General features: G+C 65.3%; 58 protein-coding genes and 1 other RNA gene (2 of these 59 cut by a window edge). 23 read left to right on the top strand and 36 right to left on the bottom strand.

Annotation, left to right across the window (positions count from 1 at the left end):
* Window positions 1-353: the 3' portion of a bifunctional [glutamine synthetase] adenylyltransferase/[glutamine synthetase]-adenylyl-L-tyrosine phosphorylase gene (locus OQZ28_RS02980; protein ID WP_458135113.1), read on the top strand. It extends 2,695 nt beyond the left edge of the window; 353 of the gene's 3,048 nt are visible here — the last part of the coding sequence; its start codon lies off the left edge, out of view; the stop codon is at window positions 351-353.
* A gap of 83 nt (window positions 354-436) precedes the next feature.
* The gene (locus tag OQZ28_RS02975) at window positions 437-946 is read left to right on the top strand and encodes a peroxiredoxin (protein ID WP_458135112.1); all 510 of its coding nucleotides are present in this window, start codon (window positions 437-439) and stop codon (window positions 944-946) included.
* Here the strand turns inward: OQZ28_RS02975 and OQZ28_RS02970 are convergent.
* From OQZ28_RS02970 to aat, 4 genes are all read right to left on the bottom strand, one after another.
* The gene (locus tag OQZ28_RS02970) at window positions 940-1,251 is read right to left on the bottom strand and encodes a hypothetical protein (protein WP_458135111.1); all 312 of its coding nucleotides are present in this window, start codon (window positions 1,249-1,251) and stop codon (window positions 940-942) included. The two genes, OQZ28_RS02975 and OQZ28_RS02970, sit on opposite strands and share 7 nt — an antisense overlap.
* 127 nt (window positions 1,252-1,378) lie before the next feature.
* The gene (locus OQZ28_RS02965) at window positions 1,379-1,975 is read right to left on the bottom strand and encodes a hypothetical protein (protein WP_458135110.1); all 597 of its coding nucleotides are present in this window, start codon (window positions 1,973-1,975) and stop codon (window positions 1,379-1,381) included.
* A 35-nt stretch (window positions 1,976-2,010) separates the two neighbouring features.
* Window positions 2,011-2,691: a hypothetical protein gene (locus OQZ28_RS02960; RefSeq protein ID WP_458135109.1), complete on the bottom strand. Its 681-nt coding sequence runs from the start codon at window positions 2,689-2,691 to the stop codon at window positions 2,011-2,013.
* Between the two features lie 50 nt (window positions 2,692-2,741).
* Window positions 2,742-3,425, bottom strand: a complete 684-nt coding sequence (aat, locus tag OQZ28_RS02955; RefSeq protein ID WP_458135108.1) for a leucyl/phenylalanyl-tRNA--protein transferase — start codon at window positions 3,423-3,425, stop codon at window positions 2,742-2,744.
* Window positions 3,426-3,507: 82 nt separating this feature from the next.
* On the opposite strand from aat, the gene OQZ28_RS02950 reads away from it, so the two are divergent.
* Window positions 3,508-4,482 (top strand): 2-hydroxyacid dehydrogenase, encoded by a 975-nt coding sequence (locus OQZ28_RS02950; protein WP_458135107.1) that lies wholly within the window; start codon window positions 3,508-3,510, stop codon window positions 4,480-4,482.
* Between the two features lie 25 nt (window positions 4,483-4,507).
* Window positions 4,508-4,708 (top strand): hypothetical protein, encoded by a 201-nt coding sequence (locus tag OQZ28_RS02945; RefSeq protein WP_130730337.1) that lies wholly within the window; start codon window positions 4,508-4,510, stop codon window positions 4,706-4,708.
* Between the two features lie 77 nt (window positions 4,709-4,785).
* On the opposite strand, the gene OQZ28_RS02940 is transcribed toward OQZ28_RS02945, so the two are convergent.
* The 3 genes from OQZ28_RS02940 to OQZ28_RS02930 form a co-directional block, all read right to left on the bottom strand.
* Entirely contained in the window at window positions 4,786-5,631 is an 846-nt protein-coding gene (locus tag OQZ28_RS02940; protein ID WP_130730338.1) for an EcsC family protein, read from the bottom strand.
* 176 nt (window positions 5,632-5,807) lie between these two features.
* On the bottom strand, window positions 5,808-6,221 hold the full coding sequence (locus OQZ28_RS02935) for an EVE domain-containing protein (RefSeq protein ID WP_458135106.1): 414 nt from the start codon (window positions 6,219-6,221) through the stop codon (window positions 5,808-5,810).
* Between the two features lie 9 nt (window positions 6,222-6,230).
* Window positions 6,231-6,524, bottom strand: a complete 294-nt coding sequence (locus OQZ28_RS02930) for a YciI family protein (protein WP_458135105.1) — start codon at window positions 6,522-6,524, stop codon at window positions 6,231-6,233.
* 176 nt (window positions 6,525-6,700) lie between these two features.
* On the opposite strand from OQZ28_RS02930, the gene OQZ28_RS02925 reads away from it, so the two are divergent.
* From OQZ28_RS02925 to OQZ28_RS02890, 8 genes are all read left to right on the top strand, one after another.
* Window positions 6,701-7,504, top strand: coding sequence for a heme ABC transporter permease (locus OQZ28_RS02925; protein ID WP_130730341.1), 804 nt, complete (start codon window positions 6,701-6,703; stop codon window positions 7,502-7,504).
* A complete protein-coding gene (ccmD, locus tag OQZ28_RS02920; RefSeq protein ID WP_078524585.1) occupies window positions 7,501-7,647 on the top strand; it encodes a heme exporter protein CcmD in 147 nt (48 codons plus the stop codon). The genes OQZ28_RS02925 and ccmD overlap by 4 nt, the downstream gene beginning before the upstream one ends.
* On the top strand, window positions 7,644-8,168 hold the full coding sequence (ccmE, locus tag OQZ28_RS02915) for a cytochrome c maturation protein CcmE (RefSeq protein WP_110567173.1): 525 nt from the start codon (window positions 7,644-7,646) through the stop codon (window positions 8,166-8,168). Before ccmD ends, ccmE begins: the two co-directional genes overlap by 4 nt.
* Before the next feature lie 19 nt (window positions 8,169-8,187).
* Window positions 8,188-10,167, top strand: a complete 1,980-nt coding sequence (locus OQZ28_RS02910; RefSeq protein ID WP_458135104.1) for a heme lyase CcmF/NrfE family subunit — start codon at window positions 8,188-8,190, stop codon at window positions 10,165-10,167.
* Window positions 10,164-10,736: a DsbE family thiol:disulfide interchange protein gene (locus OQZ28_RS02905; RefSeq protein WP_458135103.1), complete on the top strand. Its 573-nt coding sequence runs from the start codon at window positions 10,164-10,166 to the stop codon at window positions 10,734-10,736. The genes OQZ28_RS02910 and OQZ28_RS02905 overlap by 4 nt, the downstream gene beginning before the upstream one ends.
* Entirely contained in the window at window positions 10,733-11,212 is a 480-nt protein-coding gene (locus OQZ28_RS02900) for a cytochrome c-type biogenesis protein (RefSeq protein WP_130730344.1), read from the top strand. Before OQZ28_RS02905 ends, OQZ28_RS02900 begins: the two co-directional genes overlap by 4 nt.
* A 7-nt stretch (window positions 11,213-11,219) precedes the next feature.
* Window positions 11,220-11,942: a c-type cytochrome biogenesis protein CcmI gene (gene ccmI / locus OQZ28_RS02895; protein WP_130730345.1), complete on the top strand. Its 723-nt coding sequence runs from the start codon at window positions 11,220-11,222 to the stop codon at window positions 11,940-11,942.
* Window positions 11,943-12,026: 84 nt separating this feature from the next.
* Window positions 12,027-12,206 carry a DUF1674 domain-containing protein gene (locus tag OQZ28_RS02890; RefSeq protein WP_458135102.1) on the top strand — a complete coding sequence of 60 codons (180 nt, stop codon included), beginning with the start codon at window positions 12,027-12,029 and terminating at the stop codon, window positions 12,204-12,206.
* 121 nt (window positions 12,207-12,327) lie between these two features.
* On the opposite strand, the gene OQZ28_RS02885 is transcribed toward OQZ28_RS02890, so the two are convergent.
* Together OQZ28_RS02885 and OQZ28_RS02880 are read right to left on the bottom strand one after the other, a co-directional pair.
* Window positions 12,328-12,846 carry a hypothetical protein gene (locus OQZ28_RS02885; RefSeq protein WP_061271450.1) on the bottom strand — a complete coding sequence of 173 codons (519 nt, stop codon included), beginning with the start codon at window positions 12,844-12,846 and terminating at the stop codon, window positions 12,328-12,330.
* 24 nt (window positions 12,847-12,870) lie between these two features.
* Complete coding sequence (locus OQZ28_RS02880) at window positions 12,871-14,040, bottom strand: serine hydrolase domain-containing protein (RefSeq protein WP_458135101.1); 1,170 nt, start codon at window positions 14,038-14,040, stop codon at window positions 12,871-12,873.
* A gap of 75 nt (window positions 14,041-14,115) precedes the next feature.
* Between OQZ28_RS02880 and OQZ28_RS02875 the strand changes: the two genes are divergently transcribed.
* On the top strand, window positions 14,116-16,806 hold the full coding sequence (locus OQZ28_RS02875) for a M16 family metallopeptidase (RefSeq protein WP_458135100.1): 2,691 nt from the start codon (window positions 14,116-14,118) through the stop codon (window positions 16,804-16,806).
* A gap of 192 nt (window positions 16,807-16,998) precedes the next feature.
* Here the strand turns inward: OQZ28_RS02875 and rpsA are convergent, their stop codons facing one another.
* The 3 genes from rpsA to aroA form a co-directional block, all read right to left on the bottom strand.
* Entirely contained in the window at window positions 16,999-18,696 is a 1,698-nt protein-coding gene (gene rpsA / locus OQZ28_RS02870; RefSeq protein ID WP_130730351.1) for a 30S ribosomal protein S1, read from the bottom strand.
* Window positions 18,697-18,969: 273 nt separating this feature from the next.
* Complete coding sequence (gene cmk, locus OQZ28_RS02865) at window positions 18,970-19,611, bottom strand: (d)CMP kinase (protein WP_130730352.1); 642 nt, start codon at window positions 19,609-19,611, stop codon at window positions 18,970-18,972.
* A complete protein-coding gene (aroA, locus tag OQZ28_RS02860; RefSeq protein ID WP_458135099.1) occupies window positions 19,608-20,960 on the bottom strand; it encodes a 3-phosphoshikimate 1-carboxyvinyltransferase in 1,353 nt (450 codons plus the stop codon). Before aroA ends, cmk begins: the two co-directional genes overlap by 4 nt.
* Window positions 20,961-21,140: 180 nt before the next feature.
* Here aroA and OQZ28_RS02855 point away from each other — a divergent pair, with 180 nt between their 5' ends.
* Entirely contained in the window at window positions 21,141-21,479 is a 339-nt protein-coding gene (locus tag OQZ28_RS02855) for a TIGR02300 family protein (protein ID WP_130730423.1), read from the top strand.
* A 41-nt stretch (window positions 21,480-21,520) separates the two neighbouring features.
* On the opposite strand, the gene folB is transcribed toward OQZ28_RS02855, so the two are convergent.
* The 9 genes from folB to OQZ28_RS02810 all read right to left on the bottom strand — a co-directional run bounded on the left by folB (window position 21,521) and on the right by OQZ28_RS02810 (window position 29,807).
* Window positions 21,521-21,919 (bottom strand): dihydroneopterin aldolase, encoded by a 399-nt coding sequence (gene folB / locus OQZ28_RS02850; RefSeq protein ID WP_458135098.1) that lies wholly within the window; start codon window positions 21,917-21,919, stop codon window positions 21,521-21,523.
* 24 nt (window positions 21,920-21,943) lie between these two features.
* Window positions 21,944-22,723 (bottom strand): SDR family oxidoreductase, encoded by a 780-nt coding sequence (locus tag OQZ28_RS02845; RefSeq protein WP_458135097.1) that lies wholly within the window; start codon window positions 22,721-22,723, stop codon window positions 21,944-21,946.
* Window positions 22,720-23,319, bottom strand: coding sequence for a recombination mediator RecR (recR, locus tag OQZ28_RS02840; RefSeq protein ID WP_061271457.1), 600 nt, complete (start codon window positions 23,317-23,319; stop codon window positions 22,720-22,722). The genes OQZ28_RS02845 and recR overlap by 4 nt, the downstream gene beginning before the upstream one ends.
* A 22-nt stretch (window positions 23,320-23,341) precedes the next feature.
* The gene (locus OQZ28_RS02835) at window positions 23,342-23,665 is read right to left on the bottom strand and encodes a YbaB/EbfC family nucleoid-associated protein (protein WP_458135096.1); all 324 of its coding nucleotides are present in this window, start codon (window positions 23,663-23,665) and stop codon (window positions 23,342-23,344) included.
* Window positions 23,666-23,680: 15 nt separating this feature from the next.
* Window positions 23,681-25,681: a DNA polymerase III subunit gamma/tau gene (locus OQZ28_RS02830; RefSeq protein ID WP_458135095.1), complete on the bottom strand. Its 2,001-nt coding sequence runs from the start codon at window positions 25,679-25,681 to the stop codon at window positions 23,681-23,683.
* A 69-nt stretch (window positions 25,682-25,750) separates the two neighbouring features.
* Window positions 25,751-25,845: signal recognition particle sRNA small type (ffs, locus tag OQZ28_RS02825), an RNA gene on the bottom strand.
* Window positions 25,846-25,906: 61 nt separating this feature from the next.
* The gene (ggt, locus tag OQZ28_RS02820; RefSeq protein WP_458135094.1) at window positions 25,907-27,682 is read right to left on the bottom strand and encodes a gamma-glutamyltransferase; all 1,776 of its coding nucleotides are present in this window, start codon (window positions 27,680-27,682) and stop codon (window positions 25,907-25,909) included.
* Between the two features lie 59 nt (window positions 27,683-27,741).
* A complete protein-coding gene (map, locus tag OQZ28_RS02815) occupies window positions 27,742-28,548 on the bottom strand; it encodes a type I methionyl aminopeptidase (RefSeq protein WP_130730360.1) in 807 nt (268 codons plus the stop codon).
* A 137-nt stretch (window positions 28,549-28,685) separates the two neighbouring features.
* Entirely contained in the window at window positions 28,686-29,807 is a 1,122-nt protein-coding gene (locus OQZ28_RS02810; protein ID WP_130730361.1) for a D-alanyl-D-alanine carboxypeptidase family protein, read from the bottom strand.
* A gap of 258 nt (window positions 29,808-30,065) precedes the next feature.
* Between OQZ28_RS02810 and clpS the strand changes: the two genes are divergently transcribed.
* From clpS to OQZ28_RS02795, 3 genes are all read left to right on the top strand, one after another.
* Window positions 30,066-30,497: an ATP-dependent Clp protease adapter ClpS gene (gene clpS, locus OQZ28_RS02805; protein WP_242621697.1), complete on the top strand. Its 432-nt coding sequence runs from the start codon at window positions 30,066-30,068 to the stop codon at window positions 30,495-30,497.
* A 161-nt stretch (window positions 30,498-30,658) separates the two neighbouring features.
* Window positions 30,659-32,989 carry an ATP-dependent Clp protease ATP-binding subunit ClpA gene (gene clpA, locus OQZ28_RS02800; protein ID WP_130730362.1) on the top strand — a complete coding sequence of 777 codons (2,331 nt, stop codon included), beginning with the start codon at window positions 30,659-30,661 and terminating at the stop codon, window positions 32,987-32,989.
* Between the two features lie 179 nt (window positions 32,990-33,168).
* On the top strand, window positions 33,169-33,498 hold the full coding sequence (locus OQZ28_RS02795; RefSeq protein WP_130730363.1) for a YnfA family protein: 330 nt from the start codon (window positions 33,169-33,171) through the stop codon (window positions 33,496-33,498).
* An 87-nt stretch (window positions 33,499-33,585) separates the two neighbouring features.
* On the opposite strand, the gene OQZ28_RS02790 is transcribed toward OQZ28_RS02795, so the two are convergent.
* Genes OQZ28_RS02790 through OQZ28_RS02780 form a run of 3 tightly spaced genes read right to left on the bottom strand, consistent with a single transcriptional unit; the run spans window position 33,586 to window position 35,915 of the window.
* Entirely contained in the window at window positions 33,586-34,170 is a 585-nt protein-coding gene (locus OQZ28_RS02790) for a hypothetical protein (protein ID WP_458135093.1), read from the bottom strand.
* Window positions 34,171-34,227: 57 nt separating this feature from the next.
* Window positions 34,228-35,154 (bottom strand): PPK2 family polyphosphate kinase, encoded by a 927-nt coding sequence (locus tag OQZ28_RS02785; protein ID WP_130730365.1) that lies wholly within the window; start codon window positions 35,152-35,154, stop codon window positions 34,228-34,230.
* A 2-nt stretch (window positions 35,155-35,156) separates the two neighbouring features.
* Window positions 35,157-35,915 carry an SDR family NAD(P)-dependent oxidoreductase gene (locus OQZ28_RS02780; protein ID WP_458135092.1) on the bottom strand — a complete coding sequence of 253 codons (759 nt, stop codon included), beginning with the start codon at window positions 35,913-35,915 and terminating at the stop codon, window positions 35,157-35,159.
* Between the two features lie 129 nt (window positions 35,916-36,044).
* On the opposite strand from OQZ28_RS02780, the gene OQZ28_RS02775 reads away from it, so the two are divergent.
* Window positions 36,045-36,629, top strand: coding sequence for a YqgE/AlgH family protein (locus OQZ28_RS02775; protein WP_130730367.1), 585 nt, complete (start codon window positions 36,045-36,047; stop codon window positions 36,627-36,629).
* A 172-nt stretch (window positions 36,630-36,801) separates the two neighbouring features.
* On the opposite strand, the gene OQZ28_RS02770 is transcribed toward OQZ28_RS02775, so the two are convergent.
* The 7 genes from OQZ28_RS02770 to OQZ28_RS02740 form a co-directional block, all read right to left on the bottom strand.
* Window positions 36,802-37,677: a TIGR01459 family HAD-type hydrolase gene (locus OQZ28_RS02770; protein WP_458135091.1), complete on the bottom strand. Its 876-nt coding sequence runs from the start codon at window positions 37,675-37,677 to the stop codon at window positions 36,802-36,804.
* Window positions 37,674-38,750 (bottom strand): quinone-dependent dihydroorotate dehydrogenase, encoded by a 1,077-nt coding sequence (locus OQZ28_RS02765; protein ID WP_110567125.1) that lies wholly within the window; start codon window positions 38,748-38,750, stop codon window positions 37,674-37,676. The genes OQZ28_RS02770 and OQZ28_RS02765 overlap by 4 nt, the downstream gene beginning before the upstream one ends.
* Window positions 38,751-38,794: 44 nt before the next feature.
* Window positions 38,795-39,994, bottom strand: coding sequence for an L-dopachrome tautomerase-related protein (locus OQZ28_RS02760; RefSeq protein ID WP_458135236.1), 1,200 nt, complete (start codon window positions 39,992-39,994; stop codon window positions 38,795-38,797).
* Window positions 39,995-40,093: 99 nt separating this feature from the next.
* On the bottom strand, window positions 40,094-41,443 hold the full coding sequence (locus OQZ28_RS02755; RefSeq protein WP_458135090.1) for a c-type cytochrome: 1,350 nt from the start codon (window positions 41,441-41,443) through the stop codon (window positions 40,094-40,096).
* Window positions 41,440-43,227, bottom strand: coding sequence for a GMC family oxidoreductase (locus tag OQZ28_RS02750; protein WP_458135089.1), 1,788 nt, complete (start codon window positions 43,225-43,227; stop codon window positions 41,440-41,442). Before OQZ28_RS02750 ends, OQZ28_RS02755 begins: the two co-directional genes overlap by 4 nt.
* Entirely contained in the window at window positions 43,224-43,919 is a 696-nt protein-coding gene (locus OQZ28_RS02745) for a gluconate 2-dehydrogenase subunit 3 family protein (protein ID WP_458135088.1), read from the bottom strand. The genes OQZ28_RS02750 and OQZ28_RS02745 overlap by 4 nt, the downstream gene beginning before the upstream one ends.
* 243 nt (window positions 43,920-44,162) lie before the next feature.
* Window positions 44,163-44,795, bottom strand: a complete 633-nt coding sequence (locus OQZ28_RS02740) for a hypothetical protein (protein WP_458135087.1) — start codon at window positions 44,793-44,795, stop codon at window positions 44,163-44,165.
* Window positions 44,796-45,187: 392 nt separating this feature from the next.
* Between OQZ28_RS02740 and cbiB the strand changes: the two genes are divergently transcribed.
* On the top strand, window positions 45,188-46,213 hold the full coding sequence (gene cbiB, locus OQZ28_RS02735) for an adenosylcobinamide-phosphate synthase CbiB (RefSeq protein WP_458135086.1): 1,026 nt from the start codon (window positions 45,188-45,190) through the stop codon (window positions 46,211-46,213).
* A gap of 51 nt (window positions 46,214-46,264) precedes the next feature.
* Here cbiB and OQZ28_RS02730 read toward each other — a convergent pair whose 3' ends face one another.
* The 3 genes from OQZ28_RS02730 to cobU are packed head-to-tail and all read right to left on the bottom strand — an operon-like array spanning window position 46,265 to window position 48,944.
* Window positions 46,265-47,743, bottom strand: coding sequence for a cobyric acid synthase (locus tag OQZ28_RS02730; RefSeq protein WP_458135085.1), 1,479 nt, complete (start codon window positions 47,741-47,743; stop codon window positions 46,265-46,267).
* 2 nt (window positions 47,744-47,745) lie between these two features.
* On the bottom strand, window positions 47,746-48,354 hold the full coding sequence (gene cobO / locus OQZ28_RS02725) for a cob(I)yrinic acid a,c-diamide adenosyltransferase (protein ID WP_458135084.1): 609 nt from the start codon (window positions 48,352-48,354) through the stop codon (window positions 47,746-47,748).
* Window positions 48,351-48,944, bottom strand: coding sequence for a bifunctional adenosylcobinamide kinase/adenosylcobinamide-phosphate guanylyltransferase (gene cobU / locus OQZ28_RS02720; RefSeq protein ID WP_458135083.1), 594 nt, complete (start codon window positions 48,942-48,944; stop codon window positions 48,351-48,353). Before cobU ends, cobO begins: the two co-directional genes overlap by 4 nt.
* On the opposite strand from cobU, the gene cobT reads away from it, so the two are divergent.
* Together cobT and cobS are read left to right on the top strand one after the other, a co-directional pair.
* Window positions 48,943-49,968: a nicotinate-nucleotide--dimethylbenzimidazole phosphoribosyltransferase gene (gene cobT, locus OQZ28_RS02715; RefSeq protein ID WP_458135082.1), complete on the top strand. Its 1,026-nt coding sequence runs from the start codon at window positions 48,943-48,945 to the stop codon at window positions 49,966-49,968. The two genes, cobU and cobT, sit on opposite strands and share 2 nt — an antisense overlap.
* The gene (gene cobS, locus OQZ28_RS02710) at window positions 49,965-50,717 is read left to right on the top strand and encodes an adenosylcobinamide-GDP ribazoletransferase (protein WP_458135081.1); all 753 of its coding nucleotides are present in this window, start codon (window positions 49,965-49,967) and stop codon (window positions 50,715-50,717) included. The genes cobT and cobS overlap by 4 nt, the downstream gene beginning before the upstream one ends.
* On the opposite strand, the gene OQZ28_RS02705 is transcribed toward cobS, so the two are convergent.
* A complete protein-coding gene (locus tag OQZ28_RS02705) occupies window positions 50,614-51,270 on the bottom strand; it encodes a histidine phosphatase family protein (RefSeq protein WP_130730379.1) in 657 nt (218 codons plus the stop codon). The two genes, cobS and OQZ28_RS02705, sit on opposite strands and share 104 nt — an antisense overlap.
* 277 nt (window positions 51,271-51,547) lie before the next feature.
* Between OQZ28_RS02705 and OQZ28_RS02700 the strand changes: the two genes are divergently transcribed.
* On the top strand, window positions 51,548-52,801 hold the full coding sequence (locus OQZ28_RS02700) for a restriction endonuclease (protein WP_458135080.1): 1,254 nt from the start codon (window positions 51,548-51,550) through the stop codon (window positions 52,799-52,801).
* Window positions 52,802-52,813: 12 nt separating this feature from the next.
* Here OQZ28_RS02700 and OQZ28_RS02695 read toward each other — a convergent pair whose 3' ends face one another.
* A complete protein-coding gene (locus OQZ28_RS02695; protein ID WP_342633697.1) occupies window positions 52,814-53,686 on the bottom strand; it encodes a hypothetical protein in 873 nt (290 codons plus the stop codon).
* 397 nt (window positions 53,687-54,083) lie between these two features.
* Here OQZ28_RS02695 and OQZ28_RS02690 point away from each other — a divergent pair, with 397 nt between their 5' ends.
* A protein-coding gene (locus OQZ28_RS02690; protein ID WP_130730382.1) for an amino acid permease crosses the window boundary here: on the top strand, window positions 54,084-55,319 show its 5' portion. 219 nt of this gene lie beyond the right edge of the window; only the first 1,236 of its 1,455 coding nucleotides appear in the window; the start codon lies at window positions 54,084-54,086; the stop codon falls past the right edge of the window.

The following is a 55,319-nucleotide window of genomic DNA, read 5'->3' as shown; positions in this document are numbered from 1 at the left end:
CCGCCTCGCCCGCCAGCCGCAGCCAGTCCACCCGCACCGCGCTGCTGCGGCTGGCGCGGGCGGGCGAGATCAGCATGGCCGATGCGCGGCTGCTGCGCCGGGCCGATCTGTTCTGGCGGGCATTGCAGGGTCTGATCCGCATCATCTGCGGCCATGACGTGCCCGACACCATTGCCCCCGCAAGCCTCGAGATCCTGACCGGCGAGGTCGGCGCCGCCGATGCGGCCGGGCTGCTCGCCCGCATGGACCGCATGGCCAGTGATGTTGCAAGCGTGTTTGACAGGCTGATCGTGCTCACGGATGCGCCCGATGGCGGGGAAGAAGGACATGGCGGAGGTTCCCCCGCCGCCTGAAGCGTTGCATGATCGCCCCCGTTTCAACCCCGCCGGGGCCAGCATGTGACATGGCCCCCGCACCCGGAGCAACAAGGCAGGTCATGAGCAAGGCTTCCATCCCCTTTCCCGAACCCGGCAGCGCCGTCCCCGATTTTGACATGCCCGCAAGCGGGGGCCGCACGGTCAGCCTCAATGGCGAGAAGGGCCATCCCTTCGTGCTGTATTTCTACCCCAAGGCCAATACATCGGGCTGCACCAAGGAGGCCTGCGAATTCGAGGCCGCCCTTGCTGACCTGCACAAAGACGGCGTGAGCGTGATCGGCGTCTCGCGCGATGGCATGCCCGCCATCGAGAAATTCGCAGCCGACCATGTCCTCACCTTCCCGCTTGCCTCCGACGCGGATGGCAGCGTGACCGAGGCCTATGGCGTGTGGGTGGAAAAATCGATGTATGGCCGCAAATACATGGGCATCGAACGCGCGACCTTCCTTGTCGATGCCACCGGCCACCTGGTGCAGGCATGGCGCAAGGTCAAGGTCACGAACCATGTGGCCACTGTGCGCAAGGCCATTACGGCCATGGCGCTACAGGCTGGCGCGAAAGGTCAGTAATACGGGCGCGGCGCGCCATACGGGCCATAGACCACGCCCGGCGGGGGCGGCGGCGGCGGTGCGTAATAGGCCACCGGCGGAGGCGGCGGCGGGGGACGGTAATAGACCGGCGGCGGGGGTGGCGGCGGCGGGCCAAAGGCATCGACCATGGCGCCGCCCACGACACCGCCCACCAGGCCCCCCACCAGCCCGCCGACAAACGCATCGCCCGCACCACCACGCCCGTGGGCCTGGGCCTGCGGCGCCGCGACTGCCATCGCGGCCAGAAGGCTCAGCCCCGCTGCAATACGCCCCATGTTCTTCATGACCTGTATCCTGATCCTGTCCTGTTCCGGTGGGGCATACAGCCCCGCCAGAACCATTCAGACCCGATGGACATGGCGATTTACGGGCAGGGGCCGCCCTTTTCGTGCCATAAAGCGGACCGGAGCGTTACGGATGGGCCGCGCGCAGTTCCTTCAGCCCTGACGGGATCTCGAACACGCCTGCATCCTGCGGGGTGTGGTTGACCGATGTCGCCTCGACCATGACCTTGCCATCACGGATGACCTCGAGCATCACGCCGTCATCGGTGTAACAGATCTCGCTGGGGCGCTGGTCGGTGTCCTGTGTCTGCCACAGGGCACAGGGCAGGCCCGCCACTTTCGAGACACCCGTGCGCAGCCACGTGCCCTGCGCGCGCTGGCCCATCTGCACATTGGCGGCACCGGGGGCGGGAATGACGGTCCTGATCTTCTGGTCGGCGTTCACCACCGTCAATGTGCCCGCGTGGTAGTCGGTAATCATGTAGGTGGTGGCATTGGCGGGATCGACGCGCTGCATCATGCGGCTGGCCGACCACCGCATGCGCTGGCTCATGGTCTGGCGCGTGTCGTGCGGGGGGTAGATGGTGTAGGTCACGTCCACATCGGCCTGTGGGGTGACATAGGGGGATGAAGGCTCATCGGCGGCCAGCGCGCTGCCTGCGCCCGCCGCCAGCAGGCAGGCCAGCAGGGCAGCCCGGCCCGGGACTGGGGTAATCCGTGTCACGTCATGCAATCCTTGAAAAAAAACGGGCAGGCCGGTCAGCCGCCCTTGTTGTCCCTGGCGGCAGGCGTGCCGGGTGGTGGTGGCGGGTCAACCTTGCGATAGCCCTCGGGCGGCTGGAACATGCTGTCGGGTATGGGGCCATAGACCACTTTCGTCGCCTCCAGCCGGCCTTTCAGCCCGTCGCCATCCACCCCGATCTCCTGCAGCACCACGCCATCATCGGTCACGCAGGCGGTGGCGTTGCCCTGGTCGGTCGTGACATCCCACTGCGTGCAGGCCACACCCGCCACGCTCGACGTGCCCTTGCGCGCAAACGTCATGGACAGGTCAAGCAGGAAGGGGTTGCGGATGCCGTAGCGGGCATCAAGCTGGCTGTACACCTTCTGCGGGTTGATGATGATGGTGACCTGGCGGCTCATGCGGTTGAGAATCGTCTCGCCCATGCCCTGCGGGCTGTCGATTCGCATCAGCCCGCCATTATAGGCGAACCATGTGCGGATGGGCTTGGGCTCGGGCACGCCATCGGGCTGCACATTATAGTCCACCTGCACGTCGCGGGTGGGGGTCAGCGGCGGATGCACGCCTGCCGCGTCCTGCGCCCGTGCGGCGCACAGGCCCGTGGCGGACAGCGCCGCCACCACGAGCGCCACCCTGCCCGGCAGCCGCATGCGCCTCATCATCGCGCGCCGCGCCGGGCGGGCCGTTGCATGCTTCATCACATATCCCCTTTCATCTGCGCAGACGGAAGCCCGCATGCACGACCCTGTCAACCGCCTGCGCCCTCCGCTCCGCCACGCAGGGCCAGCAGGCCAGCGTGCAGCCGCGCGCCCCCATCGTTGCCCACCCATGCCGCCTGCCCCGCAACCGCGCGGCCCAGCTGGCGCATGTAGTCATCAGCCGGGATCTCGACCCCGCCAAACCCGGCCAGGTGCGCCGTGCCGAACTGCGTATCGAGCAGCGTGAAGCCGCCCAGCCGCAGCCGCGCCACCAGATGCACCAGCGCCACCTTGGAGGCATCGCGCATGCGGCTGAACATGCTCTCGCCAAAAAACGCCTGCCCGATCACCACGCCATACAGGCCGCCCACCAGGCGGCCCTCGTGGCGCACCTCCACGCTATGGGCATGGCCCATGCCATGAAGCTGGCAGAACAGGGTACGGATGCGCGGGTTGATCCACGTATTCTCGCGCCCCGGGGCGGGTTCCGCGCAGCCATCCATCACGGCGGGAAAGTCATGGTCGGCCGTGACCGCGAAACGCTGCGACAACACGGTGCGCATGAGCCTGCGCGGCACATGGAAGCCGCCATCAAGCGGCAGGATGCCGCGCATTTCGGGGTAGAACCATTCCAGGTCATCGGAACGGGCATCGGGCGCCATGGGGAACAGCCCCGCCCTGTAGGCACGCAGCATGAGGTCCGGCGTAATGGGAACCGTCTCTTGACCCGTCATGTTCTTAGGATAACCCTTTCGCACGCAATCATGGGCATGATCGCCCCCGCATGCACCCATCTGGCAGGAGAAACCATCCCCCATGTCCGACACCCGTCCCCGCCTTCTGCTGACCCAGCGCCAGACCCTTCCCGTAATGCAGCGTATTGAACAGAGCTTTAACATATCCGGCGTGCCGGAGCATAAACTCACAACGCGCGAACTGCTTGAGGGTGCCCGCGCCTTCCAGCCGCAGGCGATCCTGACATCCACCGGCCTGCCGCTGCGCCATGACGATGTGGCCCAGTTGCCCGACTGCGTGAAAATCGTGGCCACCGTCAGCGTCGGCACCGACCATCTCGACATTGCGGCCCTGCACGCGCGCGGCATCATCGTGACCAACACGCCCGACGTGCTGACCGACTGCAATGCCGACATGGCCATGCTGCTCATGCTTGCCGCGGCCCGCCGGGCGGGCGAATACACCACGCTGATGCGCCAGGGCTGGGGGCGCGGGCTTGCCATGGACGAGATGCTGGGCACGCGCATCAGCGGCAAGCGGCTGGGCATTGTGGGCATGGGGCGCATTGGCCGCGCCGTGGCAAAGCGCGCGCGCGGGTTTGACATGCGGGTGATGTATTCCAACCGCCGCCGCCTACCCGCCGACCAGGAGGAAGGGGCAACCTATTTCAGCACCGTGACCGACATGCTGCCGCATTGCGACATACTGAGCCTGCACCTGCCTGCATCACCTGAAACCGATAGCATGATCAATGCAGACCTGCTGGGCCGCCTGCCAAAAGGGGCCATTTTCATCAATGCCGCCCGTGGCGCGCTGGTTGATGAGGATGCGCTGATCGCGGCGCTGAAAAGCGGCCAGCTTGCCGCAGCCGGGCTGGATGTATACCGCAACGAACCCAACCCCGACCCGCGCTTCCTCGAACTGCCCAACGTGTTCCTGACCCCGCATGTGGGCAGCGCCACCACCGAGACACGCAGCGACATGGGCATGCTCGCCCTCGATAACGTGGAGGCCGTGCTGGACGGACGCGCCGCCCTGACGCCGGTCAGCAGCTGACCGGCCCGATTACGGAGAAGCAGACATGGGCATTGCCGGTATTTTCGTCATCTTCACGCTGCTCGCCATCGGGCTGGACCTGCTTGCCCCCCGCTACGGGGGCATACTGGGCACGCTGCTGAAGTTCTATCTGGGCTTCATGCTGGTGGCGGCGTGCATTGAACTGCGCAACGCCTTCCGCCCAGCCGTGGCGAAAGAGGGGCGCGCGGGGCCGGAGACCACCTGACGCGACCTTTTCCTGAACAAGAGCTTCGAAAGAACGCCGCCTTCGAGAAAAAAAGGCGGCGCTCCAGACCGTTTGCCTCAGGCCTCGCGCGCCTGGCTTGCGGCGTGGGCCTTGAGGTCGGCCGCGGTGCGGCGCACTTCGGGCCCGTATTCACGCTCGAGCCGGCGGATGGTGAAATGCGCCTGCGCCACCGCGCGGTAATGCGACAGGAACGCCGCATTGAGCGAGGCACCACACAACGCACCCGCCACCGGCATCATCTGCAACGCGAATTTGCGCGACAGGCCTAGCCCGTAATGGGTGGCCACCTCGCTGACCAGCATCACCACCGGGCGGCCACGCAGCATGGCGCGGGCGGAGAAGTAGCCAAGCTCGCTTTCCTCTGCCGTGCCCTTCTTGGCGCCAAACGGGAAGGCCCGCAGCGCAAAGACTTCAAGGCAGGCCGCGCGCGAGGCTTCGGTGGAGAGATCCTCGCCATTCTCACGCGCAATGCGGGCAATCTCGCGCATGATGGCCATGGTGGTGAAGCCTACATCCGCCACCAGTCCCGGCAGGCCGGTAAAGCCGCCCACCGCGCCGGACACGGTCACCGCCGCCCTGAGCGCGGGGTCGCGCCACGTGCCACCGGCGCTGGCCTCGGCCGAGACATCATGCGGGCGGTCCATGCCCACCACCGAGAGGTCGAACGCGCGGCGGATGGCCGCCTCCGCCGTAGCCTGCAGCTTGGCCTGCAGCGTGGGGGCCAGCCCCAGCGTGCGCATGCCCAGCATGGCCGCCTGCCCCACGGCGCCGCCCATGAGGTCGGCCAGGCGCACGAGCACGCCCCGCCCGGTCTCGACACGTTCCAGCGCCTGCTGGAGTTCAGTGATACACGCGCTGTCCAGCGTCAGCGGCGCCAGTTCGTTTGCGGAACCTGCACTCATTACAATGCCCTTCGCCTGATCTATCGTACCGCGCGCCAGCCCCGCAGCCGCGCACGGCACGCGGCTGCATGGGGCCAGCGGCTACGCCCATGCGGCAATTGCCACCGTTTCAGCACCATGATGGCATTCTTGCAACGGGCATGAGCATGCCCGCAGCCATGAAACGCGGGGGCCACCTAGCTGTTCCAGCCCCCCATGCAGCACAGATGCGCCCAGTGCGCATCCGATACCGGCACGACGGAAAGGCGCGACTGCCGCACCAGGGCAAGGTCGGCCAGCGCCGGATCGGCCTTGATTTCAGCCAGGGTCACGGCACGCGGCATGGGGCCGATGGCGCGCACGTCCACGCACACCCACCGGCCATCTTCCGCCGTGGGGTCGGGATAGGCCTCCCGCACGACTTCAACCACGCCCACGATCTCGCGGCCCACGTTGGAGTGATAGAAGAACGCCCTGTCACCCACCTGCATGCCGGCGAGGTTCTTCTTTGCCTGGTGGTTGCGCACGCCGGTCCAGGGTTCGGTGCCGTTTTCCACCTGTTCGGCCCATGAAAACGCATCCGGCTCGGACTTGATCAGCCAGTAGGCCATGGCCGTTTCCTACTCCACCCGCAGCCCATCACGAAAAACTGAACGGAACGGACGGATCACCACGCTCTCGAACAGGCCCACCTGGGCATAGGGGTCCTGAGCCGCGAATCCCTCGGCCGCCGCGCGGTCGGGCATGTCCGCCACCAGCAGGCTGCCGCAGGGGCGGTTTTCCGCGTCCAGCAGCGGTCCGCCATGCACGAGGTGCGGCCTGTGCTGCTCAAGGTAAGCAAGGTGGCGCTCACGGGTTGCCTTGCGGGCTTCGAGGCTGCCGGGCTTGTCGGTGCAGATGATGGCAAACAGCATGTTTTATCCTCCTGTGGGCCGACTGTCCCATGATTGGGACAGGACTGGCCGTGTCTTTTTTAACGCGATAGTGTAGAGCAACAAAACGTCAGCCCCCACCCACCCGTGGTGATGGCGCGGATTTCTTGACCGTTTTCATTGCAGGGACAGGTGCCCCCGGCACGGATGGATCAACCTTGAACGCAACGCAGAGCCTTACCGCGCGAACCGGTAACCTTTTTCACCGTTATGCCAACCCTGGCCGTTTCCTGCGCATGGGGGCGAAGCTGCAGCCGTGGCTGACATGGCCCGCCCTTGTGCTGTCGGTTGCCGGAATCGTGTGGGGGCTGTTCTTCTCCCCCGCTGACTGGCAGCAGGGCGACAGCGTGCGCATCATGTACGTGCATGTGCCCACTGCATGGCTGGCATCATCAGGTTATATGGGCCTGGCGGTGTGCTCGCTGCTCTCGCTGGTGTGGCGCCATCCGCTGGCCGACCTTGCGGCGGTGGAAATCGGGCCGGTGGGCGCATCGATTACCGCCGTGTGCCTGGCCACCGGCTCGCTGTGGGGCAAGCCGATGTGGGGCACGTGGTGGGTGTGGGATGCGCGGCTGACCTCGGTGCTGGTGCTGTTCTTCCTGTATCTGGGCCATATCGCGCTCATCCGCGCGTTTGACGAGCCGCAGCGCGGCTACCGCGCCGCCGCCATCCTTGGCCTTGCGGGCGCGGTTGACCTGCCCATCATCAAGTTCAGCGTGCAGTGGTGGAATACCCTGCACCAGCCCGACAGCATTACGGTGACCGGCGCGCCCACCATGTCCACCTCCATGCTGTGGCCGCTGGGCCTGACCACGCTGGGCTTTACGCTCGGCTTCGCCGCCATCGTGCTCGCCCGCCTGCGCGCCTCGGTCATGGAAAGCCGCGTGCGCACCATCCTTGCCGCCAACCGGGGCCGCCAATCCGCTGCCGCCGCCCCCCAGCCCGATCGTGCCACCCCATGACCCACCTGCCCTATATCGTGGCCGCCTATGGCCTGACCCTTGGCGTCGCCGCCATCCTGTCGGTCAATGCCACGCTGCGCCTGCGCCAGGCCCGCAGGCGGCTTGCCGCCATTGAACAGCCCCGGACACGCCAGCCCTCATGACCCGCAAGAGCAGACGCCTGTGGCTGGTGGTGGCGTGCATGATCGGGCTGGGCTCGGCCGCCGCCCTTACGCTCAATGCCTTTTCCTCCAATATCGTGTTCTTCATGGCGCCCTCGCAGGTGCACAGCAAGCCGCCACCGGCTGACCGCACCATCCGCCTTGGCGGCATGGTGGTGGCGGGCAGCGTGCACCAGGAGAAGGTGAAGGACGCCCCGGTCGCCATATTTGACGTAACCGACGGGCAGGCCGCCGTGACCGTGCGCTACGAGGGCATCCTGCCCGACCTGTTCCGCGAGGGGCAGAGCGTGGTGGCCGTGGGCACCGTCAACCCTGATGGCACCTTCCGCGCCAGCGAGGTGCTGGCCAAGCATGACGAAACCTACATGCCCAAGGAAGTGGCCGAGGAACTGCGCCGCAGCGGCAAGTGGGACCCGCGCTTCGGCAAGGCCCCCGATGCCGCAAGCTGGAACACCATGACCGCCGCAGACAATGCGAAAAAACCGGCCACCCAGACGCCCTAACGGAAACTGACATCCGACCATGAACCCGGAACTTGGAAATTTTGCGCTGGCGCTGGCATGCTGCATGGCCGCCGGACAGGCAATCCTGCCCCTGATTGGCGCAAGCCGCCGCGACGCGCGGCTGATGGCGCTGGCGCCCGCGCTGGCGGTGGGGCAGATGATCGCGCTCATCACCTCATTCGCCTGCCTGATCCATGCCGCCATCACCAATGACTTTTCGGTGCAGAACGTGGCGGCCAACAGCGCGGTCAGCAAGCCGCTGCTGTACAAGATCACCGGCGTATGGGGCAACCATGAGGGCTCGGTGCTGCTGTGGGCGATGATCCTGTCCATCTGCGGCGGGGCCGTGGCGCTGTTTGGCCGCAACCTGCCCTCCGCCCTGCAGGCGCGCGTGATTGCGGTGCTGGGCGGTGTTGCGGCAGGGTTCGAGCTGTTCTGCCTGACCACATCCAACCCGTTTGCCCGCGTGTGGCCAGCACCGATGGACGGCCAGGGCATGAACCCCCTGCTGCAGGACCCCGGCCTCGCCTTTCACCCGCCCATTCTCTACACCGGCTATGTCGGCTTTGCCGTGCCCTTCGCCTTCGCCATCGCCGCCCTCATCGAAGGCCGGGTGGACGCCGCATGGGGCCGCTGGGTGCGCCCGTGGGCCGTGGCGGCGTGGTGCTTCCTGACCTGCGGCATCGCCATGGGGTCGTGGTGGTCGTATTACGTGCTGGGCTGGGGCGGCTACTGGTTCTGGGACCCGGTGGAGAACGCATCCCTCATTCCGTGGCTGACGGGCACGGCGCTGGTGCATTCGGCCATTGTGGTGGAAAAGCGCGAGGCGCTGAAGATCTGGACCGTGCTGCTGGCCATCGGCACCTTCTCGTTCTCGCTCTCGGGCACGTTCCTCGTGCGTTCGGGCATTCTCAACTCGGTGCATGCCTTCGCCAATGACCCCGCGCGTGGCGTGTTCATCCTTGGCCTGCTCGCCCTTGTCATTGGCGGCTCGCTGCTTCTGTTCGCCATCCGCGCCCCGCAGCTGACCACGGGCGGGCTGTTTGCCCCCGTCTCGCGCGAAGGGCTGCTGGTGCTCAACAACATCCTGCTGTGCTCGATCTGCGCCGTGGTGCTGACGGGCACGATGTACCCGCCCTTCATGTCGCTGCTGTTTGGCAAGACCATCTCGGTCGGCAAGCCGTTCTTTGATGCGACAACCATCCCGCTGGCCATTCCGCTCATGGTGTTCATGGGCTTCGGCCCCATGATGCCGTGGAAGCGCGCGCAGATGTGGCCGGTGCTGCGCCGCCTGTGGTGGGCGGCGTGCGTAACAGCAGTGGCGCTTGTCGTTGCCACCTTCCAGATGCGCGAGATCCTGCCGGTGCTGGCTACCGCCACCGCCGTGTGGGTGATCTGCTCGAGTGTTGCTGACATTGCCGAGCGCCTGCGCCTGTTCCGCCAGCCTCTCGGCCAGAGCTGGCAGCGTGCGCGCAGCCTGCCGCGCGCGGTGTTTGGCGCGGCCCTGGCCCATGCGGGCGTGGGCATTGTGGTACTGGGCATTGCCGGCATGTCGCAGGCGGCGCACCGGATTGTGGAAGTGCATGTGGGCCAGAGCGAGATGCTGGCAGGCGATAGCTGGACCCTGACCGACGTAAAGCCTGCCGAAGGCCCGAACTACACCGCGCTGGTGGCCACCATTGAAGTGCGCCACAACGGCAGGCTGATCACCACGCTGCACCCCTCCAAGCGCACATTCGCCAGTCAGCACCAGACCACGACCGAGGTTGCGATCCACACCAACCTCATGGCCGACATCTATGGCGTGCTGGGCGACAAGCATGGCGATGACGCCAACCCGACCTATGTGCTGCGACTGCACTACAACCCGCTGGCGCCGTGGATGTGGCTGGGCGGGCTGATCATGGCCTTTGGCGGCGCGCTTTCCCTTTCCGACCGGCGCGTGCGCGTGGGCGCGCCACGCCGGGCCAAAACCGTTGATGTGGTGGTGGTGCAATGAGCGAACAGCCTTCTTCCCCCACCCGCCGCCGCCTGCTCATGGCGGCCCCGCTGGTTGTGGCGGGCGGGGTTGGCGTGGGCTTCTGGCGCATGCTCTCTGGCATGACAAAAGGCTCGTTCGACCCGCATGACATCCATGCCCCGGCCCTCAACCGCCCCGTGCCTGACTTCGCGCTGCCCGACCAGGCACCGGGCACCGGCTTTTCAGCCGCCGACCTACGGGGGCTGAAGGCGCCGGTGCTGGTGAACTATTTCGCCTCGTGGTGCATTCCCTGCGTGGCCGAGATGCCGGTGCTCAACGCATTGAAGGACAGGCTGCCGATCTGGGGCATTGCCTACAAGGACAAGCCCGAGCATGCGCTGGGCTTCGTGCAGCGCGCGGGCAACCCCTATGCCCGTATCGCCTCTGACCATGACGGGCTGGCCGCGATTGACTGGGGCGTGTCCGGCGTGCCGGAAACCTTTCTGGTCGGGCCGGGCGGGATCATCCGGTGGCACACCGCCTCCCCCATTACCGAGGCCATGATCGCCAACACCATCATGCCGCTGGCGGACAGCCTCAAACCATGAAGACACATCCCCTACGCCGCGGCGGCCTGATTGCCCTGCTGGCCTGCCTGTTCTTCGCGCCGCTGGTGGCGCTGGCGGTGGATGACCCGTCGGAAATGCTGCCCGACCCGGCGCAGGAGCAGCGCGCCGAGGCCATTGGCGCGCAGTTGCGCTGCCTCGTGTGCCAGAACGAATCGATCGAGGACAGCAGCGCCGATCTGGCCCGCGACCTGCGCCACGTGGTGCGCGAGCATGTGGCCAAGGGCGAGAGCAACCAGCAGATCATGGACTGGATGGTCAACCGCTACGGCAACTTCATCCGGCTCAAGCCGCCCTTTACCATCGGCACGCTGCTTTTGTGGGTCATGCCGCTGCTGGCACTGTGCATTGGCATCGGCATTGCGTGGTGGACCTTCCGCCGCCCGCGCGCGCCCACGCCGCCGCCGCTTTCGGATGAAGAGCGCCGCCGCCTGTCCGACCTGACCGAAACACGCTGAGATTGATATGATCTGGATTGGTATCTGCCTGCTTGGCGTGATCGCGCTTGTGCCCGCACTCCTGTCGTTCCGCCGCACCACGCTGCTGCGTGACGAGCGTGAAAGCGCGCTGGTGCTGCATCAGGCCCAGCTGGCCGAACTCGAGCGCGACCTGGCCGAAGGCATGATCGCACCCACCGAGCATGACAGCGCGCGGCTGGAAATCCAGCGCCGCGTGCTCGGCGCCGACATGCTGCCTGCCTTCATCGCCCGCAAGGGTGCCTCGACCGGGGCGATTGCAGCCGCCCTCGTGGGCCTGCCGGTTGCGGCCATTGCACTGTACATGACCGTGGGCCACCCCGGCCTGCCTGCCCAGCCGCTGGCCCCGCGCCTTGTGGCGCTGCAGAAGGAAGACCACCGCAACGATGCGCTGATCGACCGCCTGCGCGACCAGCTCAGGCAGATCCCGCCGGGGGATCCGAGCCTGTTCCAGGGTTACGTGCTGCTTGGCCAGGCCGAGGCCGGGCGCGACCATTACGCCGCCGCCGCCCAGGCCTGGCGCAGCGCCATTGAGCAGCGCTTCGACCCCGAGGTGGCAGCCCGCGCGGCTGAAGCGCAGATGATGGCCGATGATGGCCATATCTCGCCCGAGACCGCCGACCTGTACCGCCGCGCACTTGATGCCGCCCCGCCTGATGCCCCGTGGCGCATGACGGTGCAGCAGCGCATCGCCCAGTCGGAACATCAGTAACCGGTCCATCAATAACGCGCTATTGCGGCCTGACGGGGGCTTTTACGCTTGCAAGCCCCCCATGCCGGGCGGAAAGTGATGGGCATGAGCAAGGATACATCCCCCTCCCCCGCCCCTGCAGCCGATAACGCGCAGGATGAAGCGGCCAAGGAAGCCGCATTGCTGAAACAGCCCGCCGAGGCCGATGAAGTGGGTGGCCCCAAGGGGCCGGAACCCACCCGCTACGGCGACTGGACGGTAAAGGGCCGCTGCGTGGATTTCTGATCCCGCTGCCCATCCCCTTAAAATGCCTTAAGAAATAATAGAAGTTTTGGGGTGCCGCCTTTTTTCAAAAAGGCGGCGTCTTTCGAAGCTTTTTGAAAAAAGCTTCACCCAAAACTTTCGCTCAGAGTTCGTTGGGCAGCGGGCCACGCCCGAAGGATGTCTGCCGCGCGCGATGCCCCGGCGGCGGCACGTTGCACGAGATCAGGTAGATCCCGGCCACGAACACAAGCTGCGAGAGCGAATTGAACCACAGCGCGAGTTCATATACCGCATCCGCCGTCACGGCCTGATAGAGCGCATAGGCTGCAAACGGAATGGAAATGGGCCGCATGCCCGCCAGCATGATGCGAAAGGGGTTCTGGTAGCCCGGCCGCACCATGGCCCGCATGCGGTGGATGCCGATGTAGAAAATCACCTCGAAAAACCAGCCCAGCACATTGGTAATGAGGTTGTTGATCGTCATGCCATCGAGCACCAGCAGGGCGGAAATGGAGGCGGCCGAGAGCACGATCGAGCCGACCTGAAAGCTCATGCCCACGTCCATCGCCGTCAGGCGCTCGGGCAGCGCATCGGCAACAGGCTGGAAAATCCGGTCCAGCAGCCAGGCGTCGAACTGATTGACGCGTTCACCAAATGACATGACAGCTCCCAGCCTTCTCTCTCATCATGCACAGGCGGCGGCCACGACCGCATCGGGGTAGCTGCCCGCCATGCCCGCCAGCGCAGTGTTGCTGAGCATGACAATGCTCATGCCCCGCGCCCGGTCAACCACCCATTGATGCCCGTACACACCGCCCCATGTAAAACTCCCCGCGCTGAGCGCCGTGCGCGCGGCAGTGGAATCCGTAATCACGGCGCCACCATAACCAAAGCCACGCCCGCGCATGAGCGGCCCCATTTCAATCGCACCCGTGGCGTTGCGCCCGAACAGCATGGCCGATGCGGGCGAGAGCAGCCCCTCGCCGCCAAGCCGCACCGCCTCGAGAAACGCAAGGAATTCAGGCGCATTGCCCACCATGCCTGCCCCACCCGAGGGATAGGAGGTCGGATCATATATCCGGTCGGGCGCAAAACGGATGGCCCCCACCCCGCCACCGGGCAGCAGGCGGGGCAGCACGTATTCCGTGCCCATGCGAATGGGGGCGGGCCTGCCATCGGCGTAGCAGGTGGCGAGCGTGCCGGGCGGTGGCGGGGCAAAGCCCGTCTGCTTCCAGCCCAGCGGGCCGCCTACATGATGATGCAGCGCCTCGGGCAGCGTGCACCCGGCCACGGATTCGATCACGCCGCCCATCACGTCCAGCCCCAGCGAATAGGCCCATCCCTGCCCCGGCGCGAAGATGAGGCGCGTCGTGGCCAGCCGCGCCAGATTATCCACCAGCGAAAGCCCCGGCTCGGCAATGCCGTCGGACACGCCTGCGCGGGTATAGGGATTGTTATCCTGCGGAAAGGAGAAGCTGTAGGTCAGCCCGCTGGTATGGGTGAGCAACTGGTGCGAGGTGATCTGGCAGGGTCCGCCACCCGGCAGGGCAGGACGGAAATCGGGCAGGTAGCGCGTGATCGGGGCATGAAGGTCGAGCCGTCCTGCCTCCGCCAGGGCCAGCGCCACGGCGGTGATGGCCGGCTTGGTCAGCGAGGCGAGGCGAAAGGGAGTGCCCACCTGCATCGGGCGTCCGTCCTCACGGTCGGCAAGGCCCACGGCCTCGCGCACCACCACCTCGCCATCAACGGCGATGAGCACCACCGCGCCGACCAGACGGCCTGCGGCCACGGCACTTTCCATGACATCACGCACCCGCCCGGCCATGCGGGTCGTTTCCGGCTGGGTTATGGACATGACCGTGCCTCCTTCATGACTGGCGACGCAACACGCGAACTGGCCCCCGCCCGTAAAGCGGCGTAACCTTGTGGCATGATAGCACGCCTGTTTTCCAAGACATTATGCCTCTCCCTCCTGTTATGCGGTAGCACGCTTGCCACGCTCCCGCAGGCAGGGGCCGCAACGCCCGCGCCCCAGCCTGACATGCCGCTACAGGCCACCCTGCCCAACGGGCTGCGGGTCGTGATCGTGCCTGACCGGCTGGCCCCGGTCGTGAGCACCGAGATCAATTACCTGGCCGGTTCGGCCGCGGCACCGGCGGGCTTTCCCGGCACGGCGCATGCGCTCGAGCACATGATGTTTCGCGGCAGCGAGGGGCTGGACCGCGACCAGCTTGCCGCCATCGGGGCGCGGCTGGGCGGCAACTACAATGCCGACACGACGGAAAACGTGACGCAGTTCTTCTACACCGCCCCGGCGGAAAACCTCGACGTGCTGCTGCATATCGAAGCCCTGCGCATGAAGGGCCTGACACTGGCCGCCGATGACTGGGCGCATGAGCGCGGCGCGATCGAGCAGGAAGTCTCGCGCGACCTGTCGAGCCCCGGCTATGTGTACCTGGCCCGGCTGCAATCCATCCTGTTTGCAAACACGCCTTACGCGCATGACGCGCTGGGCAGCAGGCCATCCTTTGACAAAACCGACACGGCCCTGCTGCGCCGCTTCTACCGCGACTGGTACGCCCCCAACAACGCCATTTTGGTCATTGCCGGTGATGTTGACCCCGCCCGCACCATGGCGCAGGTGCGCGCGGCCTTTGGCCCCATTCCCGCCCGCGCGCTGCCCGCGCGCCCGCAGGTCCATCCCGGCCCGGTCCATGCCCAGACGCTGCATTTCCCCACCGACTACCCGGTGGGGCTGGTGGCCATTGCCAGCCGCATGCCCGGCCAGAACAGCCATGATTATGCCGCTGCCCGCATTCTGGCCGATGTGCTGTCCAGCCAGCGCGGGGCGTTGTACGAACTCGTGCCGCAGGGCCGCGCGCTGCTGTCGAGCTTCGATTTCGTGACCAAGGCGGATGCGGGCATCGGCATCGCCATTGCTGCCTTCCCCAAGGGCGGCGAGGCAGCCCCCCTGCAGGCGCGCATGCAGGATATATTGAAAACCCTGCGTGAAAACGGCGTGCCCGCCGATCTGGTCGAAGCCGCGAAACGCAAGGAACTGGCCCAGCTCGGTTTTGCCGCCAACAGCATTGCAGGCCTTGCGGAAAGCTGGTCCGAGGCCCAGGCCATCATGGGCCTGCAATCGCCCGATGATGAAGCCACCGCCTTTGCCGCCGTCACACCAGAGGACGTCAACCGCCTAGCCCGGCAGGTGCTCGACCCGCAGCAGGCCATCACCGCCATCCTCACCCCGCGTGATGGCGGCCACCCGGTCGAGGGCAAGGGTTTTGGCGGCTCGGAATCCTTCGCCTCCACCCCCGATCACCCCGTCAGCCTGCCGCAATGGGCCAATGACAGCCTGATGGGTGTGAATGCCCCCACGCCCTCCGCCCAGCCTGCCGCCTTCACGCTGCCCAACGGGTTGCGCCTGATCGTGCGCCCGGCCACGGTCAGCCATACGGTCAGCCTGTACGGCACCATCCGCCAGAACGAGGACATGCAGGAGCCACCGGGCAAGGAAGGCATTGCCGACATAACCGATGAGATGTTCCGCTACGGCAGCACCACGCATGACCGGATCGGGCTGCAAAAGGCGCTTGATGACATTGCCGCAACCGAAAGTGCCGGTTCCGATTTCAGCCTGAGCGTGCTCACGCCCGATTTCGAGCGCGGGCTTGACCTGCTGGCGGAAAACGAACTGCACCCCGCCCTGCCCGAAGCCGCCTTCAGGGTGGTGCAGGCCAATGCGGCGGCCTCGCTGTCGGGGCTACTGCATTCACCTGACTACCTGTTTGGCCGCGCGATGCAGGCCGCCGTCTCGCCCAAGGGTGATCCGTCGCTGCGGCAGGCCGAGCCTGCGGGCATCATGAAACTCAGCGTGGCGGACTGCCGCGCCTTTTATGCCGCCGCCTACCGGCCTGACCTGACCACCATCGTCATTACCGGCGACATAACGCCCGATGCCGCCTACAAGGCCATTGCCCGTACCTTTGGTGCCTGGCAGGCCACAGGCCCGACCCCCGTAGTCGACCTGCCGCCGCGCCCCGACAGCACGGCCAGCGTAACCCGCGTGCCTGACCCGTCCAGCACGCAGGCTACGGTTTCCCTGCCCGAGAGCCTTGGGCTGACGGCGACCAACCCGGAGCATTTCGCGCTCAACCTGGGCAACGAGATTCTGGGTTCGGGCTTTTCATCCCGCCTGTATCGCGACCTGCGGGTGCGCACCGGCTATGTCTATACCGTGCGCAGCCACCTGACATGGAAGCGCCAGCGCGCGGCCTACAGCATCTCGTTCGGCGCTGACCCGCAGAAGGTGGACGCGGCGCGCGCTGCTGCGATACAGGACATCATCGCCATGCAGACCCAGCCTGTCAGCACGGATGAACTGGCCATGGCGCGGGCGGGCATGCTGCGTGGCCTCGCGCTGCAATCGGCCAGCCTCGACACCATTGCCGCGGGTTACCTGCATTTCAGCGACCTTGGCCTGCCGCTCAACCAGAACGATATCGCAGCCCGGGCCTATTATACCATGAGTGCGGAAGCGATCCGCGATGCCTTCCGCAAATGGATACGCCCCGATGACCTTGCCGAGATCATCAAAGGCCCACCCGCTACACGGTAAAAGCAGATGAAAGTTTTTGGTGAAGCTTTTTTCAAAAAGCTTCAGAGAACGCCGCTTTTCTGAAAAAAGGCGGCACCCAAAAACTTTCATTCTTTTCTTTCGACATAAAAAAAGGGCGGTGCATTCCTGCACCGCCCTTTTTTGTGCCCGGCACCAACCCACGCATGCGCGGGCCAGGGCCTGTGGCTCGGATCAGCTCTCGGCGTTACGGCGACGGATCGCGGCACCCAGAATATCACCCAGCGACGCACCGCTATCGGAAGAACCGTAGTCGGTGATCGCCTGCTTGTCTTCCTCGACCTCACGGCCACGGATGGTCAGGGCCAGCTTGCGGGCAGCGCGGTCAACCGACACGACCTTCGCATCAACGCGCTCGCCAACGGCGAAGCGCTCGGGGCGCTGGTCGGCCTTGTCACGGGCCAGTTCCGCACGGCGGATGAAGCCGGTCAGAACGTCGTCAACCTTCACCTCGATGCCGTTCGCCTGAACCGCGGTCACGATGCAGGTCACGACCGCACCCTTCTGCACCTTGCTCAGCGTGTCGGCTGCGGGGTCTTCATGCAGCTGCTTGATGCCCAGCGAGATGCGCTCTTTCTCCACGTCCACGTCCAGAACCTTGGCCTTTACGACCTGGCCCTTCTCGTAGTGGCTCATGGCGACTTCGCCCGGCTCGTCCCACGACAGGTCGGACATGTGAACCATGCCATCGATGTCGGCGGAGAGGCCGATGAACAGGCCGAACTCGGTGATGTTGCGGATCTCGCCTTCCACCACGGAACCAACCTTGTGTTCCTCGGCGAACTGCTCCCACGGGTTGCGCTGCACCTGCTTCAGGCCCAGCGAGATGCGGCGCTTCGCGCTGTCCACATCCAGAACCATCACATCGACTTCCTGGGAAGTGGCGACGATCTTGCCCGGATGGACGTTCTTCTTCGTCCAGGACATCTCGGACACGTGCACCAGGCCTTCGACGCCCGGCTCGAGCTCGACGAACGCACCGTAGTCGGTGATGTTCGTGACGCGACCGGTGTAGCGGGCACCCGGCGGGTACTTGATCGCCACGTTCTCCCACGGGTCAGCCTCAAGCTGCTTCATGCCCAGCGAGATGCGCTGCGTGTCGGGGTTGAAGCGGATGACCTGCACGCGGACCGGCTGGCCGATCTGCAGCGCCTCGGACGGGTGGTTGATGCGCTTCCATGCGATATCGGTCACATGCAGCAGGCCATCGACGCCACCAAGGTCGACGAACGCACCGTAATCGGTGATGTTCTTGACCACGCCATCGAGGATCATGCCTTCCTTCAGGCCCTGGATCAGCTCGCTGCGCTGCTCCGCACGGGTCTCTTCGAGCACGGCGCGACGCGACACGACGATGTTGCCGCGCGCGCGGTCCATCTTCAGGATCTGGAACGGCTGGGGCACGCCCATCAGCGGGGTCACGTCGCGCACGGGGCGGATATCGACCTGTGAGCCGGGCAGGAACGCCATCGCACCGCCGAGGTCGACCGTGAAGCCACCCTTGACGCGGCCATAGATGGTGCCGTTGACACGCTGGTTGCCTTCGAACGCCTTTTCAAGGTTCGACCAGGCTTCCTCGCGGCGGGCCTTCTCGCGCGACAGGACGATGGACCCGTCACGATCTTCGTACCGCTCGACGAACAGTTCGATGACATCACCCGGCTTGACATCGGGGGTAACGCCCGGCGGCCCGAATTCCTTGAGGGAGACGCGCCCTTCGCTTTTCAGGCCGACATCGACGATGGCGTATTCATCCGTCAGGCGAACGACGCGACCGGTGACGACGGAACCGTCAAACGCGGAATCGCGACCGAGGGTTTCCTCGAGGAGATCGGCAAAGTTCTCGACGGGCTGTGTTGTGGCTGAAGCCATGAGTTACTCGTAAATCCTGTAACCACATCATGACCGCGCGGCGGCGGATGTGGACAATCCTGCGCCCCCGCCTGCCCGCCTGCGCGGTAACATGGGAACGACTTGCCCGGGCTCCCAACCACGACACGGTCGCGGCACGCCTGCGGGCCAGATGTGAAAGATCATGCCCGGCGCTGGCGCGCGGGGCATATACCGTTGAGCACAGACACCCTATGGGCGGCGCATGTCAATAAAAACCGTGCCGGGGGCGGATGGTTCGCGCACAAAAGCGCGCTAGCGCGTCTTCAGCGCCACGATCCGCAGGGCCTCGGCCAGGACTGCGGCGGCATCGAGGTGGTCGGTCTCGATATGCACGGCGTCATCCGCCGGCCGCAGGGGCGCGGTGGCGCGGGCGGAATCGGCCGCGTCCCGCGCCGCGATCTCGCGCTCCACCTGTGCGATCTGTGCCGCGCGATCAGGGGCGTCGGGGTCGGTGGCCATCTGCTCCCACCGCCGCTCGGCGCGCGTGCGGGCCGAGGCCGTAATGTAGAGCTTGACCTGGGCGTCGGGGAAAATGACCGTGCCGATATCGCGCCCGTCGAGCACCGCGCCATGGGCACCGGCAAAGCGGCGCTGCACATCAACGAGTACCCGGCGTACGGCGGGCTGGGCGGCCACGAGGCTTGCGGCACGGTCCACCTCGGGCACGCGCAGGTCGGTGCGGCGCAGGTCTTCCATGCCCACGGTGGCGGCAAATTCCTCCGCCGGGGCGGTGGCGGGGTCATGCCCGGCATCGATCATGCGCCGCCCGGTGGCGCGGTAGAGCAGGCCGGTGTCGAGATAGGGCAGGCCCAGCGCCTCGGCCAGACTGCGGGCCAGCGTGCCCTTGCCCGCCGCGGCCGGGCCGTCAACCGCTATGACCAGGCGCTGCGTCATGCCGCAAGCCCCGCGCCGATGCCGTTCATCAGCCCCACGAATCCAGGGAAGCTCGTGTCGATGAAGGCGGTGTCATCCACGCTGACCGGCTTTTCGGCTGCAAGGCCCATCACAATCGCGCTCATGGCCAGGCGGTGGTCCATGCGGGTCTCGACCAGCCCGCCACCGGGAATGGCGCCGCCCGTGCCATGCACGATCATGTCATCGCCCACCACGTCCACCTTGATGCCATTGGCCTCAAGCAACGCCACGGTGGCGGCAAGGCGGTCGCTTTCCTTCACGCGCAGCTCCTCCAGCCCGCGAAAGCGCGACTGGCCCGTGGCATGGGCGGCGGCCACGGCCAGCACCGGATATTCATCAATCATCGATGGCGCGCGGGTGGCGGGCACGTCCACGCCATGCAGCGCGCCTGCGGTGGCGGTCAGGTCGCCTACCGGCTCGCCGCCCTCGACACGCTCGTTGCTGATGACGAGATCGGCCCCCATCTCACGCAGCGAGGTAAACAGCCCGGTGCGCAGCGGGTTCAGCCCCACGCCCTGCACGGTTAACTTCGAACCCGGCACCAGCAGCGCTGCCACCAGCACGAAGGCAGCAGAAGACGGATCGCCCGGCACCACGATGTCACGCGCCACAAGGTCGGGGCGGCCCTGGAGCGTAATCACGCGCCCGCCCGCGCCCATGGGCTCGACATGCACCTGCGCGCCGAAGTGGCGCAGCATGTTTTCGGTATGGTCGCGGGTGGCGACGGGTTCTTCCACCCGGGTCTCACCCACCGCGTTCAGCCCGGCCAGCAGCACGGCGGACTTGACCTGGGCCGAGGCCACCGGCAGCCGGTAGGCCAGCGGCGGCGGGTTGGCGTTGCCCGCGATGGCCAGCGGCAGCCGGCCGCCCTGGCGCGAGAGGAAGGTGGCCCCCGTGGCGGCCAGCGGGTCGGTCACGCGCTTCATCGGGCGGCCACGCAGGCTGGCATCGCCCGTCATGACCGAGGTGAAGCCGTGGCTGGCCAGAATGCCCGACAGCAGGCGCGCCGCCGTGCCGGAATTGCCCATGTCCAGCACATCGGCGGGTTCACGCAGCCCGTCGAGCCCGCAGCCCTGCACGCGCCACTGGCCTGCCCCCTCGCGGGTGATGTCCGCGCCAAGGGCCCGCATGGCATCGGCGGTGCGCAGCACGTCCTCGCCTTCCAGCAGGCCGGTGATGTGGGTCGTGCCGCGCGCAAGGGCTGCAAACATCAGCGAGCGGTGGCTGATCGACTTGTCACCCGGCACATGGACCGAACCGGACAGGGGCGCGCGCGGGGCATGAACCGTCAGCGCGCGAACGGAAGAAGGGGCATGATCGGTTTTCATAACGCATCCCATTCCGTATTCCGGGTGACAAAGTCAATCACAGATCGGCATGATCGGGGTGCCGGGGTGCGGGGGCAATGTTTGACATCTGCCGCGCAAACTGGCATGGGGCTGCGCCTTTTGCCACTTCCGGATACAGTGGCTCCATTCATCATCAAAAACAGGATCGACAGGTTCAAGATGGCTCAGTCCAACCTCGGCACCAAACGTGTCTGTGTCTCCTGCAGCGCCCGTTTCTACGATCTGAACAAGAATCCGGCCGTCTGCCCCAAATGCGGCGCTGAACAGCCCGTGGAACTGCCGCGCCTGCGCCGCCCGGTGGAAGCTGCCCCCGAATCCAAGCCCAAGACCGGCGATAACGCGGTCGATAACGACGTGGATGTCGATCTCGACGCCGATGCGGATGAGGATGCAGACGCCGTGCTGCCTGACGACGCGGGCCTTGATGACGATGATGACGACGACATCAGCAGCGCTGACATCGACGTCAAGACCGACAAGGACGACCACGACAACTGATCCTGACCGGCCCGGAGTCCACGCTCCGGGCCGTTTTTGCATCAGGCGGGGTTGCGGCGCTCGATCTCAACACCAACCGATTCGGCATCATCGAAGATGTCGAGTTTTTCCACACGCACGCGCGTGATGCGCACGCGCCTTTCCGCCAGCACGCCTGCCGCGATTCGCTCGGCCAGCGTTTCCACAAGGGCGACATGCCCCTGCGCCACCAACGCGCGCACCAGCAGCACCACACGTTCATATGATACCGTGCGGGCCAGATCATCAGCCCCCACCTCCAGCGAGGCGCTGTCAGCCACGCCAAACATCACATTGACGCGAATGCGCTGGGTTACGCCCTGCTCGTGCTCGAACACGCCGATATGGGCATCAAGCACCATGTTGCGCACGAACAGGCAGCGCAGGTTTTCAGGTTCATTCCACGGCGGGAATACAGACATGGTGGTTCCTGTCGGTCGGGGGCTTCAGCGCGCGGGTGGCGTGGGTGACCACTGCATGTGCTGGCCGCCATCAAGGGCAAGCATCTGCCCGGTTACGGATGGCAGGCAGATCAGCGACAGGGCTGCGCGCGCGATCTCATCAGGCGTGGCAACCCGGCCGAGCGGCACGGAGGCGCACTGGCGGGCAAACTGCTCCGGTGTCTGCCGTGGCGTGGGCAGCACGGGGCCGGGGCCTATGGCGTTGACGCGGATCTGCCGTGGCGCCAGCGCCAGCGCCATGGTCTGGGTCAGGGTCCATAACGCCGCCTTGGACACGGTATAGCTGACAAAATGGGGCGTGAGCGACCATACGCGCTCATCAAGCATGTTCAGCACCATGCCATCCGCACCCTCGGGCAGCAGGCGGGCGAATTCCTGCATCAGCACGAAGGGCGCGCGGGTGTTGGGCTCCATATGGGCATCCCACCCGGCCCGTGTCGCGTCATCCCATTCATCGCGCATGAACATGCTGGCATTATTGACCAGCACGCCCACCGGGCCGAGCACGCGGGTCGCCTCGGCCACGAGCGGCGTGACCATTGCCTCCTCCGCCAGATCGGCGCGCAGCAGCACGGCCCTGCGGCCTGTAGCGCGGATTTCGGCAGCGGTCTGTTCCGCCGCGTGCGCGGACGTGTTGTAATGCAGCGCGATATCGAAACCCGCCTGCGCCAGTTCCAGCGCAATGGCGCGGCCAAGGCGGGCCGCGCCGCCGGTAACAAGGGCTGCGCGCGGCATGCCGGCAGGCACCGGCCAGAGTGTGCTCATGCGGGCCTGCGCGCCATGATGGCGGCGGCCAGCGTGCCATCATCAAGCACGTCAAGCGCGCCGCCCACCGGCACGCCCTGCCCCACGCGGCTGATCTTTATGGTGTCAAAGCGGGCCAGCCGCTCATGCAGCCAGTGCATGGTGGTGGCCCCCTCCACCGTGGCGCCAAGGGCCAGGATCACTTCGCGCACGCTGCCCCCGGCAATGCGGTCGAGCAATGGCTGCACGTTGAGGTCATCCGGCCCGATGCCGGACAGGGCGGACAACGTGCCGCCCAGCACCTGGTACACGCCGCGATGCACGCCCGCGCGCTCGAGCGCCCACAGGTCGCCCACGTTCTCCACCACGCACACCAGCCCCGCATCGCGTGTGGGGTCGGCGCAGATGGCGCAGGGATCGGTCGTGTCGAGATTGCCGCAGCTCGAGCAGGTGCGCACGGCGCGCGCCGCCTGCTCCATGGCCTGCGCCAGCGGCAGCATGCGGGCATGGGGCTGGCGCAGCAGGGCCAGCGCCGCCCGGCGGGCCGAGCGGGGCCCGAGCCCCGGCAGGCGGCCCAGCAGGGTCACCAGCCGGTCGATCTCACCCCGCCCGCTCATGCATGCCCTCCTGTGCCCTGGTTCAGAACGGGAATTTCATCCCGCCCGGCAGGTTCAGGCCGCCGGTGACCTTCTTCATTTCCTCGCTGGCGGTGGCGTCGAGCTTCTTGCGGGCATCGGCGCTGGCGGCAAGAATCAGGTCCTGCAGCATTTCCATCTCGGCGGGGTCGGCCAGCTTGGGGTCGATGGTGATCGACTTCATGTCGCCCTTGCCGTTCATGGTCAGCTTGACCATGCCAGCGCCCGCGCTGCCTTCAATGACCATGTCTTCAAGCTTGGCCTGCATTTCTTCCATGCGGGCCTGCATCTGGGTGGCCTGTTTCATCAGGCCGGCAAGATTTTTCATGTTCAGTGTCTCTCCTCAGGCAAAATCATCTGCATCCAGGTCGTCCTCTTCTACCAGATCGGCATCAAGAGGGGCGAATTCGAGGTCTGGCGCCAGACTTTCCAGCGCCAGTTCTTCGGGTGGCAGGCCATAATCATCGAGCGCGTGGTCGGTTACGGCACCAAGGCGGGCGGTGGGAAAAACCGCCAGCACCGCCTGCACCAGCGGGTGGGCCTGGGCCTGCGCGCGGTGCAGCTCGATGATCTCGGCCCCCTGCTCTGCAATCGTGGCCTCGCCTTCCTCCTCGGACTGGCGGACCTGCCATGTGGCATCGCCCGTCATCTCGCGCAGGAAGGTTTCCAGCCGCCGGGCCAGGCCGGGCAGGCTGTTGCGTTCCACCCGGATCGTAATCAGCGGCGGCTCAAACGCGACAAGATGCACCGCATGGTAAAGATGGCCGTGCAGCATGGCGTCACGCCCCGACACAAGGGCCAGGGTCTCGCGCCACGTGCGGGGCGCGGGCGCAAGCGGCATCTCCTCCACCCGGCCGATCTCGGGCGCGGGCCGCGCCGTGGCATCGACCCGCACACCGCCATTGGCCACCATGCGGATGGCGCCACCACCACCGCCCTCCGGCCCCGGCGCAACACTGGAGGATGCGCCAGCCTGCACCCCGCCCTCCGTGGGAGCGGCAGGAGAGGCCGAAGCCTGTACGGGCGCGGCCGCGGCATCCTGCCCCAGCACGCGGCGCACCACATCGCCCGGCGGCGGCAGGTCGGCCACATAGCACAGGCGGATCAGCACCATCTCAGCGGCCTGCCTGCGGTCAGGCGCCTGCTCGACCTCGGCCACACCCTTGAGCAGCATCTGCCATGTGCGGCCCAGCACCGGCACGGGTACGCGCTCGGCCAGGGCCGCCCCGCGCAGGCGCTCTGCCTCGGGCATCTCGGGGTTGTCGCGTAGGGCGGGAATGGCCTTGAGGCGCGAGACGGTATGCACAAGCTCCAGCACATCGCCCAGCATCACGCCAAGATCGCCACCGCGCTCATACACATCGCCGGTAATGGCCAGCGCGCGCTCCGGGCGGCCTTCAAGCACGGCATCGAGCAGGTCGAACACCAGCCCGCGATCGGCCAGGCCCAGCATGCCCGCCACGAGATCCAGCCCGATGGGGGCGGCATCCGTACCGCCCTCGCCATCAAGCGTGCCCTGGGCTATGGCCTGATCGAGCAGCGACAGCCCATCGCGCACCGAACCATCGGCAGCCCGCGCGATCAGGGCCAGCGCATCAGGGGTGAAGGTGACGTTCTCGGCGCGGGCCACGCGATCGAAATGGGCGGCGAGTTCCACCTGCGGCACACGGCGCAGCGCGAAGGTCTGGCACCGCGAGAGCACGGTGACCGGCACCTTGCGCAGTTCGGTCGTGGCGAAGATGAAGGTGACCTGTGCGGGCGGTTCCTCCAGCGTCTTGAGCAGCGCGTTGAACGCGTTGCGCGAGAGCATGTGGACCTCATCGATGATAAAGACCTTCATGCGCCCCTGCATGGGGCGGAAGCGGGTCGCCTCAATGATTTCGCGCACGTCGTCCACGCCGGTGCGCGAGGCGGCATCCATCTCCAGCACATCGGGGTGGCGGTCAGCGAGGATGGCGACGCAGTTGGGGCACACGCCGCACGGGTCCGCCGTGGGGCCGCCTTTGCCATCAGGCCCGGTGCAGTTGAGCGCGCGGGCAATGATGCGCGCCGTGGTGGTCTTGCCCACGCCGCGCACGCCGGTCAGCATGAAGGCATGCGCCACGCGCCCGAGCGCAAAGGCGTTGCGCAGGATGCGGACGGTGGTTTCCTGGCCGATCAGGTCATCGAATGTGGTGGGGCGGTATTTGCGGGCCAGCACGCGGTAGGGTGCGGCGGGTTCTGCATCCGCCACGGCGGGCGATGCCGATGGCGGCGGGGCGTCACCAAACAGGCCGGGGCCATCTGCGGGCGGTGCAGGCAGCCCGGCCTCCTCGGAACGATCCTGATCCGACGAAACGGTCATTGATGCATCCGGGCTGGAGAAGTAGCCATGGCGTACGTGGCGCGATGGCGACACAGAAACTTGTTTCAGATGAGAGACCGGCCATAACCCGGACGAAACTCACTACGGCTGCTTCCTTCCGGACCTGACCAGGTTAGCAAGGTATCCGTCTACAACCGATCTCCCGAGCGGGTTCTAACACATACACCCGCCCCATGCACAAGGGGGCGGGCAAAAAAATCACGCTTATTCCCCGACAGCCGCACCGGACTGGTGGCGCAGGTCGGCCCCGCCATAGTAACGCGCCTGCCCCACCCGGCCGATGCGCGGGCCACCGACAAGGATGCTCTCGGCAACGCCCCAAGGCGCATGCTCCTCCACCCTGTAGCCTTCATGGGTGAGCGTGCGGATGACGGCGGGCGAGAGCGCGCCGTGTTCCACCTGCACCACATCGGGCTGCCACTGCTCATGGATGCGCGGCAGGTCGACCGCCTGCTGCACGTCAAGCCCGTAATCGACCATGCCGGTCAGCACCGACAGGATGATGGTGGGAATGCGCGAGCCACCGGGGCTGCCGAGCACCATGGCAGGCTGGCCATCATGCGAGATGATGGTCGGCGCCATGGAGGAGAGCGGCGTCTTGCCGGGCGCTATGGCATTGGCCTGGCTGCCCACGATGCCGAACATGTTCGGCTCGCCGGGGCGGGTGGCGAAATCATCCATCTCGTCATTCATGACCACGCCGGTGCGGCCCGCCACCACGCCTGCGCCAAACCAGCCATTGAGCGTATAGGTCACCGCCACCGTCATGCCGGACTGGTCGGCGATGGAATAGTGGGTGGTTTCCTCCTTCTCGCCTTCAGGCTGGCCGGGGCGCAGGCTGGCGGAGGAAACCGCATGATTGAGCGGCAGGTACTGGCGCACCTGCGCCGCGTAGGCGGGGTCGGCCAGGTGCGCGATGGGGTTGTTGACGAAGGCGGGGTCGCCAAGGTCCTGCCGGTCGGCATAGGCGTGGCGCATGGCCTCGACCTCGCGCTGCACGGCTGCGGCCGTATGCAGCCCGAGCGCATGCATGTCATAGCCTGACAGGATGTTGAGCATCTCGCACAGCGCGACACCGCCACCGCTTGGGGGCGGCGCGGTATCGATATGGTAACCGCGATAGTCGCATGTCAGCGGCGCCATCATGCGGGTGTGGTAGCTGGTGAAATCCCTGCGCGACAGGATGCCGCCGCCCTTCTGGCTGCTTTTTACGATCTCTTTCGCCACCGGCCCTTCATAAAAGCCGCTGGCCCCCTTGCGCGCGATCCGCTCGAGCGTGCGGGCCAGGTCAGGCTGCACCAGCCGCTCACCCGCCATGAGCGGCGTGCCATCGGCGTGCAGGAAGATCTTGCTGGCGTACGCATCCCTGGCAAAGGCCTCGGTTGAGGTGTGCAGCAGGTCCGCATCGCTGGGCTTGAGGATGAATCCGTCACGCGCCAGCATGATGGCAGGTGCCATGACATCCGCGCGTGACAGCTTGCCCCACCTGTCATGCACCTCTTCCAGCCCCGCCACGGTGCCGGGAACGGCAACGGCCTTCCACCCCTTGGTGGAGGCGCCGGCAATGACGTGGCCCGCCGCATCCTGATACATGGTGGCCGTGGCGGCCCCCGGCGCATGCTCACGGAAATCGACAAAGGTCGCCTGCCCGCCGGGCATGCGCAGGGTCATGAACCCGCCGCCGCCAATATTGCCCGCGGCGGGGTAGACCACCGCCATGGCATAGCCCACCGCCACGGCGGCATCGACCGCATTGCCGCCGCGCGCGAGGATGTCGGCCCCCACATGGGCAGCAAGGTCCTGTGCCACGACCACCATGCCATTGCGCCCCGGCGTGGGCGCCATGCCGATGGCCTGGCCGCCCTGCGTGTTCTCGAATGCCAGCGGGTCCACCACCGCGGCCTGCCCCGCCACAGGCAGGGCGGCGACAAGGCATGAAAGCAGGAGCGCGCGGTAGTGCAGGCCACGGGCAGAAGGCATGGGCGTTTCCTCTCGGTATCGTCGGTATCCTTGCTCCCGCAGCAGCAAGGGGCGGCGTGTTACGCCAGCGTGTAGGGCGGGCAGGTATAGCCTGCAGGCGAGAGGGTGAAGACCTCGCACCCGTCTTCCGTAACACCCATCATGTGCTCGAACTGGGCGGAGAGCGAGCGGTCGCGCGTTACCGCCGTCCACTTGTCTTCCAGTATCTTCACGTCCGGGCGGCCGATATTGAGCATGGGCTCGATGGTGAAGAACATGCCCGGGCGCAGCACCAGGTCCGCATCGGGGCTGACGTAATGCAGCACGTTGGGCGGCGCGTGGAAGGTGCGCCCGATTCCATGCCCGCAGAAATCACGCACCACCGAAAAGCGCCGTGCCTCGGCATAGGTCTGGATGACACGCCCGATATCGTTCAGCGTGGCGCCGGGGCGCACGGCATCAATGGCCAGCATGAGGGATTCATAGGTCGCCTCGATCAGCTTCTGCGCGCGCAGCTTGACCTTGCCCACGGTGTACATCCGGCTCGTATCACCGTACCAGCCATCAAGGATGACGGTCACATCGATGTTGAGGATGTCGCCATCCTTCAGCGTCTTTTCACCCGGGATGCCGTGGCAGACGACATGATTGATCGAAATGCAGCTTGAGGCCGGATAGCCGCGATAGCCCAGCGTGGCCGGCACCGCGCCATTGGCAATCATGTAATCATGGATCAGGCGGTCAAGCTCGCCCGTGGTCACACCCTCGCGCACATGCGGGGTGATCATGTCGAGCGTGCGGGCGGCAAGCTGGCCCGCCGCCCGCATGCCCACGAAATCTTCTGGCGTGTGGATCTTTACCGCGCCGCCGTGCATATCGCCTTCCATGCTGCTAACCTTTCCTGTCATCTGTGCATGACCACCCGCCCGCAGTCATGAGAGGGACAACAGGAACACGCCTGACCCGCCTGCCAGCCGCGCCGGATGGATAATCGTGCCTTCTATACCCTGCCCGGCGCGTGCTGTCAGCTTCGTGACTTGGCGCGCGCATGCGTGGTGTGCGCCACATGCCCCATGCTGACCAGGTGCACATGCGCCCGCACGGGGGCGGGGTGTACGTGCACCACCGTTCCATGCCCGCGCCGGATGCGGGTGTAGGAAGCGGGAATGCCCGGGGCCTCGGCCACTTCATCCGCCGTCGTGGCCCGCAGGCGGGCTGAGGCCAGCGTCATGCCATGGCGCCCGGCAACCGACCTGCCGCCCGCACGCGCCAGCAGCAGCGGCCGCATGGCGGGACGCGCCACGGGGGCCACGCCCTCGGCCTCGAAGCTGGTGTCGAGCAGCGCCGCCATGGTGGTGTTGCGCCGCGTATTGGACTTCGCCCCCATCACCACGCCGATCAGGCGCACGTTGTCACGTACGGCGGAGGTGACGAGGTTATGGCCCGCCTCATCGGTATAACCGGTCTTGAGGCCATCGGCACCGGGATAGGCGCCGAGCATCGGGTCATGGTTGGGCACTTCGCGCCCGTGGAAATAGAAACCCGGCACCGCAAAGTAATGGTAGTACTCGCCATAATCCACGATCAGGTGGCGCGCCAGGGTGGCGAGGTCACGCGCCGATGTCATCTGCTCGGGGTTGGGCAGGCCGGACGCATTGCGGAACACGGTATCATACATGCCAAGCCTGCCGGCCTCGCGCGTCATCATCGCGGCGAAGCGGGTCTCGTCGCCCCCGCCGAGGAACTCGCCCAGCGCGCAGGCCGCATCATTGGCGGACTTGGTGACCAGCGCCAGCACCGCCTGCTCCACCGTAAGCTGCGAACCCGGACGCAGGCCAAGCTTGGAGGGCTCCATGGAGGCGGCATGGACCGAAACCGGCATTTCCTGATTAAATGAAACCTGCCCCGTGCGCACGGCCTTGAAAGCGAGGTACAGCGTCATCAGCTTTGTCAGGCTGGCGGGGTAGCGCCGCAGGTCCGAATCCTGCTGCGACAGCACGGCCCCGGTGCGGGCATCGACCACGATGGAGCTGACCTGCCCCACATACTGCGCCCTGGCCGCATGCATGCCCCCAAGGCCGACACACAGCCCCACGGTTGCGGTGATCCTGAGGCGGGAAAGGCGGGTAGCGGGTAAACGGCTCATGGGATGGCGAAACCTGCGCGTGCAATGATCATCATACGGCTTCGGGCGCACGGGGTTACCCGGCACCCCTCCATCCATTCACGGGTTGCTTGGCTGCAACCATTCTAAAAGAAAGGTTTTCTATTCGTCCAGAGCGTAATTATAACCTTGCCATTCCATAAACGGGATGCGCGCCGATCAGGGGAGATGCAAAAAAATCCCTGTCCCCCGGCGCTCGCCCCTTTCAACCGGCGGCAAAGTTCCAATATGGTACCTGTCATGTCTGCTATTGCTCAAGCTTCCCTGCCCCACACCGCGCCCCGACCCGGCGCGGACAGCCCGCGCCCGCATGGGCATGGCGGCAATACGCCCCCACGCCGTAACGGCGGGCAGGACTCGCCGCCGGGCAATGATGACGGCATGATCGACGTGGTCATCCGCACCCGGCCACAGACCCGCAAGCCGGCCATGTACAAGGTGCTGATGCTCAATGACGACTACACGCCCATGGAATTCGTGGTGCATGTGCTCGAGCGCTTTTTCCAGAAAAACCGCGAGGAAGCGACCGACATCATGCTGCACGTTCACAAACGTGGCGTGGGCGTGTGCGGGGTCTTTACGTACGAGGTTGCCGAAACCAAGGTAACACAGGTGATGGACCTCGCGCGCCAGAACCAGCACCCGCTGCAATGCACGATCGAAAAGGACTGAGCCCACGAGCAAGCGCATCTTCCCGCCCCCGTCGCGACCCGATCGCGTTCCATGGCATTTTGTGCTGGCATTTCCATCGCAACAGGGCAAGGATTGTCCTGGCTTACCGGTTATGATCTCCGGGGTCCTGGTGGCCCCTCTTGGAAAAGGAGCGTCTCGGCATGTTGTCACGTAATCTTGAACAGACGCTTCACCGTGCGCTGACACTGGCCGGCGATCGCCGGCACGAATACGCAACGCTTGAACACCTCCTCCTCGCGCTGATCGACGACCCTGATGCCGTAACGGTGTTCCGTGCCTGCGGGGTCGACCTGAACAAGCTGCGCACCGACCTGACCGACTTCCTCGACAAGGACCTGGCAGGGCTGGCCGCCGACCGCACGGTTGACCCCAAGCCCACTGCCGCCTTCCAGCGCGTGATCCAGCGCGCGGCCATCCATGTGCAGTCCACCGGGCGCGACGAGGTGACCGGGGCCAATGTGCTCGTGGCCCTGTTTGCCGAGCGTGAGAGCCATGCCGTGTATTTCCTGCAGCTGCAGGACATGACGCGGCTGGACGCGGTCAACTTCATCTCCCACGGCATTGCCAAGGCGCCCGACCGCTCGACGCGTCGGCCCGTAGCGGGCAGCCCGCCCGAAGGCGGCGAGAGCGAGGAACGCGGCAAGACCGGGCAGAAGAACCAGGATGCGCTGTCCACCTACTGCACCAACCTCAATGACAAGGCGCAGGAAGGCAAGGTCGACCCGCTGATCGGCCGCGACTCTGAAATCGAGCGCACGATCCAGATCCTGTGCCGCCGCACCAAGAATAACCCGCTTTATGTGGGCGACCCCGGCGTGGGCAAGACCGCCATTGCCGAAGGGCTGGCCAAGCGCATCGTTGAAGGCGACGTGCCTGAAGTGCTGCTCAACGCCACCATCTACTCGCTCGACATGGGCGCGCTGCTTGCGGGCACGCGCTACCGTGGCGACTTCGAGGAGCGGCTGAAGGCGGTCGTGACCGAACTCGACAACAATCCCGGTTCGATCCTGTTCATTGACGAGATCCATACCGTGATTGGCGCGGGTGCGACCTCGGGCGGGGCGATGGATGCCTCCAACCTGCTCAAGCCCGCACTGGCGGCAGGCACGCTGCGCTGCATGGGGTCGACCACCTACAAGGAATACCGCCAGCACTTCGAGAAGGACCGCGCCCTCGTGCGCCGGTTCCAGAAGATCGACGTGGCGGAGCCTTCGGTCGAGGATGCGGTCAAGATCCTGCGCGGGCTCAAGGTCAATTACGAAAAGCACCACAAGGTGCGCTACACCGATGATGCGATCCGTGGGGCGGTGGAACTCGCCGCCAAGTACATCCACGACCGCAAGCTGCCCGACAAGGCCATCGACGTGATTGACGAGGTGGGCGCCTCGCGCATGCTGGTGCCCGAGAACCGCCGCCGCAAAACCGTGACGCTGAAGGATGTGGAAGACATCGTGGCGAAGATCGCCCGCATCCCCCCCAAAAGCGTCTCGTCGGACGACAAGGAAACCCTGCGTTCGCTCGAGCGTGACCTCAAGGGCATGGTTTACGGGCAGGACAAGGCGATCGAGGCCCTGACGGCGGCGATCAAGCTGTCACGCGCGGGCCTGCGCGACCCGGAAAAGCCGATTGGCAACTACCTCTTCTCCGGCCCCACCGGCGTGGGCAAGACGGAAGTGGCCAAGCAGCTTGCGGCAACGCTGGGCATCGAGCTGATCCGCTTCGACATGTCGGAATACATGGAGCGGCATTCGATCTCGCGGCTGATCGGCGCACCGCCGGGCTATGTCGGCTTTGACCAGGGTGGCCTTCTGACTGATGCCATCGACCAGCACCCGCATGCGGTCCTGCTGCTTGATGAGATCGAGAAGGCGCATCAGGACCTGTATAACGTGCTGCTGCAGGTGATGGACCACGGGCGCCTGACCGACCATAACGGCAAGACGGTCGACTTCCGCAACGTGGTGCTGATCATGACCACCAATGCGGGTGCCGCCGACCTGAGCAAGGAGGCCATCGGCTTCGGCCGCACCTCGCGCGAAGGCGAGGACGAGGATGCGATCAAGCGCCTGTTCACGCCGGAGTTCCGCAACCGGCTTGATGCGATCATCCCGTTTGCCAACCTGTCGCCGCATGTGGTGGACCGGGTGGTGGAGAAGTTCATCTTCCAGCTTGAGGCCCAGCTGGCCGATCGCAACGTGATGATCGAGATCTCGTCCGCCGCGCGGGAATGGCTGGCAGAACGCGGCTACGACCGCCTGTATGGCGCACGTCCGCTGGGCCGTGTCATTCAGGAGAACATCAAGAAGCCGCTGGCCGAGGAACTATTGTTCGGCAAGCTGACCAAGGGCGGGGTGGCCAAGATCACGCTCAAGGATGGCAAGCTCGACTTTGAATACATCTCGCAGGCGGAAAACGATTCCACTGAAGGTGATGAAGGCGACAGCACCCGCGAAGCCGAAGCCGCCGACTGAGGATTATCCACCCAGCCTGAGAACAAGACAGGAGCCAGAAATGGCTCCTGTTTTTTTAGGAATGATTTAAGGGTAATAAAAATTTCCGGGTGCTGCCTTTTTCAAAAAGGCCGCTTCTTTCAAAGCTTTTTGAAAAAAGCTTCACCAAAAAACTTCTTATTGTTTCCTGTAAGGGTGCCATGCTCACCGCCGCCATCTACATTCCCGCAGCCTTTGCCGAAATTGGCGGCTGCTTCTGTTTCTGGGCCTGGATGCGCCTTGGCCGCTCGCCGCTGGTACTGGTGCCGGGCTGCCTGTCGCTGGTGCTGTTTGCATGGTTGCTGACCTTCAGCCCCGCTGACAATGCGGGCCGGGCCTATGCCATTTATGGCGGCGTGTACATCGTGGCCAGCCTGGTATGGTCCTGGCTGGTCGAAGGCCTGCCGCCTGACCGGTGGGACATACTGGGCGCTGCGATCTGCCTTGCGGGGGCTGCACTGATCCTGCTCGCCCCACGCGCCCATCCCTGAGTAAAAAATTCTTGGTAAAGCTTTTTTCAAAAAGCTTCGAAAGAACACCGCCTTTAAAAAAAGGCGGCATCCAGAAAACCTCTTCAATTACTGATAACGGGTGCCGTTGACGCTCACATAGCCCTCAACCGGCCAGCTCCGCCCGGTGCCGTGATGGGTCCAGTCAATGCCCTGGCTGCGGGCGTTGTCATAATAATAACGGCCCAGCACATCGGCCTGGTCTCCCTTGGCCACCCACGGCCATGTGGGTGCGGACATGCGATCGAGATCCGATACGATGCGGATCGACACGCCATGGCCCACATCAACATAGAAATACCCATGCAGGCCGCTGCGCGTGCGCTTGGAGGCCGAGACGGCGATGACCTTTCCGCACACATGCTCGACCCGGTCGGGGTGGGCTTCGCTGCTGCTGGCTTCCGCAGCCTGAAGGTCAGCAAGGAATTTGCCGTCATCGCACGCCTCGGGCACGGGACTGGCAATGGGCTGCGGGCGTGAACTGCTGCCCTCATACCCGCTTTGCCCGCTCTGTGTGCCCTGCGTTTCATCACGCGACTCTTCATGCCGGTGGTGGTGGTGCCGCGCATGGGCGGGTGTCATGCCCCCCATCTGCAGGGCCACGAGTGCCCCGAGCCCCGTCATCACGCATCGCTGCCAGCGCATTGCCGCCATCTGAGTGTTCTCCCTTTCCAACAGATCACAATCTTTTGCGGTGCGCTGGCGGCGGCGTCAATGAACGGGGTTATGCGTGGGGCGGGGGGCTTCCGCCTCAAGCTGCCTGCGGGCCTTTTCCATGTCCGCCTCCATGGCCGGGTCCATGGCGGGCATTTTCAGGTGCAGCTTCTCCAGCGCGTCGATGATCGCCTCGATCACGACCAGGCGCTCGAACCATTTCTGGTCGGCGGGCACGATAAACCACGGCGCATCGGGGTGGGCGGTGTGGCGGATCGCTTCCTCATAGGCGTTCTGGTAGTCATCCCAGTACTGGCGCTCGTGAATATCGGCAGGCGAGAATTTCCAGTTCTTGGCGCGGTGCTTGATGCGCTGCAAAAAGCGCAGGCGCTGCTCCTCCTTGGAAAGATGCAGGAAGAACTTCAGCACGATCGTGCCCTGGCGCGCCATGTAGCGCTCGAAACTGCTGATATCCTCGTAACGGTCCTGCCAGAAGGTAGGCCTGCGGCGCAGGCTCAGCGGCAGGCATTCGTGCTCGAGCAGTTCGGGGTGCACGCGGGTCACGAGCACTTCCTCATAATGGCTGCGGTTGAAGATGCCGATGCGGCCAGCGGCAGGCGCCACCATATGCTCGCGCCACAGATAGCCATGCGCCAGCTCGACCGGGCCGGGCTGCTTGAAGGACGAGACACTGACCCCCTGCGGGTTGATGCCCGACATGACATGCTTGATCACGCCATCCTTGCCGCCCGCGTCAAGCGCCTGCAGCACGACCAGCACGGACCATGTGTTGTTGGCGTATAACAGGGCCTGTAGCTGCGAGAGGTAGCGGATGCGCTCCTTGAGCAGCTGCTTGCCGGTTTTCTTGTCCAGCCCGCAGGCCTCCGCAGCGCGGGTCGGGCAGTCGGCAAGGGAGAACCCCTTGCCGTTATGCACGCTGAAACGGCGTGCGAGGGTGTTTGTGGTCGTTTTCTTGCGGGCCATGCTCAATCCTTCATGCCCCGCGCCACCGCGAGGCCACCAGCCGCCTGACAGGTCGGCATCATCTCCACCTCGTTGATATTGACATGACGCGGCAGGGCAATGATCCAGGACAGGGTCTCGGCAATGTCCTCTGGCAGCAGGGGGTGGGTGCCTTCATACACCGCCGCCGCCTTGGCGGGGTCGCGCAGGCGCACGGTGCTGAACTCGCTGCCGCCACACAGGCCCGGCTCGATATTGGTCACGCGCACATTATGGCCCAGCAGGTCGCAGCGCAGGTTGCGGGTGAACTGGCGCACGAACGCCTTGGTCGCACCATATACGTTGCCGCCCGTATAGGGGTAGATGCCCGCCGTGCTGCCCAGTGTCACCACATGCCCGCGGTCACGCGCCACCATGCCGGGCAGCAGCACGCGTGTCAGTTCGACCATGCCGGTCACGTTGGTGCTGATCATGGTCTGCCAGTTGGCCAGATCCGCCTCCTGCGCCTTTTCCATGCCCAGGGCGAGGCCCGCGTTATTGACCAGCACATCCACATCGCGCCAGCCCTCGGGCAGGCTGCCCGGCAGGGCGGCGATGGCTGCGGCATCGGTCATGTCCAGCTCAAAGGCCAGCAGGTCCGGCCCGAGTTCGGCTGCCAGCGCATCAAGGCGCTCGCGCCTGCGGCCGGTGGCAATGACGCGGTAGCCATCACGCACGAGCCTGGTGGCGATCGCTCTGCCGAATCCAGCCGTAGCCCCCGTTACCAATGCAATCTGCTTCATGGTCTTTTCTCCTGCTGTGTCGGTGGTGAGCCTTGCATATCAAGCGCCTCCCGTCATGGGGGTCATCAACCATACAACCCTGAGCCGAAATGGTTGCAAAAGAGGGCAAATCCGGTTCTATGGTAGTGTATGGCTTCCTTCGCGACACCTCCAGGCCGCAGCCTGACCGGTCACCTGCTGGTGGCAACCCCTGCCCTGACCGACCCCGCCTTCGCGCGCAGTGTCATCTACCTGTGCGCCCATACGCCCGAGGATGGGGCAATGGGGCTGGTCGTCAACCGCAGGCTGTCGCAGCCCGTGCTGGATGATGTGCTCGAACAGCTCGGCATTGCACCCGTGCCACCCCGCCGCCGCATCAACCTGTGCGCGGGCGGGCCAATGGATAACGGGCGCGGCTTCGTGCTGCACACATCGGACTGGAGCGGCGATGGCAGCCTGCCGGTTGATGACAGCACGACACTGACCGCCAGCCTCGACGTGCTGCGTGACATTGCCGATGGCAACGGCCCGGCCCACGCCATGCTGGCCATGGGCCATGCAAGCTGGGAAGCCGGCCAGCTTGAAGACGAAATGCTGCGCCACAATGCCTGGATTGCAGCCCCCGCGACCGAGGCCATCGTGTTCGGCCCCGACCATAACGCCAAATGGCGGCAGGCGCTGGCCAGCGTGCGGATCGACCCTGCCTGGTTTACAGGGGACGTGGGCCACGCCTGACCGGGCGGCAACAGGCTGCAACCATAAAGAAATTCCGGGTGAAGCTTTTTTTCAGAGGGCTTCAAGGAGCGCCGTCCTTAAAAAAGCACCCGAAAACTTTTAACAATGCGCAGCTTTTAAAAAATCTCTCATCGTCGGGCCAGCCCCTTCGACAATCCGCTACACCAAGGGCCTACCAGCGCAGCGAGGGCACGCAGGCCACGGGGGCAAGCCCTGCGGCAGTCGCTTCCGCCACGGCAAGATCGTAATCAGGATTGCGACCGTGCTCCCAGCTTCCGCCCAGCATTTCCTGATGAATGCCGCCCAGCACCCAGCAGCCGTCAATGCCTGCCGTAGCCGCCCCGCGCATGTCGGTGGCCAGCGCATCGCCCAGCGCCAGCACGCGCTCGCGTGGCACATCGAGCAGCGAAAGCGCGAGAGCGTACACTTCCGGGTAGGGCTTGCCGATCCAGCGCACGGGGCGGTTGCGGCTTTCATACCAGCTTGCCATCGCACCCGCGCAGATCAGGCGCTGGCTGCCGCGGATGACCTGCTGGTCGGGGTTGGCGCAGATCATGGGCAGGCTGTGGGCCGCGCACTGCTCCAGCATGGGCAGGTAGGGGCCGATTTCCTCCTCGCCCAGTTCGGCGTCCGGCCCGGTATTGAGCACGAAATCCGCCTGCGCGGGGTCAGTCACCACATCAAGGTCCAGCCCGGCATAGACATCAACATCCTTGTCAGGGCCGAGATGGACCATGCGGCGGCCCAGACGCGCGAACCACGGGTCGGTGCGGGCGGCCAGCATGCGGTGGGTGCACTCGCCACTGGTCATGATGCCGTCATACAGGTCGGCGCTGATGCCCATGCGGCGCAGGCCCGGCTCCACCGTGGCGGTGCGTCGGGGCGCGTTTGACAGCAGAACCACCCGCCTGCCCGCCTCGCGCAGGCGTTGCAGGCATTCCAGCACGCCGGGATAGGGTGCCACGCCATTATGCACCACACCCCACAAATCGAGGATGTAGCCATCATAATCATGGCTCAGGCGGGAGAGGCCATCATGCCATTTCATTTAAGGGCTGCCCCTTTGGCATCGGCCAGCGTCTCGAAGCCTTCGGCCCGCAGGGCGCGCAGCGTCTCGGCCTTGAGGCGCTTGAGGATTCCCGGCCCTTCATACACGTAAGCGGTATAGATCTGCACAAGGTCGGCCCCGGCCTTGACCCGGTCAAGAATATCCACGCCGGTCTCGATGCCGCCACTGGCCACCAGCGCCACGCGGCCTGCCGCCACCTTCGCCACGCGGGTCAGCATGTCCTGGGCCAGCGGGCGCAGCGGGCGGCCCGACAGGCCCCCGGTCTCGGTGGCGTAGGGGCTGAGCAGCCCGGCGGGGCGCGAGATGGTGGTGTTGGAGACGATCAGCCCCTGCGCGCCACCGGCAATGGCGGCCTCGACCACGGCTTCGACATCATCATGCGCGATATCTGGCGAGATCTTGACCAGCAGCGGCGGCCGCTCGGGGTGGGCTGCATTGATGGCATCAAGAATGCCCTTGAGCCTTGATGCCTCAAGCAGGTCACGCAGCCCCGGCGTGTTGGGGGAGGACAGGTTGATGACGATATAATCGGCATAGTGCTTAACGCGCCCCACCAGCATGGGGTAGTCGCGCTCGGGGTCGGCGCCAACCTTGTTGATGCCAAGGTTGGCCCCCACCGGCACCTGCGCGCCGGGCTTGCGGCGCGGCGAGGACACGCGATGCAGGCGCGCCATGCGTACGGCAAAGCGGTCGATACCCTGGTTGTTGAAGCCCATGCGGTTGATGATGGCGCGGTCTTCGGTCAGGCGGAACAGGCGCGGCTGCGGGTTGCCGGGCTGCGGGCGCGGGGTGACGGTGCCAGCCTCGACAAAGCCGAAGCCTGCGCGCGTGAGCGGGCGCACCACCACGGCGTTCTTGTCAAACCCCGCCGCCATGCCGATGGGGTTGGGAAAGCGCAGCCCCATGGCACGGACGGACAGCGCCGGGTCATCATTGCCGGGGCAGGAGACGCCACCAAGGCCAAGTTGCAGGGCATCAAGGGCGATATGATGGGCGGCCTCGGGCTCCAGGCGCCGCATCAGGGGCAGGATCATGCGCGACATAATATTCATGGCCGCGATTGTTGCCGCAATTCAGCGCCGGGGGAAAGGGGCAACTAACCGGGTGCCGGCTTTGTGGCGTCCAAGGCGGCTGGCGCATCGGTGGGAAAGCGGATCAGGTAATAGGGCGGCACGCGCAGGTCGTGCCCGTTATTGAAGCCTGCAAGGCGGTTCCACTGGCCCAGCGTGCAGTAAACCATGTTGTCATCAACAAAAATGCCATCAGGCGAGAGTACGCGCGGGTCACGCACCATGGTGTCGAACGAGCCATCGGTATTGCGGCGGAAGATGGCGTCATGCTCGAAATTGGTGGTGTAGATCCGGCCCTGTGCATCGGTGGCCAACCCGTCGGCTACGCCTTTTTCGCCCAGATCGCTTATGCCTGTGGCAAGCTGCGCATCGGTTTTGTCAAAATCGGCCAGCAGGGCTGTGGGAATGCTGTACAGCCGCCTGCTGGTCAGCGGGCTGTAATACAGCGTGGCGCTATCGGGCGAGAGCGTAATGCCATCCACCCCGCCCGTGACAAAGGCAGGCTTGTGCGCAGGCGGGTCAAACACCAGCGGCCGCCCCTCCACTACCGCCATGAAGGGATGTTCAGCCTGGATGGAGGGATGACTTGCCAGCACCCGGCGCTGGCGGCCACTCGCCACATCCACCACCACAAGGGCGGGCGACTGGCCAAACGAGGAATCGGTAATGAACACCGTGCCCTGCGGCCCATGCGTCAGGTCCACGCGCAAATCGTTCATGTGGCTGTCGGGCAGGAGCGTGGGGGCAGTCAGCACGATGCTGGCGAAGATGCGGTTGGTGGCGGGGTCGATGCCAATCACCTTGGCCGCGCCCGGTGCGAGTGGCTGGCCTGCCAGCTTGCCATCATCAATGGCCCATAGCCGCCCCTTCGCATCGGTGGTCATGCCATGGATGGACATGAGCCGGGTGGCGGGCGGGCGCTCCGATGGCATGGCGGTAGCGGCATCGGGATAGGGCAGCAGGCGGCCATTTTTCAGTTCGGCCAGTGTCGCGCCCGCGTGGTTGACCGCATGGCGCGGAAACCCCACGAACACCCGCCCCCCCGTCACCGCAATGCCCGACGGGCCGGGACCATCAAAGCGCGCCACGATCTCGAACGGGCCATCAGGGGCGGCGCCATGATCGTGGTTGATCGCCTCCTGCGCGGGCTGGGCCGCCCGCGCCAGGGTGCCAGCACCTGCCGCCGCCACGAATGCCGCCCCGAACAGCAGATCACGCCTATGCATGGTCATGGATATTCTCCCCCCGGTTTGTGCGGCCCGCGCCCATTCATGCAAGTCAGGCCGCCAAGGGCAATCGCGCCACGCGCCGCATGGCGTTCACAATCAGTTCATGGGCAGCGAGGCGGGCGGGTGTTCAGGCGACAGGCTGCGCCGGATGCGCGCCACATCAGCCGCATTCACCGCAGGCGCGTCATTGCCCCATGCGGCGCGGATGAAGCTTACGGTATCGGCCACCGCCGCATCATCCATGCGGGCGGCAAAGCCGGGCATGACAAAGGCGGAGGGGGCCTGCCTCGTCGCCCGCAGCGTATTGCCCTCCAGCACGATGCGGATGAGTGAATCCGGTGTCGGGTCCATCACCACCGGGTTGCCCGCCAGTGGCGGGAAGGTGGTGGGGTAGCCGCGCCCGTCGGTGCGGTGGCAGGCGGCACAGCTATCCACGTAATGCCGCGCGCCGCGTGCGCTCACATCACCCGCGCGCAGGGCCGTGGTGGCGGCAGGGTCATACGCCCAGCCCGGCGCTTTGGCAGGTGTTGTGGGCGAGAGGGTCTTGAGGTAGCGGGCAATGGCCAGCTGGTCATCCGCCGTCATGTGCTGGGTGCCGTGGTTGATGGCATCGGTCATGCCGCCAAAGGCCGCACCCAGCGGCATGCGCCCGGTGGCCAGAAAGCGCACGATATCCTGCTCGCTCCACCGTCCGAGTCCGGTGCGGTTCTCGCCGCGCAGGCTGACAGGCCGCCAGCCATCAACCGACGCCCCGCCAGACAGGTAGAGCGGGCCGTCCTCTGCCGTCAGGGCCTTTTCCTGCATGGTCACGGCGCGGGGCGTGTGGCAGGCGCCACAATGGCCCGGCCCCTCGACCAGATAGGCCCCGCGCGCCACCACCGGGTCGGGGAAGGTGCGGGCCGTGGCCCCCTGCAATGTTACCGCCGGGTCGGGTGCGAACAGCCTGCGCCATACCGTGAGCGGCCAGCGCATTGAAAGCGGCCAGTGCATGCCATCCTGCACCACCGGCGTGGAGACAGGCCTGACGCCGTGCATGAAATAGGCATAGAGCGCATGCAGGTCATCATCGGTCATGCGGGCATAGGAGGGATAGGGCATGGCCGGGTACAGCGTGGCCCCGTCGCGGCGGATGCCCTGGCGGATGGCGCGGATGAATTCGGCCTCGGAATACTGGCCGATCCCCGCCTTTACATCCGGCGTGATGTTGGGCGCGTACAGCGTGCCGGTGGGCAGGTGAAAGGCCATGCCCCCCGCAAAGGGCGCACCGCCGGGCACGGTATGGCAGGCGCCGCAATCCGCAGCCTCCGCCACGTATTCCCCGCGCGTGACCAGATCCGCCGGTGCCGGCGCATCCTGCGCCCGCGCGGATTGGCCCACCCCCGGAACCGACGCGACCAGCAGGGCCACCACCAGGGAGCGCAGCCCGGATTTCCACACCCCCCTCATCCGGCCAGCGGGCCGGGATGGGCAAGGTAGGTGGTGCGGATGTGGTGTGCCGCCCAGTAGGCCAGCGCCGCGACCATGCCGGTGGGGTTGTAGCCCGTGCCCTGCGGGAAGGCATTGGCCCCGATTACGAACACATTATGCACATCCCATGACTGCATGTAGCGGTTGAGCGCGCTCGTCTGCGGGTCGGTGCCCATCACGGCGCCACCGCCCAGATGGGTGGTCTGGTACTGGCGCGTATCGAACGGCTTGCCGAATTCACGCCTTGTCAGGTGCACGTTGCGCGCGCCCATGGCTTTGGCCACATTGCCAATTTTGTCCACCACGTAGCGGTTCATACGGATGTCATTGTCTTTCCAGTCGAATGTCATGCGCAGCAGCGGCTGGCCGTAGGCGTCCTTCCATGTCGGGTCGAGGTCGAGATAGACATCGCGGTAGGCCATGTTCGCGCCATGCGCGTCAATGCGCAGCGAGTGGCGGTAGGTGTCGATCATGCCCGCCTTCCACGCACTGCCCCAGCGCGGCGTGCCCGGCGGGCCGCCCGAATGCGCCGCCGCAATGGCCTTGACCCCCGCCTGGTTGACCCACACCGGCGAGCCCCCCACGAAGCCCAGCGGCCCATGGTCAAAATTCTCGCTGTTGAAATCATCAAACGCAACGCCGCCGCCGCCTGCGCCGATATACTGGTTGGTCTCCACCTTCGGGTCGAGCCACACCACGCTGGTGGTCACGTTCTGGTAGACGAAATTGCGCCCCACCACGCCTTCGTTCCTGACCGGGTCATAGGGCTTGCCAATGCCCGAAAGCAGCATCAGCCGCACGTTATGGAACTGGAAGGCGGTCAGGATCACCATTTCCGCAGGCTGGGTCACTACCTTGCCATCGGCATCGGTATAGGTAACGCCCGTGGCGCGCGTGCCCGTGCTGTCGCGTTCCACCCTGAGCACATGGCAGTTGGCACGAAGTTCAAACAATGGGTGCCGGCGCAGCACCGGCAGGATGTTCACGTTGGGCGATGCCTTGGAATACATGTAACAGGCATAACCGCTGCAATAGCCGCAGAAATTGCACGGCCCCATCTGCACGCCATACGGGTTGGTATATTGCTGCGAGGCATTGGCCGCAGGCAGCGAATAGGGGTGAAAGCCCACCTCCTCCGCCGCCTTGCGGAACAGGTGGGCGGTATAGACATCCTTGAGCGGTGGCAGCGGAAAATGGTCGGAGCGCGAGGGCGCGAACACATTGCCCTGCCCCACCACCTGGCCGTTGACCTTATACGCCTCACCCGAAGTGCCGAACACTTTCTCGGCCTTGTCAAAAAACGGTTCGAGTTCCTCGTAGGTCACGCCGTAATCCTGAAGGTTCATGTCTTCGGGAATGAATTTGGCGCCATATTTCTCGATCACGCGCGAGCGCAGGCGCAGGTCATCGGGGGGCATGCGAAAATGCACGCCCGACCAGTGCAGCCCCGCGCCGCCCACGCCCTCGCCGGGCAAAAAGGCGGCCATGCGGCGATAGGGCAGCGCCGTCTGGCTGGCGTTGTTGCGGATGGTGACCGTGCTTTTGGAAAGATCCTGGAACAGCTTGTAGCGGAAATTGCCCTCAAGCTCGTCGATGGAGGCCGGATAGGCGCCCTCCCCCGCCGTGCTGCGGTCCGGCCCGCGTTCGAGCATGACCACCGTGCGACCGGCCTCGGTCATTTCCTTGGCCATGATGGACCCGGCCCAGCCGCCGCCCACCACCACCACGTCAACCGGCTTCAGCCTGCGTGAATCATCGCTCATGCCGTTTCTCCCGTTATGGAGACACTGCCCAGCGGGTAATGCGCCCCGTAGCGGTCCACCCAGTCCATGAAATCGGCCCGCGCGCCGGGAAAGCCCAGCATGGCCCAGCCGCCAAGACCCGTATTGCCGCCATGGATGGGGTCGCTGAACGCGCCTTCCATCACATTGGCCAGAAGCTGGTCGAAAAACGCGGCCGAGGGTACATCGCCAAACACCAGCTTGCCGCCTTCGGCAGCGCGCAGCAGGTCATCCTGCACATCGGGCACAAGGGCTGCGAAGGGTCTGGCGTGGCGGGTGGCCGCATGCGCGTTCATGCCCGCAATGCCGTGGCGGTACAGATCACACGGGGGGTAAGGCAGCTGGTAGCCAAGATTATCCGGCCCCTGCACGAAAGGGGCGGTCATGTACCACTGCGCGCCCTGCGCGTAGGGCGTGGTCATCTGCTGGTCGATGAAGCGGGGCACGCCGAGTGCAAGCGCGCCGGGGCCGTTGGCATCAGCCGGGATCAGGCGATCACAGGCGGCAAGGAGAAAATTCCATTCCGCAGCGTTAAAGAAAACCGGCGTGTATGCCTTTGGCGGGGCTGCCGCCCATGTGCCCGAGGCAGATACCGTGCCGCAGGCGGCAACACCTGCCAGCCCCTGCATGAAGCGCCGCCGCGATGAGATGAACCCTGAACCGTTGATACCCAAAAACTGCCTTCCCCCTGACACCATGCCGCTACCGCTTCCCTGCCCTCACGTTATCCGCAAGCGAGGACAGGCTGCCTAGAGCCTTTTGCATGATTTCCCTTAATGCAAGAAAAAATGATCCGGGGGTTAATGCGCGGCGGCACTCCGGCACGGGAAACATGCCGGGGGCCGTGGGGTCATTACCCTGCCAGTGTCATCCGCCCATGGCATGGCTGGCGGCCTGACAGGCCAGCGCGCCACGCATCATGAACTGCACAGCACCCTTCTCGTTCCGGTCCATGCAACAAACGGAACCGTCTTGCCATCAACCGTGGTTATTTTCTGTACATCGATGACATAACTATTACTTCCATCCGTCGCGTCATATGACGTAACGACATACCACTGCCCCGCAGGCAGGTTGGGCCAGAAAAAATGGCCAATGGATGTACAGATATCAGGACCGGCAGCCGGGCAGGAAATACGCGGGATGAAAGGCAGCACTGACGGTTCGACCCAGCGGGGGTCATTCACGACCGTGGGGCCGTTAAGCCGCTCACTGTAAAACGCCATCTTTTTTGACAGCGCATGCATATATTCACTTTCCGGCAGCAGCTCCACCGTAAAATGGCTGCGCGGAATCTGCATGATGGAACTTGGTATGTCATTGAATGTATAGACAGTATTATTCCCCAAAGTCAGGGCCGTCGTGGTATGCCGTGTAAATATTGCCCCACTGACGCACCCCCTGATGGCCGCATGGCCCGGCTTTTGCGCCCATGCCACTTCATTGCTGTTGAATGGCATTGCAGGCGGGTGCGGATGAATGCAGCCACCAAGGAGTGGTAAAATCAGCATTGGAAAAAACAATTTTTTAATTTTATATTTATGAAGCATTTTCTTTTCCGTAGATCACAGCGGCATTCATCCTGATATTCGGCCCCATGGCCGGATTGTTGTGGCATAAACAGTCCACATACGCGCGGCAGGCCTGCTATTTTTTTAAATTCTGGCCACGCATTCCCTTCCCCCGCATTATTCTGCCAGTAAAATACAGGTTATTTTTATTGTAGTTTTTTATATATACCTTAAAGTAATTTCAGTTTCACAGTTTTTGCCACTATAATTACCTCACATGAAGAGATAGAATACCATCAGTCCTATATCTGCCATGCGCAGGACCTGCATTGCCCGCCAAAAGCACGCTCACGCACCAGGGCGGAGAACCCGCGCACCGCCCGCTACCGCTTCCCTTGACCCTGTGCAGGGGGCGCAATATCCATCGGGGCATGCGTCTTTCCCATTTCCTGCTTCGCCCTGTCAGCACCGCATGCATGGCCTCGGTTACCGATGCCATGGCTGGCTACCCGCAGGCGCTTGTCAGCCGGATCGGGCACCCCGTGATCTGGATTGGCCGCCTGATCGATGGGCTGGACCGCCGCCTGAACACACCCGAACGCCTCCCCGCCCGCCGCCAGGCCAACGGCTTTGTGGCGAGTGCCGTGATCGTGGCCGTGCCAACCCTGGCCGCCATAGTCCTTGAACGCGGCATCCGGCGCATCCTGCCGCCCAATCTGGCCGTGGTGCTGACCGGCATGCTGGCCAGTTCGCTGGTGGCCCAGCGCTCGCTGCATGACCATGTGCTGGCCGTAGCCCAACAGGCGCAGGTCAGCCTGCCCGCCGCCCGGCGCGCGGTCTCGCACATCGTGGGCCGCGACCCCGAACAGCTTGATGAAGCAGGCGTGCTGCGCGCGGCCACCGAGACGCTGGCCGAAAACTTCTCCGACGGGATCGTGGCACCGCTATTGTGGATGGCGATCGGCGGACTGCCGGGGGCGGTATTCTACAAGGCGGTCAATACGGCAGACAGCATGATCGGCCATCGCACGCCCCGCCATGAAGCCTTTGGTTATGCCGCGGCGCGGCTTGATGATCTGGTCAACCTGCCTGCCTCGCGCCTGTCTGCCCTGTGGATCATCCTTGCCGCCCTGAGCCTGCCCGGCATGGATGCGCGTGGTTCCCTGCGCGTGCTGCGGCGCGATGCCCGCACCCACCGCTCGCCCAATGCGGGCTGGCCGGAGGCTGCCATGGCGGGCGCGCTGGGCATCCGCCTGTCCGGCCCGCGCGCCTATAACGGGGTGCGCGTAGCCGAACCGTGGGTGGGCGATGGCACGCCCGACCTGCGCCCGGCTGACCTGTATCGGGCTCTGGCCCTGTATCGCCGCGCCTGCCTGATCCAGACACTGGCGGGACTGACAGCCACCCTCCTGCTGGCCCGGACGGCACGACGACGGCAGGTGGCACGTCAAACCTGAAAGCAGAGTTATTTGAAATTTTTCAAAAAAATGTAGCACCCAAACCTTTTATTATTGTCCTAATCCATTATGCACCGGGCGCGCCATGGCCAGCAGGGCATCGATATCGAGATGCGCCTCCAGATGGTCGGCCAGCGCATCAAGCGCTGCGTCCACCGTCGCATCATGGTCGCGTGCGTGCGAGCCTGCGCCAAGCCGCGCCAGCAATGCCGCCCTTGCCTGGCCATCAGCCAGCAGGCCATGCACGTAAGTGCCCCATATCCGGCCTGATGGGCTGACCGCGCCATCAGGCCGCCCGCCAAGGTCAATGAACGGCCGCGTGGCGTGATCGGGCCCCTCGGTGCGGCCGATATGCATCTCGTAACCATGCAGGGGCACGCCCTCGGGCAGCAATGCGCCGGTCACGTCCTCCAGCCGCTTGTGGCCCTCCAGCACGGTGGCCACGTCCAGCAGGCCCAGCCCCGCCACCGTGGCGGGCGGCCCCTCGATACCTTCGGGGTCGGCAATGCTGTGGCCCAGCATCTGGTAGCCACCGCATATGCCCAGCACATGGCCGCACCGGCGCACATGGGCATGGATGTCGATATCCCACCCCTCCGCGCGCAGCATGGCCAGATCGGCAATGGTGGCCTTGGCGCCGGGCAGGATGACCAGGTCACATGCAGGCAGCACCTGCCCGCGTGGCACCATGGTCAGTGACACGCCATCTTCCGCCGCCAGCGGGTCGAGGTCATCAAAATTGGCGATCATGGGCAGGCACGGCACGGCAATGCGCACGCCCGCCCCACGCGGGCCACTGGCGGCGGCCAGATCGGCTGCATCTTCCGCCGGCAGGGCGCGCACGTTGTCGAGGAATGGTACAAGGCCCACGGCCTGCCAGCCGGTCATGCGGGCAATCGTGCCCATGCCCGCGGCAAACAGTGCGGGGTCGCCGCGCATGCGGTTGACGATAAAGCCCCTTATGCGCCGCGCATCATCGGGCGCCACCACCACCTTCGTGCCCACGAGGCTCGCGATCACGCCGCCCCGGTCGATATCACCAATCAGCACCACATCGATATCCGCCGCCTGTGCAAAGCCCATATTGGCGATGTCATCGGCGCGCAGGTTGACCTCCGAGGCAGAACCCGCCCCTTCCACCAGCACGATATCGGCCTGTTCGGCAAGGGTGTGGAAGCTGCCCAGCACCTCGGGCATCAGCCCGCGCTTGAAGGACTGGAAATCACGCGCGCGCACCTGCCCGCGCATCTGCCCGCGCACCACAAGCTGCGAGCCGGTCATGCCCTGCGGCTTGAGCAGCACCGGGTTCATATGCACCGAAAGCGGCACCCCGCACGCCCGTGCCTGCAATGCCTGCGCGCGCCCGATCTCGCCGCCATCAGCAGTTACGGCGGCGTTGTTGGACATGTTCTGCGGCTTGAACGGGCGCACGCGCAGCCCGCGCCGGGTCAGGGCGCGGCACAGGCCCGCCACCAGCACGGACTTGCCAACACTCGAGCCCGTGCCCTGAAACATGAGTGCGCGCGCCATGCTCAGAACTCGATCCCGGCCTGCGCCTTGACGCCCTTCTTGAAGTGATGCGCCACCTGCGTCATCTCGGTCACGAGGTCGGCGGCCTCGATCATGGCCGGGCGGGCGTTGCGGCCTGTCACCACCACGTGCTGCATGGGGGGGCGGGCGGCGATATCGGCCAGCACCTCGTCAATAGGCAGGTAGTCGTAGCGCAGGGCGATGTTGAGTTCATCAAGGATCACCATGCTTACATCATTGCGCTTCAGCGCGGCCTTGGCCTGATCCCATGCGGCACGGCAGTTGGCGATATCCTTTGCGCGGTCCTGCGTGTTCCAGGTAAAGCCCTCGCCCAGCGCATGCCATTCCACCTGATCGCCAAAACGCTCCAGCGCCTTGCGCTCGCCGGTGTTCCACGCGCCCTTGATGAACTGGATCACCACGATCCGCCCGCCATGGGCCAGCGTGCGCAGCGCCATGCCAAAGGCTGCGGTGGACTTGCCCTTGCCCGCCCCCGTATGCACGGCCAGCAGCCCCTTCTCGATGGATTTGCTCTCCACCTCGCGGTCCTGCACGGCCTTGCGCTTGGCCATTTTTTCACGGTGGCGGATTTCTTCGGGGGTCAGGGTCATTTCATCTCCATTGGCAGGCCTGCCACCACAAAGACAACACGAGCGGCCTCGCGCGCAATAGCCTGATGCATAAGCCCCGCCTCATCACGGAAGCGCCGCGCCAGCGCATTGTCGGGCACGATGCCCTGCCCCACCTCGTTCGAGACCAGTACCGTAGGCCCCGCGCGGCGCTCAAGGGCTGACAGCAGGGCGCGGGTTGCCGCCCTGATATCGTGCCCGCCCAGCATGAGGTTGGTCAGCCACAGGGTCAGGCAATCAACCAGCACGGGGCTTGCGCCCGCCCCGCCGAGCGCGCGGGGCAGGTCGAGCGGCTCCTCTATCGTGCGCCAGTTTTCCCCCCGGCGGGCGCGGTGGCGGGTGATGCGGGCATCCATTTCGCCATCATGGGGCTGGCAGGTGGCAAGATAGGTCCATGGGGCAGGCCAGGAGGTGAACAGCCCCTCGGCAAACGCACTCTTGCCCGAGCGCGCGCCGCCGAGCACGAAAATGCAGCCCTGCTGGCCTGCTGGCATGGTCCGGGCGCCATTGGCGGTCATTTTATTCTTCCCCATCTTGCATCGGCGCGCATAAGACCACACAACGCTGCCCATGCCATCCCGTCTTTCCATACCGCAGGACATGGCCGCGCTGCGCGCGCTGTGCCGCGACCTCCCCACGGCCGACATGGCCGCCAGTGCCGCCATTGCCGCTCATGACAGCCAGCTGACCAAGCCGCCGGGCAGCCTTGGGCGGCTGGAAGAACTGGCCCTGTGGGCCGGGCAGTGGCAACGCACCGACCGACCGCGGGCCGAGCGGGTGGATATCATTGTCTTTGCTGGCAATCATGGCGTGACCGCGCAGGGTGTCACGCCGTGGCCCAGCGATGTCACGCGCCAGATGGTCGAGAATTTTCGCACCGGTGGGGCGGCCATCAACCAGATCGCCCGCGTGGCGGGCGCCCGGCTGCGCGTGGTCGAGGTTGAAAGCCTGCGCCCCACGGCCGATTTCACGCACGCCCCCGCCATGGATGAAGCCACCTTCCTGCGCGCCATTGCCACCGGCATGCGCGCGGTCCAGCCCGGCACCGACCTGCTGTGCGTGGGCGAGATGGGCATTGGCAACACCACCCCTGCCGCCGCCATGTGCGCCGCCCTGTTTGGCGGCGGGGGCGCGCGCTGGGCCGGGCGCGGCACCGGGCTTGACGCGGCTGGCGTGCGCCACAAGGCGGCGGTGATCGACCGCGCCCTGGCCCATCATGCCGGTATGGGCGACCCGCTCGAAATCCTGCGCCATGTGGGCGGGCACGAACTTGCAGCCATATTCGGGGCGGTGCTGGCCGCGCGGTACAGGAATATTCCCGTGCTGGTTGATGGCTTCATCTGCACGGCCGCCGTGGCCCCGCTGGGCGTTATGGCACCCGATGGGCTGGCCCATACGCGGCTGGCCCACTGCTCGGCCGAAGGAGGGCACGCCCACCTTGCGGCAGAGCTGGGGCTGACCCCGCTGCTGGATCTGGGGCTGCGGCTGGGCGAAGGCTCGGGCGCGGGGCTTGCCGTGGGGCTGGTGCGCGCGGCGGTGGCGTGCCTGTGCGGCATGGCCACGTTTGCGCAGGCACAGGTCAGCGGGCGGGAATGAGCATCGCGGCCCGACTGCGCGCCGATCTTGTGTGCGGGCTGGGGCTGCTGACCCGCCTGCCCACGGGCTGGCTGGCACGCGACGGGCTGCCCTACAGCATGACGCGCTCGATATGGTGCTGGCCCCTGATCGGGGCTGCCGTCAACGCACTTGTGGCCCTTGCCTACGGGGTGGGCCTGCGGCTTGGCCTTGCCCCCCTGCCTGCGGCGGGCTGGTGCGTGGGCGGCCTGCTGCTGCTATGCGGCGGGCTGCATGAAGATGGCCTGGCCGACATGGCCGATGGCTGCGGCGGCGGCCGCGACCGGGCGCGCAAGCTCGAGATCATGCGTGACAGCCGCGTGGGCAGTTATGGAGTGATGGCGCTGGTCGTGGCCCTGCTGGTGCGCATCACGGCCCTTGCCGCCATGCCGGGACCGGTGGCGCTCATGGCCCTGCCGGTGGCGGGCGCGCTGGCCCGCGCCGCCATGGCGGGCGTGCTGTGGCGGCTGCCACCCGCGCGGCGCGATGGGCTGGCCAGCACCATGGACCACCTACCGCGCGCGGCGCTTGTGGCCTGCCTGGGCCTTGCAGGCGCGCTGGCCGCCCTGCTGCTGCCCGGCTGGCGCGCGCTGGCCACCTGCGGGGTGGCCATGCTGGCCAGCGTGGTCATGTGCCGCCTTGCATGCTGGCAACTTGGCGGACAGACCGGTGACGTTCTTGGTGCAACGGCAGTCGTGACGGAATGCGCAGTTCTGACGGCCCTGTGCTGAACGGGGCACCGCCCTGCTCGATCACCCGCACCGACCCCATGGGCGGCGAGGGCGCCAGCAGGTTGCCTGCGCTGCCCTGAACCATGCCGTGCATGAGGCGCAGCGGGCCGCCATGGGTAATGATGGCGCAGGACTGGCCGCGCTGGTGCATCTCGGTCCAGAAATGGCGCACGCGGGCCCGCAGCGCGGTGCCACTTTCGCCGCCGGGCGGGGCAAACCCGCTCACATCCGCCGCCCATGCATCGAGTGCCGCGCGCGAGATTCGGCTCCAGGGACGGCCCTCCCACTCCCCGAAGCTGATCTCACGCAGACGTGAATCCACCCTTAAGTCCAGATTCATGAATTGCGCCACCCGCTCCGCCACCATGCGGCACCGCCGCGCGGGCGACGAGAACAGAATCCGGCACCCCACACCCTGCATGACGGTACGCAGGCCATCGGCCATGCGCTCCCAGCCCTCGGCCAGGGCAACGTCGTGTTGGCCGTAACACACGCCTTCCGCGCCGATTACGGCGGGATGGCGCGCCAGCACTACTGCAAAACGGTCAGTCATCCGCTCCTGCTTTCCAACATGTCGCGCTGAGCATCCGCGAAGTTCGTGAACATCGCCATAAGAGCGGCAAGGGGGCAGATACCCGATAAGCACATGCCACTTTTTTGTCCCACCCTGTTCGGCAGGATGAAGATTCAAACATACAGGACTAAATAAAGCCTGTTTACAAGAACAACCGTATTCTGCATATCGGCATCTGCACGTTAAAACATCTTGATTTGCTGATACCCAGGGTCTGCGCCAGTCATTACACCAGACCGGAAGGATAAAGAGCATCATGCGCATATGGGCGAGTGCCTGCCTGCTCCTGTGGCTGCCTGCCAGCGCCAGCGCCGCGGGCCTGTTCAGCGCGACCCATCCCACCCTTGCCTGTGGGGATGATGCCGCCCTGCGTACCCTGTCCGATGCCACCGAGGTTGCCCGGCACCCCCCCGCCTGGCGCAGGACGCTGATCAGGCAGGGCGACTGCCATGCCGTGACCCCTGATATCAAGTGGGAAAAGATCGCCAACCGCAACGGGCTGCCGCTCATGCGCCGCGTGCCGCCGGTGCCGGGGCTGGCGCCGCAATATTTCATGACCGGTGACATCACGCCCGTTGGCGCGCCCGCCCCTGCGCCGGTTCATGTCGCGCCGCCTCCCCCGCCGCCTGTCGCCGAGATCCCCACCCCTGAAGGCCCGCAGCAGCAGGCCGAGGATGACACGCCCCCCGCCGCCCCGCCGGTTATCGTGCAGAACCGGGAAACGCCGCTGCCCACCGACCTGTTTTTCATGACGCGCGGCTTCCAGAAGCTCGGCTCGCTCATCCTGACGCTGATGCTCATTACCGGCGCCGGGTGGATCATGATGCGGGTGCTGCGCACGGTCTGGATCATGGCGCGGCGGCGCAAGGCCATCAACACCTGCCTGAAACTGGCCGAGCGCCATCGCCCCATGCTCGCGCGCTGGTACCAGCAGGCCGATGATGACAACGCCGCCACCCTGACCCACAGCCGCATGCCATGGAGCACGCATGTGGAACGCTTTACGCGCACCACGCTCCTGCCCGCGCTCGCGCGTGACGGCCAGAGCGCGCTCTGGCCTGCCATCAACAAGACGGTATGCGCGCATCTTACCACGCTTGCGGCCAATACCGCCCGCACGCCCTCCGCCACTGTGCTGACGCCTGGCATTTACCACCCGGACATGAACCAGGCGGAATATGCGGCCTTCTGCTCGCAATGGATTGAGAAAGCGGGATGGGAAATCCGCCCCCCGGTGGCCACCGGCCTGGGCTCGGTCATCCATTGCAACCGCAACGGGCTGAAAATGCTGGTGCATTGCTGGATCGACCGCAAGCCCGTGCATGATGACGTGATCTGGCAGGGCATAAAGGAAAAGACTGAAAGCCGCGCCGATATTGGCGCCATCGTCTCCAACGCGCCCTACACGCAGGAAGCCCTGCTGCTGGGCAAGAAGCACCGTGTCTTCCTGCTGCATCATGAAGATGTCTATAAATTCGTCTCGGGCATTGAAGTGCCCGATGTGGCCTGAACGCCCTGCGGCCTAATCGCGTGCCTGGCGGGCCGCAAGCGCATTGAAGCACAGCGCCACGCCATCCGCCTGGGCGGGGTTGGCATCGAAAAAGATCGTATCATCCGCCCGCTTCTGCCCGGTAATGCGGGCGGCGCAATAATCGAACACCGCCCTGCTGTCATGCCCGCGCGCGCAGTTGAGCAGGCCGGCAAAGCTGACATAACCCGCATGCTCGCGCCGCCCCGTAACATAGGCCGCGCACTGCCTGAGCACGGGCGGCGCGATCTGGCGCGCCATGATGGCGGCATAGGCTGATTCCTCGCGCGCGGTGCAGGTGGCCTGCGTGTCATGCGCGTGATGGCGGGCGCAGTACTGCGCCACCGCCCCATGCAGGTAGCCGCTCTCGGCCGGGCTATGCGCCCAGACCGTATCGGTGGCGCGGGTGTAATGAAAGACGGCAGCGCTGCGCCCTGCGCCAATCGCACGGAACGGCACCACGCGCGAGCTGCAGTACAGCGTCATGTCATAATGCGCTTCGTCATCGTCATGGGTGACAAAATCAAGGTAAAGCGGGTTGAGGGGTGCTGCGCACAGCAGGTTCCCCGTCGGTGTGACCGGATTCTGCCCATATTCCACCCGGTAGAGCAGATGCCCCGCCCGGCCGCTGGGATCAAGCGTGACGTCAAGCCGCTCGCCATTGCTCAAATCAATGCTGTTTTCAGACAGGCGCAGCTCGCCCATCTGCGTGGTGGTGGCCGCATCATCGGGGCGCAGCACAAAATACTGCGGCGCATCCTGTGCAAGTTCGCCACCGTCAAAACGCTGGTTGTCGGCATGGGCCGCGACCGGGGCGATGAGAATGCCGAGCAGGCCAGCAATCACGGCGGCGGCGCGGACTCTCACGGGGCCAGATTCCGGTTCGGACATGGTGCAGCGGCTCTCTTTCATGATTAAATATAATGCATTTTCTGCCAAAGCTTTAAAAATGATGTTCATTTTTTAATCATAACGCTTTTATCAAGGCATCTTTGCTTGTCAGCAGTTAACGCGTCTGACAATGTTCGCGACAGAACAACTATTTGATGCTGCATGATATTTCTTTCTGTTTCCTCTCCACCGCACAGGATCCGCCCCCTAGAGGCCGGATCTGTACGGACCAGGCCAAACCATTTTTATCATACAGCAAAACTGCATATTTTTTGTACATGGTTTAGGCCTGCCCCGAACAATGCCACGCCAGACAACCGGCTGGCCCCTCCTTCACCCTCCCATCTGCGATGACCACGGCGGAGACGACAGCATGAGCATACCGGACCACGCGCAGGAAGACAGCACCCCCATTTTGCCGGCAGAAGATGACGAGGGCTATCACAAGGGCCTGGGCAGCCGCCAGATCCAGATGATCGCCGTGGGCGGCGCGATCGGCACGGGCCTGTTCCTTGGCGCGGGCTCGCGGCTTCAGGCGGCCGGACCATCGCTCGCGCTGGTCTATCTTGTGTGTGGCATGTTCTCGTTCCTGATCATGCGCGCACTGGGCGAACTGGTGATGTACCGCCCCACCTGCGGCAGCTTCGTGTCCTACACGCGCGAGTTCCTGGGCGAGAAGGCGGCATTCGTGGCAGGCTGGCTGTCATTCATGAACTGGGCCATGACCGGCATTGTCGATATTACGGCAGTGGCGCTGTACATGCATTTCTGGGGCACGTTCGCTTTCGTGCCGCAATGGGTCTTTGCCCTCATGGCGCTGTGCGTGGTGACAACGCTGAACCTGGTGGGCGTGAAGTGGTTTGGCGAGATCGAGTTCTGGTTCTCGCTCATCAAGATCGTGGCTTTGTGCCTGTTCCTTGTCGTGGGCAGCATCATACTGGGCGTGCGCATGCCCGTGGATGGCCACCAGACCGGCCTGCACCTGATTGCCGATAACGGCGGCATCTTTCCGCACGGGCTGATTGCCAGCCTGCTGCTGGTGCAGGGCGTGGTGTTCGCCTATTCGGGCATAGAACTGATCGGCACCGCGGCGGGGGAGTGCGCGGATGTGCGCACCGTGCTGCCGCGCAGCATCAACAGCGTGATCTGGCGTATCGGCCTGTTCTATGTGCTGTCGGTGGTGCTGCTGGTCAACCTGCTGCCCTGGACCGCCTATCACGGTGGCACCAGCCCGTTTGTTACGTTTTTTGAAGCCCTTGGCGTGCCGGGCGTTGATACGATCATGAACATCGTGGTGCTGACGGCGGCCCTGTCCAGCCTCAACTCGGGGCTGTATTCCACCGGGCGGGTACTGCGCGCCATGGCGCTGGGCGGCGCCGCACCCGAGCCGCTGGCCCGCATGAACGCAAGCGCCGTGCCGGCCAACGGCATCCTGCTTACGGTTGCGGTGTACCTGGTGGGCGTGGTGCTCAATTACATCGTGCCCTCGCAGGTGTTCGAAATCGTGCTGAACATGGCGGCGATCGGCATCATCAGCACATGGGGGTTCATCCTGCTCAGCCAGATCAAGCTGCGCCAGGCGGTACGCAGCGGGCGCATGGCCTCATCC

Source organism: Komagataeibacter sp. NFXK3, from assembly GCF_054182245.1.
This window is presented reverse-complemented; position numbering and strand designations above follow the sequence as displayed.

Coding starts and splice junctions, on each gene's coding strand:
- OQZ28_RS02975 (WP_458135112.1), top strand. CDS start 437: ATGAGCAAGGCTTCCATCCCCTTTCCCGAACCCGGCAGCGCCGTCCCC.
- OQZ28_RS02970 (WP_458135111.1), bottom strand. CDS start 1,251: ATGAAGAACATGGGGCGTATTGCAGCGGGGCTGAGCCTTCTGGCCGCG.
- OQZ28_RS02960 (WP_458135109.1), bottom strand. CDS start 2,691: ATGAAGCATGCAACGGCCCGCCCGGCGCGGCGCGCGATGATGAGGCGC.
- aat (WP_458135108.1), bottom strand. CDS start 3,425: ATGACGGGTCAAGAGACGGTTCCCATTACGCCGGACCTCATGCTGCGT.
- OQZ28_RS02950 (WP_458135107.1), top strand. CDS start 3,508: ATGTCCGACACCCGTCCCCGCCTTCTGCTGACCCAGCGCCAGACCCTT.
- OQZ28_RS02945 (WP_130730337.1), top strand. CDS start 4,508: ATGGGCATTGCCGGTATTTTCGTCATCTTCACGCTGCTCGCCATCGGG.
- OQZ28_RS02940 (WP_130730338.1), bottom strand. CDS start 5,631: ATGAGTGCAGGTTCCGCAAACGAACTGGCGCCGCTGACGCTGGACAGC.
- OQZ28_RS02935 (WP_458135106.1), bottom strand. CDS start 6,221: ATGGCCTACTGGCTGATCAAGTCCGAGCCGGATGCGTTTTCATGGGCC.
- OQZ28_RS02930 (WP_458135105.1), bottom strand. CDS start 6,524: ATGCTGTTTGCCATCATCTGCACCGACAAGCCCGGCAGCCTCGAAGCC.
- ccmD (WP_078524585.1), top strand. CDS start 7,501: ATGACCCACCTGCCCTATATCGTGGCCGCCTATGGCCTGACCCTTGGC.
- ccmE (WP_110567173.1), top strand. CDS start 7,644: ATGACCCGCAAGAGCAGACGCCTGTGGCTGGTGGTGGCGTGCATGATC.
- OQZ28_RS02910 (WP_458135104.1), top strand. CDS start 8,188: ATGAACCCGGAACTTGGAAATTTTGCGCTGGCGCTGGCATGCTGCATG.
- OQZ28_RS02905 (WP_458135103.1), top strand. CDS start 10,164: ATGAGCGAACAGCCTTCTTCCCCCACCCGCCGCCGCCTGCTCATGGCG.
- OQZ28_RS02900 (WP_130730344.1), top strand. CDS start 10,733: ATGAAGACACATCCCCTACGCCGCGGCGGCCTGATTGCCCTGCTGGCC.
- ccmI (WP_130730345.1), top strand. CDS start 11,220: ATGATCTGGATTGGTATCTGCCTGCTTGGCGTGATCGCGCTTGTGCCC.
- OQZ28_RS02890 (WP_458135102.1), top strand. CDS start 12,027: ATGAGCAAGGATACATCCCCCTCCCCCGCCCCTGCAGCCGATAACGCG.
- OQZ28_RS02885 (WP_061271450.1), bottom strand. CDS start 12,846: ATGTCATTTGGTGAACGCGTCAATCAGTTCGACGCCTGGCTGCTGGAC.
- OQZ28_RS02880 (WP_458135101.1), bottom strand. CDS start 14,040: ATGTCCATAACCCAGCCGGAAACGACCCGCATGGCCGGGCGGGTGCGT.
- OQZ28_RS02875 (WP_458135100.1), top strand. CDS start 14,116: ATGATAGCACGCCTGTTTTCCAAGACATTATGCCTCTCCCTCCTGTTA.
- rpsA (WP_130730351.1), bottom strand. CDS start 18,696: ATGGCTTCAGCCACAACACAGCCCGTCGAGAACTTTGCCGATCTCCTC.
- cmk (WP_130730352.1), bottom strand. CDS start 19,611: ATGACGCAGCGCCTGGTCATAGCGGTTGACGGCCCGGCCGCGGCGGGC.
- aroA (WP_458135099.1), bottom strand. CDS start 20,960: ATGAAAACCGATCATGCCCCTTCTTCCGTTCGCGCGCTGACGGTTCAT.
- OQZ28_RS02855 (WP_130730423.1), top strand. CDS start 21,141: ATGGCTCAGTCCAACCTCGGCACCAAACGTGTCTGTGTCTCCTGCAGC.
- folB (WP_458135098.1), bottom strand. CDS start 21,919: ATGTCTGTATTCCCGCCGTGGAATGAACCTGAAAACCTGCGCTGCCTG.
- OQZ28_RS02845 (WP_458135097.1), bottom strand. CDS start 22,723: ATGAGCACACTCTGGCCGGTGCCTGCCGGCATGCCGCGCGCAGCCCTT.
- recR (WP_061271457.1), bottom strand. CDS start 23,319: ATGAGCGGGCGGGGTGAGATCGACCGGCTGGTGACCCTGCTGGGCCGC.
- OQZ28_RS02835 (WP_458135096.1), bottom strand. CDS start 23,665: ATGAAAAATCTTGCCGGCCTGATGAAACAGGCCACCCAGATGCAGGCC.
- OQZ28_RS02830 (WP_458135095.1), bottom strand. CDS start 25,681: ATGACCGTTTCGTCGGATCAGGATCGTTCCGAGGAGGCCGGGCTGCCT.
- ggt (WP_458135094.1), bottom strand. CDS start 27,682: ATGCCTTCTGCCCGTGGCCTGCACTACCGCGCGCTCCTGCTTTCATGC.
- map (WP_130730360.1), bottom strand. CDS start 28,548: ATGGAAGGCGATATGCACGGCGGCGCGGTAAAGATCCACACGCCAGAA.
- OQZ28_RS02810 (WP_130730361.1), bottom strand. CDS start 29,807: ATGAGCCGTTTACCCGCTACCCGCCTTTCCCGCCTCAGGATCACCGCA.
- clpS (WP_242621697.1), top strand. CDS start 30,066: ATGTCTGCTATTGCTCAAGCTTCCCTGCCCCACACCGCGCCCCGACCC.
- clpA (WP_130730362.1), top strand. CDS start 30,659: ATGTTGTCACGTAATCTTGAACAGACGCTTCACCGTGCGCTGACACTG.
- OQZ28_RS02795 (WP_130730363.1), top strand. CDS start 33,169: ATGCTCACCGCCGCCATCTACATTCCCGCAGCCTTTGCCGAAATTGGC.
- OQZ28_RS02790 (WP_458135093.1), bottom strand. CDS start 34,170: ATGGCGGCAATGCGCTGGCAGCGATGCGTGATGACGGGGCTCGGGGCA.
- OQZ28_RS02785 (WP_130730365.1), bottom strand. CDS start 35,154: ATGGCCCGCAAGAAAACGACCACAAACACCCTCGCACGCCGTTTCAGC.
- OQZ28_RS02780 (WP_458135092.1), bottom strand. CDS start 35,915: ATGAAGCAGATTGCATTGGTAACGGGGGCTACGGCTGGATTCGGCAGA.
- OQZ28_RS02775 (WP_130730367.1), top strand. CDS start 36,045: ATGGCTTCCTTCGCGACACCTCCAGGCCGCAGCCTGACCGGTCACCTG.
- OQZ28_RS02770 (WP_458135091.1), bottom strand. CDS start 37,677: ATGAAATGGCATGATGGCCTCTCCCGCCTGAGCCATGATTATGATGGC.
- OQZ28_RS02765 (WP_110567125.1), bottom strand. CDS start 38,750: ATGAATATTATGTCGCGCATGATCCTGCCCCTGATGCGGCGCCTGGAG.
- OQZ28_RS02760 (WP_458135236.1), bottom strand. CDS start 39,994: ATGCATAGGCGTGATCTGCTGTTCGGGGCGGCATTCGTGGCGGCGGCA.
- OQZ28_RS02755 (WP_458135090.1), bottom strand. CDS start 41,443: ATGAGGGGGGTGTGGAAATCCGGGCTGCGCTCCCTGGTGGTGGCCCTG.
- OQZ28_RS02750 (WP_458135089.1), bottom strand. CDS start 43,227: ATGAGCGATGATTCACGCAGGCTGAAGCCGGTTGACGTGGTGGTGGTG.
- OQZ28_RS02740 (WP_458135087.1), bottom strand. CDS start 44,795: ATGCTTCATAAATATAAAATTAAAAAATTGTTTTTTCCAATGCTGATT.
- cbiB (WP_458135086.1), top strand. CDS start 45,188: ATGCGTCTTTCCCATTTCCTGCTTCGCCCTGTCAGCACCGCATGCATG.
- OQZ28_RS02730 (WP_458135085.1), bottom strand. CDS start 47,743: ATGGCGCGCGCACTCATGTTTCAGGGCACGGGCTCGAGTGTTGGCAAG.
- cobO (WP_458135084.1), bottom strand. CDS start 48,354: ATGACCCTGACCCCCGAAGAAATCCGCCACCGTGAAAAAATGGCCAAG.
- cobT (WP_458135082.1), top strand. CDS start 48,943: ATGCCATCCCGTCTTTCCATACCGCAGGACATGGCCGCGCTGCGCGCG.
- cobU (WP_458135083.1), bottom strand. CDS start 48,944: ATGGGCAGCGTTGTGTGGTCTTATGCGCGCCGATGCAAGATGGGGAAG.
- cobS (WP_458135081.1), top strand. CDS start 49,965: ATGAGCATCGCGGCCCGACTGCGCGCCGATCTTGTGTGCGGGCTGGGG.
- OQZ28_RS02705 (WP_130730379.1), bottom strand. CDS start 51,270: ATGACTGACCGTTTTGCAGTAGTGCTGGCGCGCCATCCCGCCGTAATC.
- OQZ28_RS02700 (WP_458135080.1), top strand. CDS start 51,548: ATGCGCATATGGGCGAGTGCCTGCCTGCTCCTGTGGCTGCCTGCCAGC.